43 protein-coding genes and 1 pseudogene (2 of these 44 only partly in view) are annotated in these 57,671 nt (G+C 62.1%); 13 read left to right on the top strand and 31 right to left on the bottom strand.

Annotated elements, in window-relative coordinates:
* Positions 1-26 precede the first annotated feature (26 nt).
* The 3 genes and pseudogenes from HOC_RS21815 to HOC_RS12680 all read left to right on the top strand — a co-directional run.
* Positions 27-158 (top strand): annotated as a pseudogene (locus HOC_RS21815) (acyl-CoA dehydrogenase family protein); the annotation flags it as partial.
* A 41-nt stretch (positions 159-199) separates the two neighbouring features.
* Positions 200-1,009 carry a crotonase/enoyl-CoA hydratase family protein gene (locus HOC_RS12675; protein WP_035539189.1) on the top strand — a complete coding sequence of 270 codons (810 nt, stop codon included), beginning with the start codon at positions 200-202 and terminating at the stop codon, positions 1,007-1,009.
* Between the two features lie 22 nt (positions 1,010-1,031).
* The gene (locus HOC_RS12680; RefSeq protein WP_051624843.1) at positions 1,032-1,823 is read left to right on the top strand and encodes an SDR family NAD(P)-dependent oxidoreductase; all 792 of its coding nucleotides are present in this window, start codon (positions 1,032-1,034) and stop codon (positions 1,821-1,823) included.
* A gap of 66 nt (positions 1,824-1,889) precedes the next feature.
* Here HOC_RS12680 and HOC_RS12685 read toward each other — a convergent pair whose 3' ends face one another.
* Together HOC_RS12685 and HOC_RS12695 are read right to left on the bottom strand one after the other, a co-directional pair.
* Positions 1,890-2,489 (bottom strand): hypothetical protein, encoded by a 600-nt coding sequence (locus tag HOC_RS12685; RefSeq protein ID WP_035539192.1) that lies wholly within the window; start codon positions 2,487-2,489, stop codon positions 1,890-1,892.
* A 204-nt stretch (positions 2,490-2,693) separates the two neighbouring features.
* Complete coding sequence (locus HOC_RS12695; protein WP_035539196.1) at positions 2,694-3,566, bottom strand: alpha/beta fold hydrolase; 873 nt, start codon at positions 3,564-3,566, stop codon at positions 2,694-2,696.
* 114 nt (positions 3,567-3,680) lie between these two features.
* Here HOC_RS12695 and HOC_RS12700 point away from each other — a divergent pair, with 114 nt between their 5' ends.
* A complete protein-coding gene (locus tag HOC_RS12700) occupies positions 3,681-4,397 on the top strand; it encodes a hypothetical protein (protein ID WP_035539199.1) in 717 nt (238 codons plus the stop codon).
* Here HOC_RS12700 and HOC_RS12705 read toward each other — a convergent pair whose 3' ends face one another.
* The 7 genes from HOC_RS12705 to HOC_RS12735 form a co-directional block, all read right to left on the bottom strand.
* Positions 4,398-6,779, bottom strand: a complete 2,382-nt coding sequence (locus HOC_RS12705) for a serine/threonine-protein kinase (RefSeq protein ID WP_162174844.1) — start codon at positions 6,777-6,779, stop codon at positions 4,398-4,400.
* A gap of 261 nt (positions 6,780-7,040) precedes the next feature.
* Positions 7,041-8,000, bottom strand: coding sequence for a C1 family peptidase (locus HOC_RS12710; RefSeq protein WP_035539203.1), 960 nt, complete (start codon positions 7,998-8,000; stop codon positions 7,041-7,043).
* 2 nt (positions 8,001-8,002) lie between these two features.
* Positions 8,003-8,500 (bottom strand): hypothetical protein, encoded by a 498-nt coding sequence (locus tag HOC_RS12715; protein ID WP_035539206.1) that lies wholly within the window; start codon positions 8,498-8,500, stop codon positions 8,003-8,005.
* Positions 8,497-10,020: a serine/threonine-protein kinase gene (locus tag HOC_RS12720; RefSeq protein WP_084146301.1), complete on the bottom strand. Its 1,524-nt coding sequence runs from the start codon at positions 10,018-10,020 to the stop codon at positions 8,497-8,499. Before HOC_RS12720 ends, HOC_RS12715 begins: the two co-directional genes overlap by 4 nt.
* Positions 10,017-11,162, bottom strand: a complete 1,146-nt coding sequence (locus HOC_RS12725) for an FHA domain-containing protein (protein ID WP_162174845.1) — start codon at positions 11,160-11,162, stop codon at positions 10,017-10,019. Before HOC_RS12725 ends, HOC_RS12720 begins: the two co-directional genes overlap by 4 nt.
* Before the next feature lie 5 nt (positions 11,163-11,167).
* Positions 11,168-12,793, bottom strand: coding sequence for a zinc ribbon domain-containing protein (locus tag HOC_RS12730; RefSeq protein ID WP_035539212.1), 1,626 nt, complete (start codon positions 12,791-12,793; stop codon positions 11,168-11,170).
* Positions 12,794-12,795: 2 nt separating this feature from the next.
* Positions 12,796-13,347: a hypothetical protein gene (locus HOC_RS12735; protein ID WP_035539214.1), complete on the bottom strand. Its 552-nt coding sequence runs from the start codon at positions 13,345-13,347 to the stop codon at positions 12,796-12,798.
* A 144-nt stretch (positions 13,348-13,491) separates the two neighbouring features.
* Here HOC_RS12735 and HOC_RS12740 point away from each other — a divergent pair, with 144 nt between their 5' ends.
* Positions 13,492-14,076, top strand: a complete 585-nt coding sequence (locus HOC_RS12740; protein ID WP_035539216.1) for an ECF-type sigma factor — start codon at positions 13,492-13,494, stop codon at positions 14,074-14,076.
* A 49-nt stretch (positions 14,077-14,125) separates the two neighbouring features.
* Here the strand turns inward: HOC_RS12740 and HOC_RS12745 are convergent, their stop codons facing one another.
* A complete protein-coding gene (locus HOC_RS12745) occupies positions 14,126-14,722 on the bottom strand; it encodes a TetR/AcrR family transcriptional regulator (RefSeq protein ID WP_084146303.1) in 597 nt (198 codons plus the stop codon).
* A 134-nt stretch (positions 14,723-14,856) separates the two neighbouring features.
* Here HOC_RS12745 and HOC_RS12750 point away from each other — a divergent pair, with 134 nt between their 5' ends.
* The 5 genes from HOC_RS12750 to HOC_RS12770 all read left to right on the top strand — a co-directional run bounded on the left by HOC_RS12750 (position 14,857) and on the right by HOC_RS12770 (position 21,952).
* Positions 14,857-16,056, top strand: a complete 1,200-nt coding sequence (locus tag HOC_RS12750) for an efflux RND transporter periplasmic adaptor subunit (protein ID WP_084146304.1) — start codon at positions 14,857-14,859, stop codon at positions 16,054-16,056.
* 22 nt (positions 16,057-16,078) lie between these two features.
* On the top strand, positions 16,079-19,225 hold the full coding sequence (locus tag HOC_RS12755) for an efflux RND transporter permease subunit (protein WP_035539218.1): 3,147 nt from the start codon (positions 16,079-16,081) through the stop codon (positions 19,223-19,225).
* Positions 19,222-20,634: an efflux transporter outer membrane subunit gene (locus HOC_RS12760; protein ID WP_051624846.1), complete on the top strand. Its 1,413-nt coding sequence runs from the start codon at positions 19,222-19,224 to the stop codon at positions 20,632-20,634. The genes HOC_RS12755 and HOC_RS12760 overlap by 4 nt, the downstream gene beginning before the upstream one ends.
* A gap of 120 nt (positions 20,635-20,754) precedes the next feature.
* Entirely contained in the window at positions 20,755-21,399 is a 645-nt protein-coding gene (locus HOC_RS12765; protein ID WP_035539219.1) for a TetR/AcrR family transcriptional regulator, read from the top strand.
* A gap of 58 nt (positions 21,400-21,457) precedes the next feature.
* Positions 21,458-21,952, top strand: coding sequence for a MarR family winged helix-turn-helix transcriptional regulator (locus HOC_RS12770; protein WP_035539220.1), 495 nt, complete (start codon positions 21,458-21,460; stop codon positions 21,950-21,952).
* On the opposite strand, the gene proB is transcribed toward HOC_RS12770, so the two are convergent.
* Entirely contained in the window at positions 21,949-23,109 is a 1,161-nt protein-coding gene (gene proB / locus HOC_RS12775; RefSeq protein WP_035539221.1) for a glutamate 5-kinase, read from the bottom strand. The two genes, HOC_RS12770 and proB, sit on opposite strands and share 4 nt — an antisense overlap.
* A 284-nt stretch (positions 23,110-23,393) precedes the next feature.
* Here proB and HOC_RS12780 point away from each other — a divergent pair, with 284 nt between their 5' ends.
* Together HOC_RS12780 and putP are read left to right on the top strand one after the other, a co-directional pair.
* Positions 23,394-24,173, top strand: a complete 780-nt coding sequence (locus HOC_RS12780; RefSeq protein ID WP_035539223.1) for a pyrroline-5-carboxylate reductase family protein — start codon at positions 23,394-23,396, stop codon at positions 24,171-24,173.
* A 71-nt stretch (positions 24,174-24,244) separates the two neighbouring features.
* Positions 24,245-25,789 carry a sodium/proline symporter PutP gene (putP, locus tag HOC_RS12785; RefSeq protein WP_035539225.1) on the top strand — a complete coding sequence of 515 codons (1,545 nt, stop codon included), beginning with the start codon at positions 24,245-24,247 and terminating at the stop codon, positions 25,787-25,789.
* Positions 25,790-25,803: 14 nt separating this feature from the next.
* On the opposite strand, the gene mdoH is transcribed toward putP, so the two are convergent.
* Together mdoH and HOC_RS12795 are read right to left on the bottom strand one after the other, a co-directional pair.
* The gene (mdoH, locus tag HOC_RS12790) at positions 25,804-27,924 is read right to left on the bottom strand and encodes a glucans biosynthesis glucosyltransferase MdoH (protein WP_084146305.1); all 2,121 of its coding nucleotides are present in this window, start codon (positions 27,922-27,924) and stop codon (positions 25,804-25,806) included.
* Positions 27,924-29,660, bottom strand: coding sequence for a glucan biosynthesis protein G (locus tag HOC_RS12795; protein ID WP_156950480.1), 1,737 nt, complete (start codon positions 29,658-29,660; stop codon positions 27,924-27,926). Before HOC_RS12795 ends, mdoH begins: the two co-directional genes overlap by 1 nt.
* Positions 29,661-30,166: 506 nt before the next feature.
* Between HOC_RS12795 and HOC_RS21285 the strand changes: the two genes are divergently transcribed.
* Positions 30,167-30,769, top strand: a complete 603-nt coding sequence (locus HOC_RS21285; protein ID WP_162174846.1) for a 4'-phosphopantetheinyl transferase family protein — start codon at positions 30,167-30,169, stop codon at positions 30,767-30,769.
* Here the strand turns inward: HOC_RS21285 and HOC_RS21290 are convergent.
* Complete coding sequence (locus HOC_RS21290) at positions 30,766-36,885, bottom strand: beta-ketoacyl synthase N-terminal-like domain-containing protein (RefSeq protein WP_051624849.1); 6,120 nt, start codon at positions 36,883-36,885, stop codon at positions 30,766-30,768. The genes HOC_RS21285 and HOC_RS21290 overlap by 4 nt on opposite strands.
* Positions 36,882-38,267 (bottom strand): SDR family NAD(P)-dependent oxidoreductase, encoded by a 1,386-nt coding sequence (locus HOC_RS12815; protein WP_035539227.1) that lies wholly within the window; start codon positions 38,265-38,267, stop codon positions 36,882-36,884. The genes HOC_RS21290 and HOC_RS12815 overlap by 4 nt, the downstream gene beginning before the upstream one ends.
* Before the next feature lie 41 nt (positions 38,268-38,308).
* Entirely contained in the window at positions 38,309-42,253 is a 3,945-nt protein-coding gene (locus HOC_RS12820; protein WP_051624850.1) for a type I polyketide synthase, read from the bottom strand.
* Positions 42,254-42,262: 9 nt separating this feature from the next.
* On the bottom strand, positions 42,263-43,816 hold the full coding sequence (locus tag HOC_RS12825; RefSeq protein ID WP_035539229.1) for a PfaD family polyunsaturated fatty acid/polyketide biosynthesis protein: 1,554 nt from the start codon (positions 43,814-43,816) through the stop codon (positions 42,263-42,265).
* Between the two features lie 218 nt (positions 43,817-44,034).
* Positions 44,035-45,942, bottom strand: coding sequence for an ABC-F family ATP-binding cassette domain-containing protein (locus HOC_RS12830; RefSeq protein ID WP_035539310.1), 1,908 nt, complete (start codon positions 45,940-45,942; stop codon positions 44,035-44,037).
* A gap of 70 nt (positions 45,943-46,012) precedes the next feature.
* The gene (locus HOC_RS12835) at positions 46,013-49,168 is read right to left on the bottom strand and encodes an efflux RND transporter permease subunit (protein WP_035539231.1); all 3,156 of its coding nucleotides are present in this window, start codon (positions 49,166-49,168) and stop codon (positions 46,013-46,015) included.
* A 15-nt stretch (positions 49,169-49,183) separates the two neighbouring features.
* Positions 49,184-50,434: an efflux RND transporter periplasmic adaptor subunit gene (locus HOC_RS12840; RefSeq protein ID WP_051624855.1), complete on the bottom strand. Its 1,251-nt coding sequence runs from the start codon at positions 50,432-50,434 to the stop codon at positions 49,184-49,186.
* A 246-nt stretch (positions 50,435-50,680) separates the two neighbouring features.
* Positions 50,681-51,169, bottom strand: a complete 489-nt coding sequence (locus HOC_RS12845) for a hypothetical protein (RefSeq protein WP_035539232.1) — start codon at positions 51,167-51,169, stop codon at positions 50,681-50,683.
* A gap of 2 nt (positions 51,170-51,171) precedes the next feature.
* Positions 51,172-51,924, bottom strand: a complete 753-nt coding sequence (gene gspN / locus HOC_RS12850; protein ID WP_035539233.1) for a type II secretion system protein N — start codon at positions 51,922-51,924, stop codon at positions 51,172-51,174.
* Positions 51,921-52,397: a type II secretion system protein GspM gene (gene gspM / locus HOC_RS12855; protein ID WP_035539235.1), complete on the bottom strand. Its 477-nt coding sequence runs from the start codon at positions 52,395-52,397 to the stop codon at positions 51,921-51,923. Before gspM ends, gspN begins: the two co-directional genes overlap by 4 nt.
* Complete coding sequence (gspL, locus tag HOC_RS12860; protein ID WP_035539238.1) at positions 52,394-53,548, bottom strand: type II secretion system protein GspL; 1,155 nt, start codon at positions 53,546-53,548, stop codon at positions 52,394-52,396. Before gspL ends, gspM begins: the two co-directional genes overlap by 4 nt.
* Positions 53,548-54,513, bottom strand: a complete 966-nt coding sequence (gene gspK / locus HOC_RS12865; protein WP_035539240.1) for a type II secretion system minor pseudopilin GspK — start codon at positions 54,511-54,513, stop codon at positions 53,548-53,550. The genes gspL and gspK overlap by 1 nt, the downstream gene beginning before the upstream one ends.
* Positions 54,510-55,115, bottom strand: a complete 606-nt coding sequence (gene gspJ / locus HOC_RS12870) for a type II secretion system minor pseudopilin GspJ (RefSeq protein ID WP_035539241.1) — start codon at positions 55,113-55,115, stop codon at positions 54,510-54,512. Before gspJ ends, gspK begins: the two co-directional genes overlap by 4 nt.
* Positions 55,112-55,483, bottom strand: a complete 372-nt coding sequence (gene gspI / locus HOC_RS12875; protein ID WP_051624851.1) for a type II secretion system minor pseudopilin GspI — start codon at positions 55,481-55,483, stop codon at positions 55,112-55,114. Before gspI ends, gspJ begins: the two co-directional genes overlap by 4 nt.
* Positions 55,476-55,982 (bottom strand): prepilin-type N-terminal cleavage/methylation domain-containing protein, encoded by a 507-nt coding sequence (locus HOC_RS12880; RefSeq protein WP_035539243.1) that lies wholly within the window; start codon positions 55,980-55,982, stop codon positions 55,476-55,478. Before HOC_RS12880 ends, gspI begins: the two co-directional genes overlap by 8 nt.
* A gap of 8 nt (positions 55,983-55,990) precedes the next feature.
* Entirely contained in the window at positions 55,991-56,440 is a 450-nt protein-coding gene (gene gspG, locus HOC_RS12885) for a type II secretion system major pseudopilin GspG (RefSeq protein WP_035539245.1), read from the bottom strand.
* A 26-nt stretch (positions 56,441-56,466) separates the two neighbouring features.
* Positions 56,467-57,671: the 3' portion of a type II secretion system inner membrane protein GspF gene (gspF, locus tag HOC_RS12890; protein ID WP_035539247.1), read on the bottom strand. It continues 4 nt past the right edge of the window; only the last 1,205 of its 1,209 coding nucleotides appear in the window; its start codon lies beyond the right edge, outside the window; the stop codon is at positions 56,467-56,469.
* Positions 57,662-57,671: the final stretch of a GspE/PulE family protein gene (locus HOC_RS12895; protein WP_035539250.1), read on the bottom strand. 1,493 nt of this gene lie beyond the right edge of the window; 10 of the gene's 1,503 nt are visible here — the last part of the coding sequence; its start codon lies off the right edge, out of view; the stop codon is at positions 57,662-57,664. Before HOC_RS12895 ends, gspF begins: the two co-directional genes overlap by 14 nt.

Consider the following 57,671-nt stretch of genomic DNA (forward strand, 5'->3'; position numbering starts at 1 on the left):
TGTCTCATGGTCGCTGACGGGGAACAGGCGCGATGGGCATGACGAAGGAGATGCCTCTGCACCTGTTTGCCGGGCGTATCCGCAACATGCGGATCTATGACGGCCCTTCGGAAGTGCACCGCATGGTGGTGGCACGCAACCTGATGGATACGCGCTGACCGGCGCTTGGATTGAACGGAACAAGGACAGGATACTGACTATGAGTGATCGCATTACAATTTCGGTGAACAAGGGCGTAGCGGATGTGCGGCTGGTGCGCGCGGACAAGATGAACGCGCTGGACGACGCGATGTTCTCGCGGCTGATTTCAGCGGCGGAAGAGATCAACGCCAACAAGGAGATTCGCTGCGTTGTGCTGTCGGGCGAGGGGCGCGCTTTCTGTGCCGGTCTGGACATGGGCAATTTCGCCAAGATGGCCGAAGGCAAGCGCAGCGAGAACAGCGTCGCCGGTGGTGGCCTCGCCGCTCGGACGCATGGCATTGCCAACCGGGCGCAGCAGGCAGTGTGGGGCTGGCGGACATTGCGCGTGCCGGTGATCGCGGCGGTGCATGGCGTGGCGCTGGGCGGTGGTTTTCAGGTCGCCCTGGGCGCGGATATCCGGATCGTGCACCCTGACACCAAGATGTCGATCCTTGAAGTGAAGTGGGGCCTTGTGCCGGACATGAGCTCGACGGCGATCATGCGCCGACTGGTGCGAGACGACGTGATCCGTGAGCTGACCTATACGGGCCGCATCTTCACCGGCACGGAAGCCAAGGAGATGGGCTTCGTGACGCATCTTTCGGAGACGCCGTATGAGGACGCGATGAACCTGGCGCAGCTGATCGCGGAGAAGAGCCCGAGCGCGGTGCAGACGGCGAAGCAGCTGTATAACCGGATTGCGGACGGGTCTGATGCTGATGCGCTGATGGCGGAGTCGGAGCTGCAGGAGACGCTGATGGGCTCCAAGAACCAGATTGAGGCGGTTATGGCGGGGCTGCAGAAGCGCGTCGGCGACTTTATCGATTGATGTTTCTGCCAGAGGCTGCCCGATGATTGATTATGCTGGAAAAGTGGCGCTTGTGACGGGGGCAGGTTCCGGTATCGGGCGTGCCCTCGCTGAAGCGCTGGCGTGGCGCGGGGCCAAGGTGGTCTGCGCGGATATTGACGAGGCCGCTGCCAAGGCGACCGCGTCGGGCATTGGGCACAGTGCAATGGCGATCGCGTGTGACCTGGCGGACCATGACGCTGCGGGTGCGCTGATTGCGGAGGCGGCCGACTGGCAGGGGCGGCTGGACCTTGTCTGCTCGAACGCAGGCATCGGGTTTGGCAAGCGGCTGATCAAGCAGCAGCAGGATGCTGCGGCTGAGCGGCTGATGGAAGTGAACCTGTTTGCGAACCTGCGGATTGCGCAGGCCTATGCGCGGCTGATGCAGTCAACCGGGGCAAGCGGGCGGCTGATGATTACGGGCTCCGAGAACTCGCTGAGCCGGCCGGATGCGGTGCAAGGCAGCGGACAGGGCCTTTATGCCGTGACCAAGCATGGCGTGCTGATCATGACCGAGTGGATGCGCGACGAGTTCAGGTCCGGCAATGTGCCGGTGGAGCTGCACATATTGATGCCGGGCGCTGTTTATACCGGGCTGATCGCGCCGCTCATTCCGGACCCGGCCAAGGCGCCGGCGGGTCTGAACCTGATCATGCCGGAACGCTGCGCCGAGATCGCGCTGAGAGGCATGGACCTAGGCCTGTTCTATATTCCGACGCATGCCCACATCGCCGAGGACATGAAGCCGCGCACGCAAGGCGTGGCAGATGCGCTGGAGGCGCTGGGTCTGCGCTAAAGCCAGCACGGGCGCCCGCGCATGCGGGGCATGGCGGGCACCTGATTTCGATTGCAGAGGAGGACTCTAGCCCGGCGGGCATTTGGGCTGGAGGGCGAGGAGGCCGCGTGGGGCGTTTGGCGCTTTTGCGAGATCGTGTGGCAGGGCGATCTGGAGCGCGTACTGCATCACATCGGGTGAACTGACTTTGGCGGTTTCATCCATGTAACGGGCGACACGCTCGGCATAGGGGAGCGGATTGTCGAGGACGGCCTGCATGCGCGCGATGCGGCGCAGGAGGCTTTCCGTTGTGGGCTCTTGTGTCGGCGCATCTGTGCGGGGCGTGCGGACGGCTGTGGCGGATTTCGGGGCTTTAGCTGGAGCTTCCAGGGGGACGCACGGGTTAAAGACGCCGACACGCGTTGTGGGTGCGGTGGCGGCGGGTTTCGGCGCTGCGCGTTCGGCAGGCGGTTTGGCGGCCCGCTTCGGGGCGGGCGGCGGGAGGATCACGTCGACGGCCATCAAGTTGAGCGCGGCGCGCAGGGTGTCCTCGATATTTCGGAGTTCCTTGCTGGCCTTGCGGAAGGCGGCGCGCGGCATGGCGACGGCTGCGCCGCCGATCCGGCCGATGAAGTCATCCATCAGCTTGCGCGCGCGGGTGAAGAGAGAGGCGAGAAGGTCATCCATGGGCGCCAGTATAGGGGCGGTGCGCATGGGGGCAGATAAGGGGGCGGTTTTCCGACGGGGTTTGTGTGTGGGGATAGGGGATTTGGGGGTGTGTTTGCGGGGGATAAGTGGGCTTTGGCTGCATGAGGTCCCGGCTTTCGCCGGGACTGCGGCGTGTGAGGGCTCGTCCTTCGACTTCGCTCAGGATGAGCGTTCAATACAAACCTAGAGGAAGGCTTTCATGTCTGCGACGAAGCGGTCGAACTGGTCGTGGTGGAGCCAGTGGCCGGCGTTTTCGTAGACTTTGACTGTGGCGTCCTTGAAGTGTTTGGCGCGGCCGTCTTCTTCGGGGTTGGAGGCCCAGCTCTTCTCGCCGTAGAGGAGCAGCGTGGGACAAGTGATGGCTTCCCACAGGGCTTGGATGTCGGCGTAGGGGATGTCGTAGGGCGTCATCACGCGGAAGTAATTGTCGAATTTCCAGGAATAGGTGCCGTCTTCGTTCTGGCTGATGCCGTGGACGGTGAGGTGACGGGCCTGCTCGTCTGTCAGGTAGCTGTTCTCGGTTTTCATGCGCTGGTAGGCGTCTTCGAGCGTGGCGTATTTCTTCGAGGTGCGACCGGCGGCGGCGCGCTTTGAATCGATCCAGTCGCGCATGCGCTGGCCGGGCGTGTCGCTGAAGCGTTCCTTGATGACCTTCGGCGACGGGCCGAGGCCTTCGATGGCGACGATCTTGCGGACCTTTTCCGGGTAGATTCCGGCATAGCGCAGCGAGATGGCGCCGCCATAGGAGTGGGAGACGATGGTGACGGGATCGAATTTCAGCTGGTGGATCAGCTGGGCGAGATCGTAGACGCAGGCGCGGACGGAATATTCGCCATCTTCCGACCAGGCGCTGTCGCCATGGCCGCGCAGGTCTGGCGCGACGACGTGCCAGTCCTTGCTGAGTTCCTCGGCCACCCAGTCCCAGCTGCGGCAATGGTCGCGGCCGCCATGCACGAGGACGAGCGGCGGAGCGTCATGGTTGCCCCAGTCGACATAGTGGAGGCGCAGGCGCTGGGAGATGAAACTGTTCGAGGTCGGGCCGGAGAATTTTGTCATGGAGATGATTTGCCCGGCTTTGGCGGGCCCTGTCCAGACCCGGCATTAGATTGCCGTAGGGGCGACCCGTTTGGCGGCATTCCTGCGCCTCTCTGATAGGGAGGAAAATGCGTAATGATAGCGACGATTGAGGGCGATACGGTGCTGGACCGGCCGACGGCAGGCTGGGCTGGCGGTTACGTTGCGGCATTGGTGTTGGCGAGCACGGGCCTCTTCCTCGCGGCGTTGGTGCTGGCTTTGCTGTTTTCGGGGAATTGGGGGCCGGGGCTGATCCTGCTGGTGCTGCCGGTCTGGATGCTGGGGCTGACGGCCAATGTATGGCGAGACTGCGAGGCGAAGCGGCTGTGGCGGGTGCGCATCGCGCCGGGTGAGCTGGTGATGGACCTGCCGTCGGGGCGGTCGCTGATGGCGCATCAGGCACGGGTACGGCTCGCGCTGGACGTGAAGGATGTTGCGGCACTGGAGACGCGGCTGGAGGCGTTTCGCTCGTTCGGCATGGCGAACATGCAGCGCAATTATGGTCTGCGGCTGACCAATGGCGAGCTGATCGTGCTGGGCGAGGACCGGGCGCTGGCAACCGGCATGGCGGAAGAAACAATGGGGCAGATGGTGGACACGATTGTCCAGAAGACCGGCCTGCCGCTTGTGGACCTTGGCATGGTGGAGGGGCACGGTGGATTGTTTGGCCTGCTCTTTACGTCCGTGCCGCGCTGGGACACGGCCAGCATGTCGGTGGAACGCATGCGGGCGCTGTGGCAAAAAACGGCCATGACGGGCGGGTTGGCAACCGTGGTGATTATTGCCGGGCTGATCCTGTCGGTGATGTTCTGACTATTTTGTGCAGAGCGGGTATTGGGTGAAATAGTCTGCCATTTCGGGCCGGTCGCTTTCGAGCATTGTGCCAGCCTCTTCCATTATGTCGTTGAAGCGCTTGAGTTCGGAGAGGCGGAAGCAGCGTTCGGCTTCGTGACCGCCCCAGTTATTGTAGAACTCGTGGAGCTGGACGTTCTGGACCAGCATGTTGCGCTGGTAGGCGCCCTTGTCGGGGGACTTCTCGTAGCGGTCCTGGAACCATTGGGTGGCGCCGAGCAGGCTCTTCTCGGCTTCTTCCATGCGGCCGAGGTCGAGTAGCGGGTAGGCCATTTCGCCGAGATAGATGGCCTGCGATTCCTTCGCGTCCGCATCGTCAGCATCGAGCACGATGCGGCGGTCGAGCAGGGCGAGGGCGGCCTGGTAATCGGCGACGGCCTTTTCGGGCTCGCCAAGTTTGTACCAGGCAAAGGCGCGGCGCCAGTGGGCGAAGGTGACACCGCGCCAATAGGCCAGCGTTTCGGCCGGGATAAGCGCGTGGATTTTCTCCAGGGTTGCGAGCCCAGCGGTGGCGGCGTCGACGGCTTCCTGCGGATGGCCGGTGTTGAGCAGGACTTCCGACTGCATGCGCTGCGTGCGGCCGAGGCCGTAGAGGAAATCGACATTGTCCGGATTATCTACAAGGAGTACCTTGAGTTCCGATGTGACACGTTCGAGGCGCGCGACGGCTTCGTCTGACTGGCCGTTGCGATACAGCATTGAGCCCAGGTCGCCATCGATGGCGAGGTATTTGAAGCGCTGCTTGGTGTCTTCGGGGCGCTTGTCGAGATAGGCCTTGTAATAGTCGAGGCTGGTCAAATTCTCGGCGATGGCGCGGTCGGTCTCGAAATCGATGTAGAAGGAGGCGCTGGCGAGTTCGGCATAAAGCTCGCCGAGCGCGAGGAGGAGTTCCGGGCTCTTGTCTGGATTGGCTTCAAGCGGTTTCAGGAGGGCAGCGGCGCGCTGGCGGTTGGTTTCTGCAAGGTCGATGTCGCCGGTCGAGCTGAAGCTCGGCGAACCTTGTATCTCGGAAAGGCGGACGAAGCCCTGGGCGGTTTCGATCTTCAGCGCTTCGGAGGCGCGCGCGTCGGCGGCGAGGGAATCCAGATAAGTCTGCGCGGCGTCGGCGAGTTCGAGCTTGGCACCGGTGGAGCCGGGGACGAGATCGATCTTGTCATAGACATCGAACATCATTGATTTGGCGAGGGTGCGGACCTGCTGGAAGCGGTAGTCGGTTTCGCGGCGGGCGGCTTCGGCGCGGTTGTACTGGGCGAGCGTGACGCCGAGGGCTGTGGCGAGGCCGAGGAAGGCGAGCGTGGTGCCGGCGGCGACGAGGCGGCGGCGCTTGAGGAACTTGGCGACGCGGTAACCGGCGCCGCCTGCACGGGCCTCGACCGGCTGGTCGGTGCGGAAGTTCTGCACGTCCTCCATCATGGCATCGACTGAAGCGTAGCGGCTGTCGGGATCGATCTCGGTGGCGCGGGCGATGATGGCGGCGATGTCAGCCGGGGGCGACATGTCTTCCATCAGGGCGTCGAGCAGCTTGCCGAGGGAATAGACGTCCGAGAGCGTATTGGTGCCGGCGCCCTGCGCGCGTTCGGGGGCGGCAAAACCGGGCGTGAAGCTGAGACTGATGAGCGAGGCGGAGCCTACGCCGGGCTCGGCGGCCAAGGCATCAAGGTCGTTCGGCTTGGCGATTCCGAAGTCGATCAGCTTGACCTGCCCGCCATGGGTGACGAGCACGTTGGAGGGCGTGATATCGCGGTGGACGATGAGGTTCTGGTGCGCGTGGCGCACGGCGGCGCAGGCGTCACTGAAAAGCCAGAGCCGGTCGTCGATGCCGAGGCCCTGCTCATCGGCCCAAACCGTGATCGGCTGGCCGTCGATGTATTCCATGATGATATAGGGCGAGCCGTCTTCCAGTTCGCCGCCGTCGAGGAGGCGGGCGATGTGGGCGTGGGTCAGGTCTGCGAGGATCTGCCGCTCGCGGCGGAAGCGGGCGATGAGGGCATCGGAGAGGACGCCGGGGCGAATGATCTTGATGGCGACCTTATGGGCGAAGTCACCGGAATCGCGTGTGCCTTCGAAGACGGCGCCCATGCCGCCCTGGCCGATCTGGCCCGTGATGCGGTAGGCGCCGATGCGCTCGGGGGCGGGCGGTTGGGCTGCGTCGGCCCCCGCGCCGCCCGTTTTGAGGGACATGTTGCCGGAGCCGTCGGCGTCCAGCAGCTCCAGCGCGCGGTCGCGCAGCGCGGTGTTGGCGCCCGCCTGCTGAGCCACCCAGCCGCGCCTTGTATCCGATGGTTGGTCCAGCGCCTCGGAGAAGAGCGCCATGGCCAGCGTGTCCAGGTCAGGCGTGCTCATCGTCATGTCCCCACATGTCTAGTGTCCCGGCGGAGACTGTTGCCGATAGCGGGCCGCGACGCAACGGGGACGGTGAATTCAGGAAAATTTCAACCGGTGTGACCCGGCCTGCCGGATTTGCGCGCCTTGTGTATTGAGGCCCCGGGGATAAGTGCCAGGGCCGAAGCTGCCGGGAGGGGGACGCCCGGAGGAACGCCACCTGGCTTGCTAATCTCCATAGCGGCCGGGTGGCGGTCCATTGGCTGCCCCATGGCAGACCGATCAATAGCCGCCCCCGGCGCCCGGTCCCCGCAGGCGATCCCGTATACCGCGCTTGGCCTGTTCGAGGCTGGATTCCAGGTCGGCGCCGATATTGCGCTTCAGGTTGGACAGGGCGCTTGTCATCTGGGCGGGCGCCTCGGCCCGGACGGCTGAGACGGCCTGCTGCTGCGATGGCCCGCTGACGGAGAAGTTCGAGCGGCTCTCGATGGAACCGATGGTCCAGAAGCCATAGGGGTGGCTGTAATGCTCCATCACATCATAGGCGATCCAGAGGTGGCCCTGTTGCCCCCAGTCGGCGCCCCATGAGTTGCGCACGAGCCAGGCGCCGCGCGCGTCGTCATACCCGACGATGAGCATGGCGTGGCCGCCCGACGGCTGGAGCCAGCCGCCACGCGGGCTGGCGATCTGGCCGGTATCGCGGGCTTCGACCATCAGCATCTGCTCCGGCAGGCTGATGCCGAACACGACAGGCAGGCCATTGGCGACGGTGGCCTTGGCGCCGAGGCCACTGCCTGTGCGGGCATAGGATATGGCGCTGAACTGTTCCGCGCCCTGGTAGCAGGCCTGAACGGGCTCGGTGGCCCACATGGCCTGCTGGTAGGGCCAGGCGCGTTCGGGGCAAGCGCCGAAGGCGAGGACAGAGGCCATGACATGGTGGATGAAGGTGCCGCAGTCCTTGTCGGTTGTGCCGCCGATCTTGCGGGCGTTGTAGTAGACATAGAGGCGCGAAAGGTCTGTCAGGCCCTGACCGGAGAGGCGCTGGTGATATTCCAGTGCGCCGACGACGGCATTGGCCGCGCAGGAGCCGACATGGCCCTGGTTCTCGACTGGCGAACACAGGCCGCGCAGGTCGATGCGTTCCGGAAGGCCGCTATTGTCGGCCTTGAGCATGGGCGCGGCGCTTGGCGTCTCCTCGATCAGGCAGCCATCCGTGCGGTACTTTGAGTAATCCTGTGGCATTCTCAGTCTCCTGTTAGATCTGTGTCGGGATCAACTGCTTGCGGGCGTAGCTCGGTTGGTTGTCCCGCCGGAACGAAGGCCGCGTGATTGAAGTGAAGCAGGCCGTGGGCGTTGAGTGAGCCGTCCAGGTTGTGCGTTTCGAAAAGGGCGTGCGTGTCGTCGATCAGGTGGGCCTCGCCCTGGGCGAGCGGCGTGCTGTCTGGATAGGCGATCTGGTAGAGGAGCTGGCCGTTACGGATGTGGCCGGTCATCGTCACCCCGGCTAGATTGCCGTTGCCGAGCGTTGCGGCCAAGTTGGCGCCGGTGACGCTGACATCCCAGTTATTGCCGAGGCCGTCTTCCCACTCGCCTGTCGGATAATAGAGGGCGGGTGAGACTGGCAGCTCGGTCGTTTCACCGCCGAGCAGCTCATCCTTCTTCTCGCTTTCGGGGCCGAAGACGGAGCTGGGTTTGCAGGCTGTGAGGGCGAGGACAACGGTCAATATAAGGATAAGTCTCATGGGCAGGGCCCTCCGGGCTCATGATTGACGTGGAACTGGCCTGACAGGTTGAGATTCCCGTAGCTGTCGAAGGTCCGGTAGTTGAAGTGGCACTGGTCGGTCTGGGTGCCGGTGCCGCTGGCGACGTCCATGCCCTGCACGTTGAGAACGTATTGAAGTTTCTGGCCGTTGATGCCGCCGCGAATGTTGATCGGTGTTCCATCGGCGGCGCGGCCGGATCCGGAGAAGGCGCCATTGTTGTTGAACTGGAGATTGTAGTAGCCGCCGATGCCGTCGGCCCATGTGCCGTTGTAATAGGCGAATGGAGAAGCCGGAGGCAGGGGTGGAGGCAGAGGTGGAGAAGGAGGTAGTGGCGGCGGGAGTGGAGGAGCCGGAGGAGCCGGAGGAGGCTGGGGATTGCCGGGTGAGTCGACAACCATGCCGACGACAACAAGACTAAACAGGACCGCAGAGCCGGCGGCGACCCAGATGAGCGGCTTTGCAGATGTCTTGTTTGGGTTCGGCTCAACGGGCTTGTGCGGGATGCGGTTGACTGCGCCGATGAGGGACTGACGGTACTCAGCCGCCGACTGGGGGCGGGAGTCGCGATTGTCGGACATGCCCTTGAGAATGAGTGCGTCGACTTCCAGCGGCACGTCCGAGCGCCCGCCAGATGGCGGTTGCCAGTGGCGGCCGGGGACCACGCCGACGAGAAGTTCGTAGAGCATGACCGATATGGAGTAGAGGTCTGCCGAGGGGCCGGCGGCGTCCGCATTGGTGCGCTGTTCGGGGGCCATGTAATCGGGCGTGCCGAGGCCCGTGCCGCTGGACGAACTGGCAAGGTTGCCTGCGGCGCGGGCGATGCCGAAGTCGAGCAGCTTGAGCGGGGCGGACCGATCCGTCGGCTCGTGCAGGAGAATGATGTTCTCGGGTTTGAGGTCGCGGTGGATGACGCCTGCATCATGGGCAGCGCGAAGGCCGTCGAGGATTTCCACGATGATGCGGGCGGCGACGCGGAGCGGCACGGACTCACCGCGCTGCATGACGCGGCCATGCCAGCTGCGCAGGGAAATGCCGTCGAGATATTCCATCGCCACGAAGGGCTGCTCGCCCGCGAGGCCGACGTCATAGACGGCAACGACATTGGGGTGGCGGATGTCGCGGGCGGTGACGCCCTCTTCGATGAGGCGCTTGATGGCGCGCTCGCCGCCGAGATGGGAGGCATTGATGAGCTTCAGGGCGACAGTCTTGCCGGAGACCTTGTCGGCGGACTTGTAGACGACGCCCATGCCGCCGCGCCCGATGACGCTGTCGATTGTGTAGCGGTCCGCGAAGACCTGTCCTGGCTGGAGCGTGGGAGAGGTTTTCGACTGAGTGCCGGTTGGGTTGTCCGGGTCAGGCGTGATGAGGCCGGTCATGGGTGTAACCTGGTCCACGGCGCCCGACAGCTCGCTGTTCGCACGAACGGGTTTTCCGCAATTGGGGCAGAAGAGGGAATCGGGCGGCAGGTCTGCGCCGCATTTCTCGCAAGGGGTCATCATTGGCCTCCGACCAGACGTTTGAGGATGATCCTGTCGACTTCGTCGTGCTGGGTTTCGAACTGGACCTTGAGGGCGATGGCGTTGGGATTGCGGACGAGCGGGCGGATCATGTCTCCGTCGCTGAGGGCGACCATTTTGCCGCGCCGCAAGGCTTCGTCGTTCACCAGGAGGCCATTCTGGCTCTCCACGCGGAGCATGAGACGATCATTTTCTATGAAGAGCTGGAAGTGACGGCGGGAGATGTGGATCGAGGCATCCTCATCAATCTCGCCATTGCGGGAGATCAGCAGGCGGACGTCATTCATGCCGCCTTCCGGGGCATTCGAGGCGCGGCCGATGCCGATGACGCCGGTATGCGTGCGGATTGGGCCATCATAAGGCGCGTGGCCCTTGTCGAAGCCCTGCCAGACAAGCGCGGTTGACTTGGTGACGGCGAGATTGGCCGCGTATCCGCGATGGCCGAGCGTGCGCTCGAGTGTATCGGCGCGGCGCAGGGTGAGGCGGATCGGCTCAGCATGGGTGGCGATGCCGGCCTCGCGTTCCTTCTGGATGCGGGTCGGGTTGTAGATGGTCATGCCAGCGCCGATGGCATCGGCCTGGATATTGTAATTCTGGACAATTTCGGACGGGCCATCGGGATCAACCGGAATGGCGATGGATGTGGTGAAGACGTAGCGCTCCTCGCGCCAGAGATAGCGGGTGGCTACGGTGATGTGGACGTCGAAGCGATGGAGGCCTGCGGTTTCGAGGACACCCGTACGCAGGCCGACTTCGGCTGTGCCGCCCGAATTCAGCCGCTGGAAGGTGAGATCGACGGGGCGTACCTCGCCGTCACCGCCGCGTATCCACATTTCCTCGACGAAGAGGGGACGACCGACCGGGGAATTGTTTGCCACGACCAGCGGCAAGGCCAGCGTGCCCCCGACCTTGATGCTTGAAGCGGAGCCGGCGTCGAGGCTGATCTCGGGTGAGACGCAAACGGGGCAGCAGCCGGCCGCATCGAGCAGGCCGCCGCACTCGTCTGTCGCCATACAGCGCTGCAGTGGCGAGCCGCATTCGTCGCAGAAGGTCGCCTCCCGGTCGAGCGATGCCCTGAAGCAGCACTTTCCGGGATAGACGGTGGAGGGCTGGGGACGTGCCATCAGGGTCATGTCCGAAGCTTGTGGCCGCACTGTTTGCAGAAGTTCGCCTTGGCGAGGTTTACAGCCGAGCATTTGGCGCATTCGATCGAGGTGGCAGCTGCCGCTGAGGAGCCGCTGCTGGCCGGGGCGCCACCTTCCTTGCCACCTGCGCCATGGGCAACACCGACGGCGCCGTCCATGCCCATGCGGAACATGTCGCGGGCTTGGGCCTCTGACCGGATCTGGGCGGCGGTGGCGGCCTCGACCATGTCGCGCATGGCCTGCATGGTTTCGCCGGAGGATTGCCCCTTGGCGCGGGCCTGTTCGGCGAGCACCTGGGCCACGTCTGTCGAGAGGCCGGCATTGATCGCGAGGATCTGCTCAGGGGACATGGACTTGAAGGCATTGATCTCGGTCGCCTTGACGCGCCCCTTGGCATCCAGCACGTCGATTTCGTTCTGGGTGTTGGCGCCGGAGAGGCGGATGGCGAGATTGGTTTCTGCTTCACTGGCCTGAAGTTCGATCTGCTGAAGGCGGGCAATATGGTCGGCCTGCTGCTTCTGGACAGCGGCGGTGATTTCAAGTTCGGTGAAGGCACCGGACTTGCGCATCTGGTCGGCCTGGCTCTGCTGGATCAGCGCAATGTCGCTTTCGATGCCAGCCTGGCGCTTGCGGATTTCGAGCAGTTCGGCATCGTTGCGGGCGGTCGCGAGGGAGTCTTCGAAGCGGGCAGCGCGTTCGATTTCGAGCGTGTTGATCTCGTGGCCAAGGGCCTCAAGTTCCTGGCGCCGCTTGGCCCCTTCGCGGGCATCGAGGAATTCGATCTCGCTGTTGAGGGCCATGTGCTTCAGTTCGTCTTCCGACGCGCTTTGAAGCTTGGCGAGGTCGACCTGGGATTTCAGGGTGATCTCAGTGGCATCATTCTCGCGTTCGATTTCGCGCTTGATGATTTCGAGCTGGTGATCGAGCGCGTCCTGCCGGCGGTCGGCATCGGCGCGTTCCATCTCGGCGACTTCGGCCGTGTTGGTGGCCCATTCGAGGGAGACGGCGCGGACGATGAGACCGAGATCGCCGACGATGCGCTCGACTTCGAGCATGATGTCGGCTTGGATCTTGTCCTGAAGGCCGGTCTCGCCGCGGATCTGTGCGGCGTCCATGCGGCCAATGGCGGCTTCAAAGACACGGTCGGACAAGTGAGGACGGATGCGGTCCAGCACGTCGGCCTTGGAGAGGGCCTTGCGGCCAGGGGTTTGCTCTTCTCCGTTGGAGCGGCTGACGCCGTGCATCATGCCGAGGATGTTGGACGGCTTGTCGGGATCGACCTGAAGTTCGAGCGTGGCGACGCCGGCGATCTCGATCTTGTCTTTCGACATGGCCTTGAGGGCCGTCTGGACCGAGAAGGGCTTCAGGTCGGCAATCATCATGCCGATATGGGTGGAGCCACCGACGAGGCCCTTGAGCTTGTCGGCGACACCGCCGACGGAGAAGTGGCCGCCCTTGAAGGCATCGATCAGCTGGCCGTTCTTGAACAGGAGCGCGGCATAATCGGGCGGCACGGCGAAGCGCTTTTCGAAGAAGGCCTTGAATTCGGACTGGCGCATGAATTCAGCAAGCATGCGCGGGTCGCTGAGGACGATTGGCTCGGATGCCATGATTATTTCTCCTCCCATTTGCGGTTGGTGACGAAGGTGACGAGGTTGTAGAGAATGACGATGACCGTCACGGCGACACCGATCGGGTGGGCTGTGACGACGCCCATGAGGCGTTCGCTGGCGGAATATTGCTCCCAGATGCGGCCCATGAAGGTGACCTGGAACACGGTTCCGGAGATCATGGTGGCGAGGGAGAAAAGCGCCATGAACAGCGAGATCAGGCGGGCAATGCGGCTGATGCGCGTTTCCTTGGCACGGGCGAGCCGGCGGGCGTGGACCTCCTCGTCACGCTGGCGCTTGTCGAGTTCCTTGTCGAAACTCTCGCCGCGTTTGATGGCCTCGGCACGGGCTTTCTTGTCGACGGACAGGAAATCCGGCTGGGCCTTGCGGTTGGGGCTGGCCGAGCTGGAGGTCGTCAGGTTCGAGGCTGAGCGGCGCCAGAGGACAAAGACTGTCCAGGCGAGCCAGACGGCGGTTACAGCGCATGTCACGTTAAAAAGGATGTCGATCAGCGGCCATGCTTCGGCCGGTATTGATCGCAGGGTCTCGTCCATTGGCTTGCTCCTTGCATCAGGCTTCCAATGACAGAGGCGCGGGGACGCAGCGTTTCGGTTCAGCCGGGCCAATTTATTTTTTGGCTTTGATGAGTTGGGGCGCTGTGCTTCACTGACTACAGGGACGACGACAGGACATGGGTGGTGGCAGACACAGACGGGATTGAAGCCAAGCAATTACTGGCAGCGTGGCGGGCCGGGGACATGGTCGCGCGCGACCGGTTGTTCACTTTGCTATACAGTGAACTGAGGCAGGTATCGGCCGCCTTGCTCCGCTCCGAGCGCAACAGTTCCTTGTCGACGGGCGACCTCGTGAACGAGGCCGTGATGCGGCTGGTCCAGATGGACCAGATCGAATGGGCCGACAAAACTCATTTCCTGGCACTCTCGGCGCGGGCCATGCGCCGTATCCTGATCGACAATGCCCGCAAGAAGCACACCGACAAGCGCCACCATCACAAGGTGACGCTGGTGACGCGGCTGGGTGGGGTGACCAGTGAACGGATCGATTTCGACGTGCTGGAAAAGGCGCTGATCCGGCTGGCGGCCATCGACAAGGAAAAAGCCGACATTGTTGAGTTGCGCTATTTTGCCGGGATGAGCCACCAGGAGATTGCCGAAGTGACGGGATCGTCGGAGTCGACCGTCAAGCGCGGCTGGCGCGCGGCGCGGGCCTGGCTGATCGATGCGCTGCAGGAAGATCGCCGCGTGCGCAATGCGCCGTCCTGAGCGCTTTTCATTCCAGATAGACTGTTACAATCGCCTGACGGCGGTGTGATCAGTCTGACAAGACGGCGCGGATTACCTTGCGCAGATAGCGGAGCAGGGCTTCGCGATCGAGGTCCGGGTTGCGCAGGATGCGGATGGGCAGGCCGCCAAACAGGGTGAACATCAGTTCGACGCGGCCTTCGGCGTCGCTGAGCCCCATTTGCTCGCCGATCAGGCGCTTGAAAGCCTCGCGCGTCTCTGCGTCGTTGGCTCGCAGTTTTTCGGCGATGGCGGGGTTGCGCTGGGCTTCGGCGATGATTTCGAGGTTCAGCGCAGACTGGAAGGGGTCAGTTTGCGTGCGGACGCCCTCATCGGCCCGCTCGACCAGTTCATGCATGAGTTCTTCGCGCGGAATATCGTGAAAACCGAGCATCTTTTCACTATGTAATTCCGATTCACGGTCGACAATCGCTTCGATGATCGCGTCCTTATTTTCGAAATAGTGATAAATATGCCCTGCGCTCATGCCGGCCTGTTCGGCAATGCGGGCCATTCCTGCGCCATGAAACCCTTGTTCCACAAAGCAAATTGCCGCTGCGTCAAGGATTTGTGTGCGTCTCACCTCTGCGCGTCGCGACAGTTTTGCGGTTTCGTTGAGTGGGCTCATCAATATTGGGACCGCTTATTCATGAAAAATTCTGCCTTTAGGGGTTGATTTGTTGCAGCGCAGTATTATTTCGAACGTTCATTCTAACATTTCAATCACTACATACATACCGGCGATTGATCAAGGTGAGTTTAATGCCACATTTTTCCAATAATATCCGGGCGTTGTTTGCAACTGCGCTTTTTGGCGCAGTCGCAGCGTGTGGTCCTTCGGGACAAGACGCCGCCCCACAGGCGCCGCCTGCTCCCGCCGTTGACATCACGGTTGTCCACAAGACGAGTGTGGAGAGCACGCGTGAACTGCCGGGCCGCGCCCGTGCGTATCGCGAGGCCGAAATCCGCCCCCAGGTGACAGGGCTGATCCAGTCGCGGCTCTTCACGGAAGGCCAGATGGTCACGGCCGGCCAAGCCCTTTACCAAATTGATGCATCCGAATACGCCGCCAGCGTGAACAGCGCGAAAGCCGCGCTTCAGCGCGCCGAGGCGACCGCCGAAGCAGCGCGCCAGACGGCCAGCCGCTACCAGCGCCTTTCCGAGATCAACGCTGTCAGCCGCGAGAATTATGACCAGGCCGTTGCTGCCCAGCGGCAGGCCGAAGCCGATGTTGCCATGCAGAAAGCCGCCGTGCAGAGCGCCAGTATCAATCTGGCCCGCACGAAAGTGACGTCTCCCATTGCTGGCCGGATCGGCCGCTCGACGGTGACGCCGGGCGCGCTCGTGACCGCAAACCAGGCAACGGCGCTGGCCAATGTACTGCAACTCGACCCGATCTACCTGGACCTTGCGGCCGGCAGCTCGAAAATCCAGGAATGGAAGCGGGATGTGGCCGAAGGCCGGATCCAGTCGACTGATGGCGAAAGCGTCGAAGTGAAGATCAAGCTTGAGGATGGCACGGTCTATCCCGAGCCCGGCAAGGTGGAATTCGGCGAAGTCAGCGTCGATGAGACAGCCGGTTCGGTGATCATCCGCGCTGTTGTCGCCAATCCGGACGGCCTGTTGCTGCCTGGCATGTATGTGAATGCAAGCTTCAGCGCCGGCGCCTATGATGACGTATTCGTGCTGCCACAGGCTGCGGTTAGCCGCGATGCCAAGGGCAATCCGACGGCGATGGTCGTGTCTGCGGACAATAAGGTTGAAGTGCGTAACCTGAAGATCATTGAAGCCTCCGGTAGCGACTGGATTGTTTCCGACGGTCTTGAAGACGGGGACCGGATGATCGTGAGCGGATTCCAGAAGATCCAGCCGGGCGCAACCGTTACAGTCCAACAGCCAATGGCCGAAACGGCTGTCGGCCCCCAGCAGCCCGGCGCCGATATGGCCGCTGGCAAACCCTAACAAGAACGCGGGCTGATCCCTTATGGCTAATTTCTTTATCGACCGCCCCATCTTTGCATGGGTTGTGGCAATCATTGTCATGATTGCAGGCGCGATCGCGTTGCGCTCCCTTCCGGTTTCCCAGTATCCCGACATCGCCCCGGCGACGATTTCGATCAATGCCCGCTATCCAGGCGCGTCTGCGAAGGCGGTCGAAGATACGGTGACGCAGGTGATCGAGCAGCAGATGACCGGGCTGGACGGCCTTGACTATATGGCCTCGTCGTCGAGTTCGCAGGGCGCTGCCTCTATCACGCTGACCTTCAAAACCGGGACTGATCCGGACATCGCGCAGGTCCAGGTGCAGAACAAGCTTTCGCTGGCGACGCCACTTCTGCCGCAACAGGTGCAGCGCCAAGGCGTTGTGGTGAACAAGGCCTCTGCAGGCTTCCTGATGGTTGTCGCGCTCGTGTCGCCGAATGGGACCTACGATTCCATTGACCTTGGCGACTATGCGCGGACCAACATGATCGATCCACTGAGCCGGACCGATGGTGTCGGCAATGTGCAATTGTTCGGGTCGGCCTATGCGATGCGTATCTGGCTCGATCCCAATAAGCTGAACCAATATCGCCTGATGCCAAGTGACGTTATCGCGGCCATCACCGCCCAGAACGCCCAGGTGTCTACAGGCTCGCTGGGCGGCGCTCCGGCCGTCGAGGGCCAGTCGATCACGGCCACGATCTCCCTGCAGACCCTGCTGTCGACACCTGAGCAGTTTCGCGATCTCCTGATCCTGACCACTGCGGATGGTGGCTCAGTTCGTCTGGGTGATGTGGCGCGGGTCGAAATGGGCGGCGAGAATTATCAAACGGTTGCCAAGTATAATGGGCAGCCGGCGGCGGGTATGGCTGTTGCGCTGGCATCCGGTGCCAATGCGCTAGATACGGCTGAAGCTGTACGGGCGCAGGTGGAAGCACTTTCTGCGAATTTCCCGGACGACCTGACAGTCGTTTACCCGTTTGACTCCACGCCTTTCATCAGCACATCGATTCATGAAGTCCAGAAGACGCTTATGGAAGCTGTCGTCCTGGTCTTTTTCGTCATCCTCGTGTTCCTTCAGAGCTTCCGGGCTGCCTTCATTCCGATGATTGCCGTGCCGGTCGTTCTGCTGGGTACGTTCGCAGTGCTGCTGGCCTTTGGCTATTCGATCAATACGTTCACGATGTTCGCCATGGTGCTCGCGATCGGCCTGCTGGTTGATGATGCGATCGTTGTGGTCGAGAACGTCGAGCGCGTGATGACGGAGGAGGGGCTTTCGCCCCGTGAAGCGACGCGCAAGTCGATGAACCAGATTACGGGTGCCCTTATCGGCATCGCGGTTGTGCTGTCGGCTGTGTTCATCCCGATGGCATTCTTCCCTGGCTCGGCTGGTGTGATCTATCGCCAGTTTTCGGTGACCATTGTTTCGGCCATGACGCTTTCGGTTCTGGTGGCGATCATTCTTTCACCGGCCCTTTGTGCGACGATCCTGAAATCGCATGACAAGGACGCGGCGCATGGCAAATCGATTGTCGGACGCGGCGCCGCCCTGTTTGACCGAGGTTTCGACAAATTGCGCAGCGGTTATGAATCCGTGGTGGAGCGCATCGTGCGCCGGCGCTGGATTTTTGCGGGCGTGTTTGTCCTTATGCTGGCGGCACTTGGTATTGGCTATACGAGCCTGCCGTCATCCTTCCTGCCTGATGAAGACCAGGGATCCGTGATGACGGTCGTCCAGCTGCCGGCCGGTGCAACGCTTCAGCGTACCGAGGCTGTCATGGATGATGTCTGGGATTATTACAGCACAGCGGAAGCCGACAATGTGGCTGGCGCGATGCTGGTTTCCGGATTTGGCTTTGCGGGGCAGGGACAGAATGTCGGCATGTCATTCATCCGCCTCAATGATTGGGAAGATCGCACGGCGAAAAAGGACTCGGCAGCGAGTATTGTCGGTCGTGCGTTTGGCACGTTCAGCCAGCGTACCGATGCGTCGGTCTTTCCGGTGCTGCCGCCGCCGATCCGCGAGCTGGGCACGGCCAGCGGTTTTGATCTCTACCTGAAAGATACCGGCGGTATCGGCCATGAGGCTCTTGTCCAGGCCCGAAACCAGTTGCTGGGCATGGCTGCAGGCGATCCGAGCCTGGACGCCGTGCGGCCAAACGGCCAGGAAGACAGCCCGCAGTTCAAGCTGAACCTTGACTACCAGAAAGCTCAGGCACTCGGCGTGAGCCTGTCGGATGCGACGAGCCTCCTGTCGGTCGCGCTCGGTGGCTCCTATGTGAACGACTTCATCGACCGTGGCCGGATCAAGAAAGTGTACGTGCAGGGCGATGCGCCTTTCCGTATGCAACCGGAGGCGATTGGCGACTGGCGCGTCCGCAACAATTCAGGCGAGATGACGCCGATGTCGGAACTCCTGTCGTCTGACTGGCAGTATGGTGCGTCTCTGCTCCAGCGCTATAACGGCGTGCCGGCCCTGAATATTCAGGGACAGGCCGCTCCGGGTGAAAGCTCGGGCGTTGCCATGGACAAGATGGAAGAGCTGATCGGCCAATTGCCTAAGGGCACCGGGTTTGAGTGGACGGGCATCAGCGCGCAGGAGCGCAGCTCCGGCAACCAGACGACGCTGCTCTATACGCTCTCGGCCCTGTTCATCTTCCTTTGCCTTGCCGCTCTTTACGAGAGCTGGACAGTGCCGATCTCGGTGCTTCTGGTCGCGCCGATTGGTGTGATGGGCGCGGTGGCGGGTGCGCACTTTGGCGGACTGTCGAACGACGTGTTCTTCCAGGTCGGCCTGCTCACTACCATCGGTCTGGCATCGAAGAACGCCATCCTGATTGTCGAGTTCGCACGCGGACTTGAGGCGGAAGGCAAGGAACTGATCCCGGCAACGATGGAGGCGATCCGAATTCGTTTCCGGCCGATCATGATGACGTCGCTTGCCTTTGGCTTTGGCATTCTGCCATTGGCCCTGAGTTCGGGCGCCGGTGCAGGTGCCCGGTCGGCGCTCGGCATCACGGTGCTGGGTGGTATGGCGGCCGTTACACTGCTCGGCCTGTTCGCAGCGCCTCTGTTCTACGTGATCGTTCGTAAGCTGACGACACGCAATCCGAAAACACCCGCGCAAGCAAATGGAGCTGCATCATGAATAACGGAATGCGCGTTGCGCCATTGATGCTGTCTGCCTTTCTGGCAGGGTGCGTGAACTTGTCGCCGGATTACAAGCAGGCCGATGCGCCTATGCCGACGGCGCTGCCGATTGCGGACGAGCAAGGCGCGGATGCCGTGTCTGTGGGCGGCTGGGAGGACCTGATCGTATCGCCGGAGCTGGAGCGGGTTATTGCGCTGGCACTGGAAAACAACCGCGACCTGCGGGCGGCAACGGCGCGTATTGCTGTGGCGCGCTCGCAGTACGGGATCACGCGTGCTGCACGCCTGCCATCCGTTGCGGCGTCGGGCGGCGTGACGGAAACCGGGACGTTCGGTGACCCAAGCGCAGCGATCGAGCAGGCCGCCAATGCGCAGGAAGGTGTAAGCGCACAACTGGGCGTAACCGCATTCGAACTCGACTTCTTTGGCCGCGTGGCGAGCCTCAACGAGGCCGCACTGCAAAGCTACCTGTCGACGGTTGAGGGTGAGCGCAGCACGAAGATCGCGCTGATCTCCTCCGTGGCGCAGGCCTGGCTGACGCTGGCGGCGGATCAGGAGCTGCTGCGCCTCGCGCAGGAGACGATCGACAGCCAGACGGAATCCCTGAATCTCACCAATGAGATGTTCGACTCGGGCGTTGTCACCGAAATCGATGTGCGCCGTGCATCGGCGAGTGTCGAGACGGCCCGTGCGCAGCTCGCCCAATATACCGGGTTGGTGCGTCAGGACCTGAACGCCTTGCGCTTCATTGTCGGAACGGACTTGCCGGACAATATTGCCGAGTCGGCCCAGCTGTTGCCGTCGCCTGTCGTGAACAGGTTGGCGGTTGGGCAATCGTCCGCCCTGCTGCTGAACCGGCCGGACGTGCTGGCGGCAGAGCGGTCGCTGCGTGCGGCCTATGCGAATATTGGCGCCGCACGCGCAGCCTACTTCCCCAGCATCTCGCTGACGGGATCGGCTGGCTATTCGAGCAATGAACTCGATGGCCTGTTTGATGGTGGTATCTGGAGTGTCGGACCGAAGGTGTCGCTGCCGATCTTTGATGCAGGCAATCGCAAGGCCAATCTCGGTGTCTCCAAGGCAAACCGGGACCTGGCGCTGGCCCAATATGAGCGGGCGATCCAGACGGCTTTCCGTGAGACGGCCGATGCGCTGGCAACGGCGCAGACCGTTGACGAGCGGATCGACGCCTTGCGCCGTCTGGTCGAGGATACGTCCGTGACTCTCAACCTGTCCCAAGAGCGGTTCCGTGTCGGTATCGACGACTATCTCTCGGTCCTGGATGCCCAGCGGGACGATTACACGTCACGCCAGCAGCTGATCAGCGCCGAACTGGTCAAGGCGCTCAACGTGGTGACGCTGTTCCAGGCACTCGGCGGCGCGTCGACCCCGGCTGCATCCCAGTAAGCTCTAATCAGCCTGTCCGGTCGCCCGGGCAGGCTTTTCCACCCTCAGGGCAAGACAAACGCGATTTCGCGGTTAGTATCGCACATCTGCTGCGAACGAGCCCCTGAATGATGCGCCTTCATGCCTGATACAAAGACAGACCGGCGCACGGCTATCCTTGATGCCGCCGAGGGCCAGTTCGCGCGGCATGGCTATGATGGTGTGAACCTGCGGGCCATTGCGCGTGAGGCGGGCGTTGACGTGGCGCTGGCCAATTATCATTTCGGCAAGAAGCAGGACCTGTTTGATGCCGTGCTGATGCGGCGTGCGGATGTGCTGAACGGATGGCGCCTGAAAGCGCTGACGGATGCGATGGGGGAGGCGAGCCCCGCTGCGCCGAGCGTGGAGGCTATCGTTCGGGCCTATCTCGGGCCCTTGCTGACGGGACCGCATGTCGCCGAGCCGGGCTGGAAGCACTATTATGCGCTGATTGCCTATGTGAACAATTCGCCCGAGTGGGGCGGCAAGCTGATGACGCAGTTCTTTGATCCGCTGATCCGGCGCTTCATTGATGCGCTTCGCATGAGCCTCGCGCCGGTGGATGAGAAATCCCTGTACTGGGCATACCATTGCTTTTCTGGCGCCCTGACGCTGACCTTTGCGCAGACAGGACGCATCGACCAGCTTTCGCGCGGGCTCTGCCACTCGGATGATCTGGATGACGCCTATGAGCATGTGGTGCAATTCATCACAGCAGGATTTGAAGCGCTGAAGGCGGATCGATAAATTTGGATGGCAGGCGCCTGCCTTGCAGGCTTGGCTTCGAGCCCTTACCAGAAGACCCATGACCAATCCTTCCGACCTCCTGAAATCACTGCGCCAGATTACGCAGGCCATCGACCTCTATTCCAAGCATTTGCTGAAAGAGACCGGGCTGACATCACCACAGTTGCTGGTGCTGCATGCCGTCAATGCGCAGGGGCGGGAGAAGCCGACAGATATCGCCAAAACGGTGAACCTCTCTCAAGGCACAATCACATCGATCGTGGACCGGCTCGCGCGTGCGGGGCTGGTCGCGCGCGAGCGCAGCGCCGAGGACAAGCGCGTGATCGAAGTCGTCGTAACGGAGGCTGGTCGCGCGCGCCTGAAGAATGCACCTGAGCCGTTGCAGCAGAACTTTCTCGCCGCCTTCAACGCGCTGGCTGAGTGGGAGAAGACGCTACTTGTCTCCTCCGTACAGCGTATAGCCGCGATGATGCATGCGGACGGCCTGGACGCCGCGCCGATACTTGAGATTGGTGACCTCTCTCCGGAAGAGGCGAAAGCCCAGGACGCCTAGCGCGTCACAGGCTCCATCTCGTCTTCGGCGGGGCTGTCCCATGGCAGGTGGCGTTCGTCGAGCACGACGAGATTGTCACGCGACACGAGCGTTGCCTTTGTATGGTAGCCGAGCAGCTTGGTCGTTTCCGTATCCAGGTTGCGGGCGAGCAGCATGGTCTCTTCCGACGAGAAGTTCGTCAGGCCACGGGCGCGCTCGACGCCTTCCTCATCATAGATATGGATGACATCACTGCGGACATATGGCCCGTGAATGGACTGGACGTCTGCACGCTCGACGCCGCGCTTACCGGCGGCGAGGGCATCTGCTGCTTCATTGGTGATGACGAGGCTGCCGGCCATCTGCAGGCGATCAGTAAGCCAGGCGGTCCATGCGGACGCAGGCTCGGTATTCGCGATACACTTGGTGTGCGGGCGCTGGTTCTTGAGCACGGACGAGACGGGATTGTCGGCCTCGCCATTGGCGATAAGGGTGGTGCAACCGGCGTTCTGGGCCATGTTGGCGGCTTGCATCTTGGTCAGCATGCCGCCGCTGCCGAGGGCGCTCGTGCCTTCGGTGACGGACAGGTACTCAGACACATCGTGCAGCTCTTCGACCAGCTTGGCGCCGGGCTCGGACGGGTCCTTGTCATAGAGGCCGTCGACGCTGGTGAGGATGACGAGATGCTGGGCCTGGATCATCTGGGCGATGCGGGCCGCGAGACGGTCATTGTCTCCGACGCGGATCTCTTCAGTCGTGATCGTGTCGTTTTCGTTGACGATCGGCATCACATTGCCGTTCAGCAGGCGGTGAACCGTGTTCTTGGTGTTCAGGAAGCGGCGGCGCTCTTCTAGGTCGCCGCGCGTGACGAGCACTTGCGCGATGTCGAACCCGAATTCATGTGCGACCTGCTTGTAGGCGTTCAGCACGATAGGCATCCCGCAGGCTGCCGCAGCCTGCTTGTCGCGCAGGCCGGCATTTTCGGGCTTTACATTCAGGGTGTTCAGGCCGAGTGCCACTGCACCAGATGATGTCAGAACGACTTCATAGCCTTCTGAACGCAGCAGCGCGATATCTTCAAGCAGCCGCTGGATGAATGCCCATCGCGGGGTGAGCAGGTCTGGATTGGCCAGTAGGCTCGATCCGACTTTCACGACGATCCGTTTGGTTTGGGACAAAATTTCGCTCCATTGGTTTGTGGCCTCGAACTAGGTGTATTTTGAGCAGGAAACAACATGCCAGACTCAAAAACCTCGATGTAATAGCAGCCAGAGGCCTGCGATACGGTAAATATACGTTGTATAACAGGGCGTTGAATAAAGAGTTACAGCGCGCAGGGGCTAGATCTATCTGAATTTCCTGTCATTAAAATTTGAATACAAAACAAAAATGTCTAGGAAGGCAGAATACAGGATCCAACGCGATTCCACTAACAAGAGCATGATGGGAACAGACTATCGCAATGAAGGCACTTTTGATCGGATGCGGAAAAATGGGCGGCGCACTGCTGGAGCAGTGGGCGCAGTCGCCGGACTGGGATTTTACCGTTGTGGACCCCTATACCGAGAAGGTGCCGAATGGCGTCCGTCTCGTGAAGGAGCGCAGCGCAATTGAATCCGAGCGCTTCAACCTGCTGATCGTGGCGATCAAGCCGCAGATGGTTGATGACGTGATGCCGGACTATCGCGACCAGCTGGAAGAGGGCGGCGTAGTTGCCTCCATCGCAGCGGGTTGTTCGGTCAAGCGCCTACAGACGGCGACGGCGGTGGGCCCGGTCATTCGGATCATGCCGAACCTGCCCGCCCTGATCGCCAAGGGTGTCAGCGGCCTGTTCGCCAGCCCGGAATGCTCAGACCAACACAAGCAATCGGTCGAGGCGCTGATGGCGCGCGCCGGTACGGTTGTGTGGGTGAATGAAGAAGACAAACTGGACCGCGTGACAGCGGTGGCCGGCAGCGGACCGGGCTATGTGTTCGAGATTGCCCGTACCTATATTGAAGCGGCCAAGTCGCTGGGCTTCACCCACGAGCAGGCGCGAGACCTTGTGCTGGGAACGATGCAGGGCGCGATCGAGATGGCGCTTGGCTCTGATGACAGTGTCGAGACGCTGCGTAACTCGGTGACCAGCAAGAATGGTACGACGCAGGCAGGGCTTGAAGCGCTGAACGCGGACGGTGCCCTGACGGAGCTGATGCGCCGCACGACGCAAGCCGCCTATGACCGGGCCGTGGAGCTGCGTTAGCCAATTCCCGCCGCTTCTGGCATGACGATCACCAATCATCGCAGATAAAGACGACAGAGAAGAAGGTTTACATGAATATAGCAGCCATTGTTTCACTCGGCGCCTATTTCGTCCTCATGATGCTCATCGGGCTTTATGCCTATCGCAAATCGACGAGCGACGTGTCCGAATACATGCTTGGCGGTCGCCAGCTGCATCCTGCTGTGGGCGCGCTGTCTGCCGGGGCATCGGATATGAGCGGCTGGATGCTCATGGGCCTGCCGGGAGCTGTGTTCGTGACGGGCTTCAGTGCGGCGTGGATTGCTGTTGGCCTGGTGATCGGGGCGTATTTCAACTACCGCCTCGTGGCGCCGAGACTGCGCGTCTATACCGAGCTGTCGGAAGACTCGATCACGATCCCGGATTTCTTCGAGAAACGGTTCAAGGATCGCTCGCACCTGCTGCGTGTCCTGTCATCCGTCGTCATCGTCATCTTCTTTACGCTCTACACGTCATCCGGCGTTGTGGCTGGCGGCAAGCTGTTCGAAGCCTCGTTCGGGCTTGATTACACGCTGGGCCTGTTCGTGACGGCGGGCGTTGTGGTGGCCTATACTTTGTTTGGTGGGTTCTTGGCGGTCAGCCTGACGGACTTCGTGCAGGGCTGCATCATGTTCGTGGCACTGGTACTGGTGCCAATCGTGGCGATCAATGCGGTTGGCGGGTTTGATGCGACGCATGCCGAAGTGCTGGCGTCGCCGCCGGCAAGCGTTGAGGACGCACCGAGCCGCGCGAACTTCTTCAACTGGTTCCAGGGCCTGTCAATTATCGGGATCGTATCCGCTGCGAGTTGGGGGCTTGGCTATTTTGGCCAGCCGCACATCATTGTGCGCTTCATGGCGATCCGGTCACTCAAGGATATTGCGACGGCGCGTTATATCGGTATGAGCTGGATGCTCGTGACGGTGCTCGGCGCCGTTGCCGTGGGTGTTGCTGGCGTGGCGTATGTTAACGAGCAGGGCATCAATGACCAACTGATCGATCCGGAAACGATTTTCATCCTGTTCTCGCAGGTCCTGTTCCATCCGCTGATCACGGGCTTCCTGCTGGCGGCCATCCTTGCGGCGATCATGAGTACGATCTCGTCGCAGCTGCTTGTGTCATCGAGCTCGCTGACTGAGGACTTCTACAAGACCTTCCTGCGCAAGGAAGCGAGCCAGAAGGAACTGGTGCTCGTCGGGCGCCTGTCGGTGCTCGTCGTGTCGCTGATTGCCATCCTGCTGGCCTTTGACCGGTCGAGCAGCATCCTCGCGCTGGTCAGCTATGCCTGGGCCGGCTTTGGTGCCGCATTCGGCCCGATCATCCTCTTGAGCCTCTACTGGCGCCGTATCACGCGCAATGGCGCCTTGGCGGGTATGATCACCGGCGCGTTGACCGTGTTGTTCTGGCTCTATGCGCCGGTCACCATCAATGGCGCGTCACTGTCGGATACGATCTACGCGCTGGTGCCGGGCTTCTTCCTGAGCTTGCTGGCAACAGTGCTGGTCAGCCTCATGCGCAGCGAGCCGCGGCCGAAGGTGCAGGAAGAGTTCGATGAAATGATGGTTGCGATGTCAGCCGAGAAGCAGCCGTTCTTCTAGGCTAAGCTAAAGTCTCACGTGGTGCCCGTGGAGTATTGCTGCTCGCGGGCACCATAGTGATCCACCACCTTTTCAAGGTCGCGTGGTGAGTTCAGCAAAGCAAGCATCTCTTTGGGTGCCAGCGCGCTGATATATTCCTCAACAGTTGGGAGGCGTTCTGCGCGTGCGCGGGCAAGGGCCAGTGGTGTGTGAACCTCGGTACGCTCAAGCGGCCAGTAAGTGTCGACGAGATGTGAGCGGCGCGTGCGCAGGTTGCTGTCGGCGAACAGGCCGGCGATGCTTGGTGCAGTAAGGCCTTTGTAGTGTGCGCGGTCAGCAACCGAGTCGAGAAAGGATTTCGGCGGGTCGATCTCGTCCGGGCTGTGCAGCAGGTTCATGCGGTTGGCAGCGTCACCGCTGCGCTCGCGGCCGGTCCACCAGGAAAGGGTTGCTGCCAGAACCATACCGATCGTGGCGGGCGCGAGCCAAGCCGCGAAGAGGGGCGAGATGGCGAAGGCGGAGACCGTCAGCAGGACGCCGAGCACGATGGCGGGCGTGTGATGACGGAACGTGTCCTTGAGGCTGTACTCGTTGGAGTCTCGATGCTGGGGGTTCCAGCCGCCATCACGGCCTGTAAACACGCGGTACACGGCCACGGTCTGCTCGACAAGCAGTACGGGTGCCAGCAGGACCGATAGGATTGTCTCAGCGAGAACGCCATAAAAAGTGCGCAGCAGGCCTACGGTGTTGCGCCAGCGCGGCGCGGCAAAGCCATAGATCATGCCATAGAGCTTGGGCGCGAACAGGATGGCCATCGTAATCAGGAAGAGGTGCAGGGATCGTTCGGAGTCGATGACGGGCCATGAGGGGAAGAGGGCGGCCGACTCGCCGAAATATTCCGGCGTGAGGAACATGTTCTGCAGGGACAGCATCATACCGATGGTGATGAAGAGCAGCCAAAGCGGTGATGCAAGATAGGAGAAAATGCCGATCATGAGGTGCATGCGGCTGGTAAAGGTCAGGCCGCGCGTTTTCAGGAGCACGGCCATGTGCTGCATGTTGCCCTGGCACCAGCGGCGGTCACGGATCGAGAGGTCGATGATTGAGGGCGGGCCCTGCTCGTAGGATCCGCCCAGTTCCGGCGCGATCTGGACATTCCAGCCAGCACGGCGCAGGAGCGCTGCCTCGACAAAGTCGTGGCTGAGGATTGAGCCGCCGAAGGGGGCGCGACCGGGGATTTCGGGCAGGCCGGCAGCGCTGGCGAGCGCTTCGATCCGAAGGATCGCGTTGTGACCCCAGAAATTACCCTCGTTCTGGGCCCACCACGCCAAGCCACTGCCGAGAACGGGACCGTAGAGGGCCGCAGCGAACTGCTGGGTACGCGAGAAGAGGGTGCGACCGCCAACCAGCTGGGGAATGGTCTGGATGAGGCCTGTTGCAGGAGAAGCCTCCATGCGGCGGGCGAGTTCGATGAGGGTTTCGCGGTCCATGAAGCTGTCGGCGTCGAACACGATCATGTAATCGTAGCGACCGCCCCAGCGCGTGATGAAATCGCGAATATTGCCGGACTTGCGGTGCACGTTCATCGTGCGGCGGCGATAATGAACCAGGACGCCGGGTGATAGACGCGTGCGCATCAGCTCGAATGCGGCTTCTTCCTGCAGGGCGACTTCGGGATCATTGGTGTCGCTTAGGATGAAGCATTCGAAGCGGCCGGGAGCATTCGCAAGCGACTCTGCGGTCGATTCGACTGTGGCGAAGACGCGGTCGACACTTTCGTTATAGATCGGGAAGACGATAACTGTGCGACCGGTGAGCAGGGCCGGGCCGGGCGTGGCCCGGCGTTTCCGGAACAGGCCGACCATGGCCGCGAGGAAGCCAATCGTGCTGCTGACGAAGGCGTAGGCGATCCAGCTGATGTTGATGCAGAAGACAACAAGCAGCAATTGCTCAAGCGATGTCACCCCGGACACGTTGAGCACATGGTACATTTCAATCGTTGCCCAGCCCGCCAGCAGTATGGACAGGCCGAAGAGCGTCACCTTGCGCCACATCTGCGATCTCGGAGCGTTACGGTTGACCGTTGGCGCTGTTTCGAATGCCTGATCAGGCATTGCGACGGGAAATTCGGCAGGGCGAGCGCGAAATGTGATCATCAAGGTCTCCAGCGATAGAGCCAGGTTTCAGAGACCGGACGGTCGGCCTTGGTAAGGCGAGCGCGCAGTTCCGAGAGGCTGGCATCCTTGGAATCCAGCTCAAAGCTGAGACGCATCCCGCCTGTATCCGGATTGGGGCGCACAACAGGCGCAATGATGGTGCCTGACGATGTCGAGACTTCAGGAATGGCGTCCCGCAAGAGGGCGTCATTGTCACTTTCAAAGTCGATCAGGAAGACCGGACGTTTGCTGCTGGGTGAAATGCCGACTTTCGTGGCGGTGATCCGGGCGACAGGCGCGACAACCGGCTGCGGAAGGCTCCACGTCATCTGATAAGCCAGACGGACAGGTTTGCCCGCATCCCACGCAGTCGACGGGCGCCAGGAGACGACGATATTGTCGTTGTACTCGTTGGTTGTGGGTATTTCGACAAGAGTCAGGTTGCCGGCGCCCCAATCGCCTTTGGGGGCGATCCAGACGTTCGGGCGACGTTCGTAGCTGGCTTCGAGATCATCATAGTCCTTGAACTCGCGGTGGCGCTGGATGAGGCCAAAGCCGAGCGGCGGCTCTGTCGCGAAGCTGGAGATTTCAAGCTGACTCGGATTGACGAGCGGACGCCATACCCATTCGCCATTGTGCATTTGCATCATCAGGCCTTCGGAATCGTGCACGGCGACACGGTAGTCGCGGTTGCCGCGATTGATGCTGTGCGGCGAAAAATAATACATCGACGTGATTGGCGCGATACCGACCTCGGGGAGCTTGCGGCGCGGGAAAAAGACGGCCTCGACATCAATCATGGTCGCTGTGCCGGGCGTAATGATGAAGCGGAAGGCGCCCGTCATGCTCTGGCCGTTGAGTAGCGCATAAACGGTCATGGAGTGAGCGCCGGGTTCAGGCTTTACCAGCCAGAATTCGCGAAAGGACGGGAACTCTTCGCCCGATGGTGAGGCGGTGGAGATGGCGATACCCCGGGCCGAGGCGCCATACACTGTTCCGGCGCTGAGAGCGCGGAAGAAGCTGGCGCCCTTGAAACTGATCAGGTCGTCCCACTTGCCGGACGAATTGAGCGGCGTGGTGACATGGAAGCCAGCAAAGCCGAGGGCTGTCTTGTCTTCATCCGATAGCGGGAGGTCGAAGAATGAGAAATCTGCTTCACTGTACGGACGAGGTTTCGCGACGCCGTTCTCTATGATGTTGAGCTTGACCTCGTCATTGAAGAGGTACCCGCGCGGATCGTAGTGGACGCGGAAGGGAACCGTTTCGTCGGGCGTCCACTCGGCGGCTTCGCGTTTGAACTCGACGCGGCGATACTGGTCGTAATTGAGCGCGGCGGCGGACGAGGGCACGGGCGGAGATTTCTGGACTTCGTGCTCGGACAAAGCCTGGGCCTTGTTGATGACCTGCTCGAAGCTGAAAGGGGCTGCGGCTTGCGCAGGGGCGGATGTTGGCGTGGCGGAAGCGACCTTGGCAGTATCCGCGGGGATTTCCGCGAGCGGTTCAGTCGTGATGGCCGCGACCGAGTCGAGCGGTGTTACCACGGGTGCCGTTGGGGGCAGATTCGTACCATCGGGATCGACGGATTCGATATCGGCGGTCTGTGCTGCGCCATCGGTTGCGACCTTGCGCGACGGGTTGGACGACATTGAAACGATCAGGGCGCCACCCGCAAGGATGAGCGTCGCTGCGCCGAGGGCCACAGCGGGAATGAAGTAAGGACGTTCAGTCAGTTTCAAGGCAACCTCATTGTCGGCTACGCCATGGTCTTTCAAAGCGTTACGAATTTCCTGAGGCAAACAAAAACGCCCAGCAGATTGCTGGCGCTATTGATAGCGCCTTCCAACCGGGCATTACGCCTCACCTCAGCTTTCGTTTCACTGAGAATTTTGGTTATTTTGCGGCGCAGCATTACCATGCTGCAATGACACCCCTGACAACCGACCCATGTAACCAATGCTGCACCTTGCAATTTGTTGCAAGTGCTCAAATGCTGTAGGTGGATGTTGGGGCGGATTGCACACGTACTGCTCAGGTATTCCCGTATCTGAAGCAAGAAATCGTCCTAAACCGGCTAATTGGGGAAGACATGAGCCAGATATTGCCGTGCGGTGGATCGGGATAGGTGATGGAAACGGATGAAAACTTAAAGCGTTTGTGGCCTGTCCAGTCATTCCTGAATGTAGTGACAGGACAGGTAAGCATTGAGGCGACTTTGTGCAACAGCTCAACCTGGGCGGAATGTTTGGGCGACGCCATTCCCCCAATCCGCGAAGAAGAGGCTGCACGGGTGGCGAAGTTGGTGGATGAGGGGGCGGCCAGTCGTCTGCGGGATTCGCTTGTCTGTGCGCGGGTTATGATTGCTGAGCGGCTTGGAATTAGGGCGGACGAGGTGCGCTTTGCCCGCTCAGATGAAGGGGCTCCGCGACTGAAAAACGTGCCAGAGCGGAGCGTTTCCGTTTCCCGCAGTGGCGGGTGGACGCTTGTGGCGCTTGGCGATGGACTCGCTATCGGCGCAGATGTGGAGCTTATGCGGGACCTCAATTGGCGGGCCATGTTGGGCATGGTTTCCAGCGAGCCGGAAGCTGCGGCTTTTCTCGCATTGGCGAAAAATGAGCCTGAGCAGACGCTTCGGGCCTTCTTCACGCTTTGGACCATCAAGGAAGCCGTTCTGAAAGCCACGGGACGCGGAATGCGCGCCGGGGCGAAATCGGTGCAGGTGCCGGTTGAGGGGCTGGTCAGAGATCCGCACCCGCTCCGCGAGATCCACATGGCGGGTGTGACCTATACCGTTTGGTCTGGCTGGGAGGGTGACGTGGCCCTGAGCGTTGCTGTGGCGCGCGACTAGGGGCGATCTTCCAAAGCGATTGTCAGCAGGCTTGCCTCGTAGATGCGCAGGCCGTCGCACCAGAGACTGCCCTTGCCGGCAATGAGCGTGCGATTGCCGGAGGTGGCGATGTCCATGATTTCCATCACTGTCGTGACTTCCTGTTTGTCGGGTGCGACTTGGCCCCGATACATCCATTTGACGGGCGCGCCAGCGGCAACTGTCTCGAAGCGCGGCGACGTCATACTGTTTGCGAGGCCTTTGAGGCAGGCGGCGTGGGAGAGAAGCTGAACGAGGGCATCGAGGCCAAGTGAGCCCGGCTGAACTGGATCCTGGAAGAAGTGGGCCTTGAAGTACCAGGCGTGCGGATCGACGGACTGGCGACCACGGGCGAGGCCGAGGCCTGCCGAGCCACCATTGGCGTCGAAATAGTCGAGCCGGTCGAGCATGCGCAGGTCGCCGCGGGCGACAGGGGCGGCCGGCAGGGTGCCGTCACGGTTCGGGGCGAGGTTCAGGAGGGCGCGGTGGGCGTCCGTCACGGCGAGGCCTGCCTGCCTGACGAGAGCGGCGGCGGGGAAGAAGCCGAACTGGGTGTTTAGGTTCATCACCGGTCGGCCATCGGCCAGCCGTGCCTTCAGCGTAAAGGCAACGATGGTCATCGGGCCGACCTTGGAAAAGGATGTCAGCGTCGTGTCGACGATGATCGTGCCGTCTTGCGGGCCGACTTCCATGAAGACTTCGCCGTCGCCGTCGAGGTTACGGAAACGCTCGCCGCCTTCGAGGGCGAAGCCGCAATGGCTTGCGAGCCAGCCGCAGGGCTGGAGGACGATTTCGGAGAGGACGGCGAAGGGCATGGCGCCATTGGCATTGTCGCGGAAATACCAGGCGTCTGCAGGAATGTCGTATTCGGCGGTGATTTTGGCGCCCGCTTCCTTGACGCCGGGACGGGTCGAGACCTGCGTGACGCGGGTCATCATGTGATAGGGCGGCTGGGGCAGGCGCGGTGCGCGGCCAGCCATGTCGAAGGGGCGGTAGAGTTCGCCGAAGGCTGAGGAGGGCGCGCTGGCGGCGCAGTTCAGGAGCGCGGCATGGTCGCCCCGGCTTTCGCCCATCGGGCCTACACGGAGCGGCGTGTCGGTTGTGTGGGGCGCCGGCCAGTCCTTGCGCAGGCGGATGGCGAAGCGCGGGCAGTGGAAGACTTTCTTTCCGTCAGAGCTGGCAAGGAGCGAGGCGTAGAGGACCGGGCTTTCGCCATCAATGACATCATCGATGAAGACTTCATAGGTCACTTCGTGGGCACGGTCGGGAATGACCTGTCCACGACAGACGAATTTCGCGGTTTCGCCGGGCATGGGCTCGAAGACGTAGCCGTCGCGTTCGATGGTGAGCCCTGCGGCGGCTGCGTAGAATTCGAGCGCCTGAACGGCGGCTTCAGCCATGAGCGTACCGGGCATGCACGGGTCTTCGTGGAAATGGCCCTGATAGAACCATGCATCGGTGGGCACATGCGCGCGGGCCTTGAGATAGCCGCGTCCCCATGGGCCGCCGGCAGGATCAAAAGCCGTGATCTCGTCGAAGAAGGCGAGCTGGCCGTCCGGCAGGTGGGCCGGGCGGGAATGGGCAGCGCAGAATTCAAAACCCTTGCCGAAACAGGCGAAGGCGTCGCCGGCGCGGAAGGCGGCGAGGTCCGTTGCAGAAAAGGCGCGCTTGGCGCTGGCGCGCGACGTGTCGAACGGGTGCGGTGCGGCGATGGATGGCGCGTTCGTTGCGGCGTCCCAGATGACGCCCTTGCCGGAGGCCAGTTCGTCGTCCGTGAAGAAGCCAGCTTGACCATTACGGACGGAGAAGACCTTCCGGTCGCCGACCATGCAGTCATACTGGAAGAAGAACATACGCACACCTGCGAGCGTGGCGTGGCCGGTGATCTCGATCTGGAAGGCGAGCGTGTCGCCGGGGCCGGGCAGGCCGCCATCATGGAAGGTGATCTCGCAGCCAAGGAGGCGGTAGACGCGCTCGTTGCGGTTTTTAAGGTCGGCGCCCATCCAGCCGATCAGTGTGAGATCGGCCTGGCCACATTCGATCAGCGGGCCGGGGCGGACACGGCCACCCCGAACATGCCAGTCGTCGGCGGTGAGGTCCGTCTCGGTCCAGATCACGCCGAGGCTTTCGACGCCGGCCTCGGCATCGATGCCTGTGATGCGGTCTACGAGCAGGAGCGGCGGGGCAGGCAGGCGGACCTGGCGGGCGAACTGGTCCTGTCCGATGAATTCGGGGCCGAAGAAATCTGACATCAGGCCGCGCGAGGCGGCTTCGATAGCAGGGCGTGTCCATGCCGGGCCAGTCGGCGCGCGCGGGGTGAGCGGCTCGTTGCCGGAGACGACCTTGCGGGGCGGGGCGCCGGGCGTGCGGGGCGGGGCGCCGGGCGTGCGGGGCTTGGGGGCGGAGCATGGGCGCGGTGCAGGCGCGACTGTGACGGCGCTGCTATGGGCGTAATGTGGCACAGGCAGGGCCGGAGCGGGTGGCAGGCCGCCTGCTGGGGCCGGGCGCGATTGCGGAATTTTGGGGGTCGGATAGTGAACCGGTGTCGTGAGGGGCATGGGGTCGGTTCCTGTCCAGGGATTGTTGCGGGCTGCATCGAGCCTTTCGGCGACGCGGGCAATATTGATGTGGCGGCCATCCGCGAAGAGCGTGCCGGTGAAATGGGCGATTTGCGCGAGGTCAGATGCGACGATCCGGTCGGTGGCGACGGCGACGTGGGGCTTGTCGCCGAGGATGCTGGAGATGGCGCGGCTGAGCGTGGCGCGGGGGCCGAGTTCCACAAAGGTGCGTACGCCATCTTCATACGCCTGCAGAACGGTCGGTGGGAAATCGACCGTGTCGACGGCCTGACGGGTCAGCATGTCGGCGACGCGTGCCTTGGTCGGCGTGTAGCTGGCATTGATGGCATTGGCGTAGAGGCGGATGCCCGGGACGCGGGAGACGGGGCGCGTGTGCAGCTTGCGCCACTGGCCCTCGAAGGGTTTCATGGCCTTGGCGTGGACGATCAGATGCTGGTGCATTGCGGCGCCCGCGCGGGGACCGAGGGATTCTGCGACGGCGCGGCATTCCGCCGAGGGGCCGCCGATGAGGCAGTCATTGGCGGAATAGATGATCGTGATCTCGACATTCGGGTGGGCGGCGATGGCGACGCGCAGCTTTTCCAGCGGGGCCTGGATGTGCCAGTTGGCCCAGTCAGAAGGGACGTTCGGCCCCCATGCGGCCTGCGCTGTTTCGAAGTCACCGCCGAGATGGCGTTCGTACATGGCAGCGTCTTCGATCTCGTCGAGGAGCTTGCCGGGATCTTTCCAGAAGCCGAAGGCGAAGAGGGCGTTGCTTTCACCGAGCGAAAGACCGAGGGCGGCGGTTGGCGTGACGCCCAGCACGTCGCGCAGGAGGATCGTGTGGGCCTGGCTGACCAGTGTGCCGGCACAGAGCTGTTCGAATTCGGTAAGCCCGGAGTGTGTGAGCAGCGCGGCCATTTCCGTGGCGCGAGAAATGGTGGCCAGCTGCTTCCCAAGTTCCGGGAAGGCCATGAACAGGCCGCGCGACATGCGGGGATAGACGGCGGCGGAGCCGGTGAAGACGAAAGCGAGTTCGCCGTCGGGTTCGCCTTCGCCGTAATAAATGCCAGGGCCTTCAGGTGTGTTGCCGGCTTCGAGGGCGTTCGCGGCGGATTCTATGAGGGCGTCACGTTTGGATTCATCGGAAGCGAGGAGCGCAATGCGGCACTTGCCTTTGCCGCCGGTTCGGCCGCTTCGGAGTTTCTTCGCGAGGGAGGCTGGCGTGGCGCCGGAGGCCCATACCAGGTGTGGCGGGGAGCGAAGTGGGTCGGGACTCGGCTGCGGTGGGGCGCCGGTGAGTGAGACGCTGGCGCCGTGCGATAGGCGCGTGGTGGGCGCAGTGACGGTATGCGTTGCTGGGTCGCCAGTCAGGTTCGGGATCGCGGCCTCTGGCGTGATGACCTGATCGCGGGCCATGAGCAGCGCGGCGGCGGCCAGTTCGAAGAGGGGTGAGGCGGCAGGGGCAGCTCCGTAGGCGGCGGATATGAGGGAAGTGCCGGTTTCGGCTGCGGGGCTCCATGCGACCGGACCGAGGGTTGCGAGAATCGGGTCGCCGGCGGCTTCGGCATCGGCGCGGCGTTTGAGGACGAGGGCGGCGGCCATGTCGCCCGGGGTTTCGGCGCCCAGCCCTGCGAGGGCGGTTTTTGCGACTGTCTCTGTGGCAAAGTCGGCCGCTGCGACGACGGCCATGTCCAGGCGTCCGGCGCGGAGGGCATCGCAGGCGATGTCGAGTGTGGCGAGGCTGGATACGCCTTCAGAGGAGATGGCATAGCCTTGCCCGCGCAGGTCTTCGGCTGAGGTGATGCGGTTGGCGGTCATGTTGGCCATGGCGCCAAGGACGGTCGCGGCTTGGAGCGGTGGGGCGATGCCTTCCTGCGCTTTCGCATGTTCAGGTGTGCCGGGCGTGATGCCGAACGCGTTGGCGACGCGTTCGCGGAGTAGCCAGCGGGCGGAGTCCGCGGCGCAGCCCATGCCGACGAACACACCGGCGCGTTCGGGATTCGGCCGTGAGACTTTATCGAGGACAGAGCGGCTAAGTGAGAGGACCGCGAGCTGCTGCGCTTCGGCCTGCAGCAGGTCATTGGGCGGCGTGCGGGCATGGCGCGGGTCGGCGCCTACGGTCTCGCACGACTTTGCCGGGGTGACCGGGTGGTTCATCAGGCGGCGGAGGACATAGCGCTCGCCGCAGTCTGCGCCGGCCATGAGCGCGGCGCTGCAGATGACGATGTCGTCTTCTGGGGTGTCCGGTAGGGCAACCTGAATGGCGCCTGTTGTGGGCTCGTACTGGTCGAGGATCAGGTGGGCATTGTTTCCGCCGAAGCCGAAATTGCTGATGGCGGCGCGGCGGGGACTGCCCGAGGTTTTCCAGTCTTTGGGCGTTGAGAGCGGGTGAAGGGCTGGGGAGGAAAGTGCGTCGATCAGTTCGCCATTCAGAGGCATGGGCGGCAGGGTTTCGTTCGCCATGGCCTGCGTCAGCTTTAGGAGACTGGCTAGGCCAGCGACCGTGATCAGGTGGCCCGTATTGGCCTTGAGTGAGCCGATGGGAAGTTCGCGATCTTTGCCGAAGACGCTTGAGGCGGCGGCGATTTCAACGCTGTCGCCGACGGGGGTGCCGGTGGCGTGGCATTCGAGGAAGTCTAGGCTGTCGGGCTTGATGCCTGCATCGGCATAGGCGCGCTGCATAGCCTCGGCCTGCCCTGTGGCATCGGGTGCAAGCAGGCCTTTGCGCTTGCCATCATTGGAGAGGCCGATGGCGCGAATGACGCCGTGGACTGTGTCGGCTGGGGCGACATCGCTGAGGCGTTTCAGGACGACAGCGACGGCACCTTCGGATGGGACGAGGCCGTCTGCGCCCTTGATGAAGGGGCGGGAGCGTCCTGTGGGGCTGAGCGCCTGAAGCGCTTCGAAGCCAATATGAAGAATGAGGTTGTCGGCTGCGTTGACGGCACCGACGAGGGCGACGTCGATCTGGCAGGTCTGGAGTTTATGGCATGCGATTTCGAGGGCGTAGAGCGAGGAGGCGCAAGCGGCATCGAGTGCAAGGACGGGGCCGGTGGCGCAAATGGCTTGTGCCAGGATATGCGCTGGGAAGCCGGAATTGAAGGCATCGGTGGCGGGGCGGATGGATTTGCCGCTGGTCCAGATGTCAGCGGCGTAAGCGGCCTTGGCGCGGCTTGGGTAGGAGAGGTTGGCGAGGAAGACGCCGCGCCTGTCTGCAGCGGCAGTTGTCTTGCCTGCTTCGTCCCACGCTTGCAGGGCGGCGTGGAGGGGCCATTGGCAGACGGGGTCGAGAGAAGCGGCAGTGAGGCCGGGCAGCTTGGCGCGGGTAGGATCGAAGATGGTGTCGAAGCCGGTGACGAAGCCTGCAACATAGCGGGAGGCGGCTTCTTCGGCGTCGGTCAGGCCGAAGGCGCCTTTGGGTGCGCTTGTGATGAGGCATTCATTGCCGACGACGGCTTTCCAGAGTGCATCTGGCGAGAGCGCGCCGGGCAGGACGCAGCCTTGACCGACAATGGCGATGGGCTCGAAAGCCGTCATGCACCGCTCCATGCGTCGCCGACGAGGAGTTCGACAATTTTGCGGTCGCCGCTGAGCAGCTGATCAGCGAAGATACGGGCACCATCGGCTTGTCCGATCAGGGATATGCCTTGCTGGGCGAAGTGGGCGGCGAGGCCGGCATCGACCATGCCGCCGTCCCATGGCCCCCAGTTGAAGGATTTGACCTGCGCGTTGGGGAGTTGCGCGTGGAGCTGGCGGGCCAGCTGGTTCAGGCACTCATTGGCCATGGCATAGTCGGCCTGTCCTGTGTTGCCGAACAGGGCAGAGGCCGATGAGAAGAGGCCGACATGGGCGAGCTGGGCCGTATTGATGGTGTCGAGAAGGGCGAGGAGGCCGTCGACTTTGGGCCCGAAGACCTTGCGGACTTCAGCTTCGGTCTTCTCCATGGCCAGTTTGTCGGCGAGCACGCCTGCACCGTGGACAAACCCAGTGATCGCGCCATGTTGGGCCTGAATGGCGGCGATAGCGGGTGCGAGCGTGGCCGTGTCGGACAGGTCCAGCTGGACGTAGTGGGCATTGGCGCCAGCGGCGGCGAGGGCGGTGAGCGTGGTGTGTATTTCCTGTCCAGCGAGGGCGGCGCGAGCTATGCGGTCTATGTCGGCGGGTTTGACCTTCTCCCCGCTGGCAACGGCCTGTTGGGCAAGCGCCGCGCGGAGGGTCTTCAGGTCCTGCGTTTGGGCAACGCCTTCTGGCCACGGGCTGAGCGCAGAGCGACCAGCGAGCAGGAAAGTGCCTGCTGTGCGGCGGGCGAGCTCAATAGCGCAGGTGGCGGTGACGCCGCGCGCGCCGCCTGTGACAAGCCATAGGGCTGGGGTGGTGTGTGCCGAGGAAGTGGGCGGTGCCAGCGTTGATGAGATGTGGGTTTCGCGGGACTGGCCATCAGCGGTCAGCAGCCGGTCGGTTGGTGAAGCAGTCAGGGCCGCGAGTGTGTGCGTGGTCCGGGTGGCGGCGTCCGTGGCGGAGAGGGAGAGTGCGGTCATACTTACGCCCGGCCATTCCTTGCGCAGCGTGCGAGAGAGGCCGGACAGCCCGGAGACCGTTTCAGTGCTTTGCAGAAGGACAATGCGGGCGCCGGGCGCGCGGGCGGTCCGGGCTTGTGCGAGGGCTGACCAGTGGCGGTCAGCAGGGGGATGGCTGGTCAGGCCCTCTGTCAGGATGACAGTGTCGGCCGTCCCGGATGGCGTTGCGACGCGGGTCGCTTTTCCACCGATTGCGGCGGCGAGGGCTGCAGCCATGGAGGGGTCTGCATCGGTGATCTCGACGGTGCCGAGGCTTGGAATATTAGCCATTGGCAGCGGTTCCGGCGCGGTGAAGCGGACCGGGCAAACGTCGCTGCCATAGGCGGCGACGGGCTGAACCATGACTGGGGAACGGTGAGCTGAGGACGTATCCTCACCGCCCCCTAGCTGAAAAAATCGGCGATTTTCCGGATCGTGCGGAGTTCGGCGATGGCTTCCGGGTCGACTTCGGGCAGCGAGGGATGCTGGTCGCGCAGGGCCGACAGGATTTCGACCTGTTTGATGGAGTCGACGCCGAGTTCGCCTTCGAGATCCATGTCGTCTTCGAGCATGGAGGATGGGTAGCCTGTCTTGTCTGCAACGAGGGCGCGGATAACGTCTGGTGTGATGCCATTGCCGTTGGAGGCCGGCGCTGAGACAGCGGTTGGGGCCGCGACGGGCGCCGGTGCTGCGGCGACCGGGGCAGGCGCGGAAGGTGCGGGTGCCGGGGTGGATCCGCCGATCATTGTGGCGATGGCATTGATTGTGCGCAGTTCGACGAGCTGTTCGGGATCAATTTCCGGCAGGTGTGGCATGCGTTCGCGCAGGGTGGAGAGGATCTCGACCTGCTTGATGGAGTCGACACCGAGTTCGCCTTCGAGGTCCATGTCCGCGTCCAGCATGTCGACCGGGTACCCGGTTTTTTCCGATACGATGGACTGGACGAGTTCGACCGGGCTTTGGCCGGATGCAGCCTTGGGCGCCGAGGCAGGCGCTGGCGCAGCAGGAGCAGGTGGTGGCGCCTGAGGTGCAGGCTGTGGTGCCGGTGCTGCCGCGCCGTTCGTGTAGGGCTTGGGCGCAGGCGTGGGTTGTGGCGCGAGCGCAGGGGCTGCGGGTTGAGGCGCAGGGGCCGCTTGCTGTGGCGTTGGTTGAGGAGCGGGGGCCGGCGCGGCGATGCGCTGGACCGGCGCGGGGCTCGGCTGTTGCGAAACCGGCTGGCCGCTCAGCAGGGATGCGGCCGCATTGAGAAAGGCCGTATGGCTAGCCGCCATGGTCGCGAGGTATTCGGAGTGAACATGTGATACGTCGCTCCAGATGCGTTCCGCAGAGGAGGAGGCCGGCGCGGGGGCGGTATAGGTCTGGGGCGTGTCGGTCATGGGAGAAGTCCTGCTGGGAGTCTGGTCGGGTGAAGCGGCGGTTGGCGCGGGCGCCGGTTGCGGTGTGGGCGGAGGTGTTGACGGTGCAGCGGTGATAGCGGGTTGGGTCGGAGCCCGTGCTACATTGGGAGCGGCGCGGCCTTCTGCGCCATTCCTTGGCGGGTAGGGCTTGTCGTAATTGGCGCCGTTTATGTAAACTGCGTGCTTCGATGGTGGCGGCGCCGGCACTGGCGGCGGCGTGTCAGCGAAGAGGGCGGCAAGATCGAGCGACTGGCCGGCTACGCTGAGTTCGCCGACGGCCGAGAGGAACTGGCTGAGGCCATTGGCGCGCTTGTTGTCTAGCGAGACAGCACGGAACGGGCGGTCCCCGAGGACATCGCGGACAAGGCCGGTAACGATATTACCGGGGCCGACTTCGAGAAATAGGCGGGCGCCGGCCTCATACATGGCTTCTACCTGGTCGCGGAAACGGACAGGCGTGGCGATCTGGCCAGCGATGACGTCGGGCAGGTCTGCGGCTTTGACATTATAGGGTGAGGCCGTCGCGTTGGCGTAGACCGGGAGTTTCGGTTTGCGCGGGCGCAGGGCCGTCAGCTCTGCCGCGAAAGGCTCAACGGCGGCGTGGACGATGGATGAGTGGAAGGCGGTTGCAACCGGAAGTCGGCGGGCTTTCAGGCCCTTCTCGATACAGATTGCTTCAGCGGCCTTGATGGCGTCAACCGGGCCGGAGAGGACGACCTGGCTGGGGCCATTATCATTGGCGAGGACGACATTGGTGACCTTGGCGACGATCGGCGCGATAGTCTCTGAATCGGTCTGCACGGCCATCATCGCGCCGGGCGTGGATTTGGCAGCCTCGGCCATAAGCCGACCGCGTGCGGCCGCGACGCTGAGGACGCTTTCGGCGTCGAAGCTTCGCGCAACATGGAGGGCCATCATCTCGCCGAAGCTATGGCCGCCGGCCATGTCCGGGTCGATGCCGAGGCGTTCGAGCAAGGCAAGCTGGGCCAAGGCAACGGTTGCTATGGCGGGCTGGGCATGTTGCATCTCGGTGAGGCGTTGGGTCTGCTCGCCGAATTCTACCTGATCGAAGGCGGCTGACGGGAAGGCGAGCCGCTGGAGCTTCAGCGGGCCAGTCTTAGCGTGGCCTGCGGCCATGTCCCAGGCTGCGCGAGCAGCGGGAAAGGCCATGGCAAGGTCCGAGCCCATGCCGACATATTGGCTGCCCTGGCCGGAGAAGAGGAAGGCGATCTTGCCGTTTTCGGGGGGCGTAGTGGAGGCGTGGATACCTGCACCGAGCGGAGCCGTGCCAAGTGTGCCGGATTCGATTTGGCCGATCAGGCGGGAAGCCTTGGCGGCGAGGTCTTTCTGGTCGTCGGCGACAATGGCGGCACGGACGCGGGCATCGGATTCGAAGGCCTCATGCGTGGTGGCCGCGAGGGCGGCGAAACCATCTTCTGCTGTTTCGGTATGAATGAGGGTTTCGAGCTGCTCGACGAGGCCGTCTGGCGTGCCAGCCGATACGAGGAAGAGTTCCGATGGGAAAACGCGCGGCGGCTGGAGTGCCGTCGGGCCGGTATATTCCTCAAGCGTTGCGTGGAAGTTGCTGCCCCCGAAGCCGAAGGAACTGACTGCGGCGCGGCGCGGACGACTGGTCGGTGAAATCCACGGGCGCGCTTCGCTATTGAGGTAGAAGCTCTTGCTGTCCTTCAGGACGTCTGCCGGTTCGGCGATCTTGATCGTGGGCGGAAGGATCTTGCGGCTGAGGGCGTGCACCGTCTTGATCAGGCTGGCAGCGCCTGCTGCACCCTTGGCATGGCCGATCTGGGATTTGACCGAGCCAATGGCGCACCATGGCGTGCCGTCCCCTTTGCCGTCGAAGACAAGGTGCAAGCCAGCCAGTTCAGCCTTGTCGCCTGCCTTTGTGCCAGTGCCATGAGCCTCGACGAGATCGACGGATTCCGGGCCATAACCAGCCTGGACGTATGCGCGCTCAATCGCGCGGGCCTGCCCGGACGGGAGCGGCGTGTAGATGGCCGTTCCCTTTCCGTCAGAGCCGCCGCCCATGCCGCGAATGACCGCGTGGATGCGGTTGCCGTCGCGCTCTGCATCCGACAGGCGGCGCAGCGCGATAATACCGACGCCTTCGCTGAGCATCGTTCCGTCTGCATCTGCGGAGAAGGGGCGGCAGTCGCCTGTTGGCGAGAGAGCCGGTGTTTTCGAGAAACACATATACATGAGAATGTCGTTGAGCGCGTCGGCGCCGCCCGCCAGCACCGTGTCGGAGTCGCCAGCGCGGAGTTCCTGCACGGCAATGTTCAGGGCCGACAGGCTGGAGGCGCAGGCAGCGTCGGTGACAAAGTTGGCGCCTCCGAGATCAAGCCGGTTGGCGATGCGTCCGGCGACGACATTGCCGAGCAGGCCCGGGAAGGTGCTTTCCTTCCACTCGATATAATGCGCTTCAATACGTTTGACGATTTCCTGCACTTCAGGCTCGCCGATGCCGGACTGGCGCAGGGCGTTGACCCAGACGGGGCGCTGTAGGCGGCCTGCCATGTGGGCCGTGAGTTCGGTGGCAGAGGCGACGCCGAGCATGACGCTCGTGCGTGTAAGGTCTATCTCGCAGCCATTGGTGCTTTGGATGTCGTCGAGCGCATTCTTAGCAGCAACGAGGGCGAGAAGCTGGGCGCTGTCGGTGTGTTGCAGGGCGTTGGGCGGAATGCCAAAAGCCATGGGGTCGAATGGAAGGGGAGCGATGAAGCCACCGCGCCGACCATAGGTGCGATCAGGCGTGAGCGGGTTGGCGTCATAATAGTCTTCGATCAGCCAGTGGCTTGCGGGTGTTTCGGTCAGCAGGTCGCGGCCCTGGAATATATCGCGCCAGAAACCGGTATTGCCGCCCCGGCCGGGGAAGATAGAGCCGACGCCAATGACGGCGATTGGTTCGGGGGACGTGCGGGTCTCAGTGCTCATGGATATGTCTCATTGGGCGTCTGCGAACTGGCGGGGCGCGTAATTGAAGTCGGTTGGGGCAACGGGCAGGCCTAGGGCTCTCAGTTGTCCGGCGCGGGTGATGTGGGCAGCGCCTTCGAGCAGGTTCCAGGCGATCTGCCTGACCGTGCGGTTCTCGACGGGCTCAAGGAAGCTGTGGGCAACCCATTCATTGAAGACGCCCATCGCTGGGCCGCACCAGACCTGGTAGTCCATCTCGCGTCCGGGCGTGCCTTCGCGGGCCCACTGGGCGCCCATGAAGAGGTAGCGGCGGGCGACGAGGGCGAAGCGCTTGTTGCCATCCGTTTCGGCACGTTTGGCCTCGGCGGGATTGGCCTGCGCGATATAGGCGAGGGTGCGGGCCCATGCGGCGTCGAACGGTTCGCCGAGTACGTCGTCGATCCAGTCGCGATCCTTCTGTGGAAGGTTTTCGTAGCTGGCACCGGAGCGGTAGATGGCATGAAGACGCTTGCCGCGCATGGCGAAGAGTGTGCCGCGTTTCAGAACCTGAACTTCGACGCCCTGCTCGAACATGTCGGCGGCTGGCGCCATAGTGACATCGGCGGGCCCAGCCTTGGCGAGCAGGCGACGGCCGGCTTCGGACAGGCCGGATTCAACGGCGGACTGGTTCACGGAGCCTGTAAGCACGTAGGCGGCGCCCATCTGGAAGGCTGCGGCAACGGCCATCGGCGTCGAGATGCCGCCGGCCAGGCCTATGCGGATGGCGTTGGCGTCGACGCCTGTGCGGGCGGCCACGCGGTCGCGGGCAAGGACGAGAGAGGGGAAGAGCGTGCTGGCCGGTCGGTTGTCGGTGTGGCCGCCGGAATCGGATTCCGCGGTGATCTCGGCGGCAACCGGGACTTGGGCGGCGAGCTCTGCCTGCTCGGCAGTGATGGCGCCGTTGGCGACCAAATCCTGCAGGATTTTGGCTGGGGCGGGGGCCATGAAGGGCTCAGCGACTTCAGCGCGGGAGACCTTGGCGAAGACGTGATTGGCTCGATGAATGGTGCCGTCCGGTGCACGGGAAAGTCCGACGGCGGTGTATCGAACCAGATCAACCGAAAGTTTCATGAAAGCCGAGGCGGAGACACGTCGCACACCCTTGGCGAGGAAAAGGTCGACAACGCGCGCTTCATAGCCGGGCTGCTGCGGGGAATGGATCAGGTTGGCGCCCCAAGCTGTCTGGTCGGTCGAAAGATGGGATTTTATCTCTGCAATTCCGGCCTCGATCACATCCGGAGACAGGCCTGCGCTTCCATAGAAACCGACACATCCCGCCTTCACCGCTTCGACCACCATACGGGTCGTGGCGATGCCACGGGCCATTTCCCCTACTACGTAGTTGAATCTACAGCCATGGGTGTGGGCAAAGAGGCGGTCGCCGAGCCATTCGGGATAGATTGGAGGCAGGATCGTCGGTTTCGCCGACGTGTTGGCGCTATCTTCGGAATCGAGAATGGCGAGACCGTTGAGCGGCGTATGCAACAGGGTCACCTGCTCCCGTGGGAAGGCGATGGCCCTTTTCAGGTTCTCTGAAACACCCATGTCTGTCCCTTGCGAGCTTGTCTGCCGAATGGAAAACAAGCTCTCCCGATCCGCAAATTCTTTGCGGCCTTTTCAATTTCTAACTGCGCAATTTATCCCGACTTGTACAGGGGTAGTATTGCGACAGTCCCTTAGAACGGGTTGTCCTGCCCAGACAAATTTCACTTAACGTGGTTAATAGCACAAATAGGTCGCGGCAGGCGGACGTACAGCAGTGATCAGGCGTTAAGAGCCGTTTCATAATCCTCGATCGCCTGAAGCCAGTCTATCTCGGTCGACTCGGCTTCGGCCGCGAGATCAGCGCGCTGACGGAGCAGGTCCTGGATCTTTTCCGAGCTGTGTCCGGGGCGTGACAGATCCGTATCAATGGCACCGATTTTGGCATTGATCTTTTCGAGCCGCTTCTCGGCGTCGTCCGCTTTGCGTTTGAGACCGGAGGCCGCTTTGCGGGACTCGGAAGATTTCTGGCGCTGGTCGGCCTTGTTCAGCTTTGGGGCTGGCTCAACCGGCTCGGACTTTGTTTTTTTTTGATTGTTGTCGGATTTGTTGCGATCCGCCTGCAGGACGAGGGCGCGATAATCCTGAAGGTCGCCATCATAGACGTCGGCTTTTCCGTCCTTCACGAGCCAGAGCTGGTCGGCGGTGCCTTCGGCAAGGAAGATATCGTGGGTAATCAGCAGGACTGCGCCTTTGAAGTCGTTCAGCGCGTAGATCAGCGCTTCGCGGCTGTCGATGTCGAGGTGGGAGGTCGGCTCGTCGAGGATCAGGATATGCGGCTTCTCCATGGCCATGAGGCCAAGTAGCAGACGAACTTTTTCGCCGCCGGAGAGCTTTTCAACTTTGGTCTCCACCTTTTCATGGCTGAAACCCATTTGGGATGCCGTCGAGCGCTGTTTGGCGACCGGTGTTTCCTTCGGCATGGCGTGGCGGACGTGGTCGAGCACGGTTTCGCCGGGTGTGAGCTCGTCCAGCTGGTCCTGCGAGAAATAGCCGATGCGGACCTTGCTGTGGGTCACACGGGCGCCGTCCATCAGGGGCAGGCGTTCGGCGATGGATTTGACGAGCGTTGTCTTACCCTGACCATTGGTGCCGACAATGGCGATCCGGTCGTCCGGGTCGAGGCGGAGGGTCACGCCGCGCAGGATGCTGGCATCGGTACCATAGCCGAGTTCTGCGCCGCGCAGTTCGAGCAGTGGCGGTGCCATCTTGTCGCCCGGCTCCGGGAAATGGAAGGGCACCGTGCGTTCGGCCATCGGGATGGAGATGTCCTGCATCTTTTCGAGCATTTTGACGCGCGACTGGGCCTGGCGTGCCTTGGACGCTTTGGCGCGAAAGCGGTCAACGAACGCCTGAAGGTGGGCCTTATCGACTTCCTGCTTGGCGCGCTGGCTTTCAAGTTGGGCGTATTTGGCGGAGCGAAGGCGCAGCCAAGCGTCATAACCACCGGGCACAATCGCGAGTTTCTTGTGCTCAAGCGCCATCGTGTGGGTAACACAGCGGTTCAGCATTTCACGGTCGTGCGAGACGATCAGCACCGTGTGCGGGTATTTCTTGATATAGCCTTCGAGCCACGCGGCGCCCTCGAGGTCGAGATAGTTGGTCGGTTCGTCGAGCAGCAGCAGGTCAGGCTGAGAGAAGAGGACGCCCGCGATGGCGGCACGCATGCGCCAGCCGCCGGAGAATTCGCGGGTCGGGCGGTCAAGATCTGCTTGCGTGAAGCCGAGGCCCATGAGGACCTCAGCTGCCCGTGAATCCGCTGACCAAGCGTCTATATCGACGAGACGGGTGTGGATATCTGCGATCCGCATAGGATCTTCGGCCGTCTCCGCTTCCTGCATCAGGGCGTGGCGCTCGGTATCGGCGGCTAGAACGACTTCCAGAATGGTCTCGTCTGTCGGGGCGACTTCCTGCGCGACCCAGCCAAGCTTGGCGCCCTGATTCAGGCGGATTGAGCCGTCATTGGTTGGATGCGTGATCTCCTCGCGGATCAGCTTCAGCAGCGTGGACTTGCCCGTGCCGTTGCGGCCGACGAGGCCGACTTTCCAGCCAGACGCGATCTGGGCGGAGGCGCCTTCAAACAGGAGGCGCGCTTCAATACGATAGTCGAGGTTCGAAATGGTCAGCATTTCGTGGGGTTTAGCGATGAGCCCCATGAAGGCAAGGGCCTAAGCTCCGTTGTGGGGTCAGGCCCTGCCTTTATTCCGCTGGAACAGGGGCGATCTCTTCCAGTGCCTTCATATCGAGCTGCGCATCGAAGGCAGGATAGTGCTTGCCTGTGATGAGATGGGCGAAGAAGCGCTTGATATCGGCCCCGATGCCGTAGAGGGCCGGAACGAAGAACAGGGTGACGAAGAGCGCAAACAGAACACCGAAGGCGAGCCCCACACCGATCGGGATGAGGAACTGGGCCTGGATGGACCGTTCCAGCATCAGCGGCAGGAGGCCGACAAAGGTTGTGAGCGAGGTGAGCAGGATTGGACGGAAGCGGCGTGTACCGGCCTCGACCAGTGCTTGTGCGCCGTCCATGCCGCGATCACGCAGCTGGTGTACATAGTCAATGAGGACGAGGTTGTCGTTCACGGCGACGCCGGCCGCTGCCATTATGCCCATATAGGACAGGATACTGAGCGGGAAACCCATCACGAGATGGCCGACCATGGCCCCGGTGAAACAAAACGGAATGGCGGCGAGCAGGATGAGGATTGGTTCTGCATAAGACTTGAATGCCACGGCGACGAGGAAATAGGCGACGCCTATTGCGATCAGCAGGAGCGTCATGATCTCGGCGAAGAATTCAGCCTCGCCTTGTGCCCGGCCTATATTGCCGCGCCGAACCTGTGGATGAGCTTTGTCAAAGCTTTCGAAGAAATTGTTGTCGAGTTCGTTGCGGATTTCGGTAATCCGTTCGGCCGCGACTTCTGCACTGACCACAATGGCCCGGCGGCGTTCGCGTCGATTGATCTGCGAAATGCCTTTCTCGAAGCGAATGTCGGCAACGGCATAGAGTGGCAGCTCACGCCCATCGGCGGTGCGGATGCGGATGTTGTTGAGAAAATCCAGGGATTCTCGGTCAGACCGCGGATAGCGAACGAAGACACGAACATCTTCACCATCGCGCGGCAGGCGTTGGACTTCCTCACCATAGAAGCCCTGCCGGACCTGACGGGCGACATCGGCGGTGGTGATGCCGAGGGATTCTGCGCCGGGCTTCAGGTCAAACTGGATTTCATCGGTCGCGCTCTGGACGTCGTTCACGACATTGTAGACGCCGTCATAGGAGCGGAGCTTCAACATCAAATCTTCAGCAGCTGCGTTCAGCGCGTCCAAGTCGGTAGAGTTGAGCATGTACTGGATCGGCGGGTCGGTGTCGGCATTCTTGTAGTTGACGGTGATGGTCTCAGCGTCCGGTACTTCCCCGATGAGGGCGCGCAGGCGTTCGGCCGTTTCCTTGGCGGTGAGCGTGCGTGTTTCGGGCGGCACAAGTTTGACCAGCGCGAGGACATTGTTGTCGCGTGAGCGGGTGTACCAGTTCTCGATCAGTTTGCCTTCGCCATTGGTCGAGGCATTGATTTCGTCTTCGAGCGCTTTCTCGCCAGCCTGGATCTGGGCCAGGACTTCGAGTGTGCGGGAATAGGGTGTGCCCTCGGGCAGCTCAACCGTGACGGCGATCTGATCGGATTCTGTTTCTGGAAAGAAGATCGTCTTGACGAGACCGTTTGTCAGGAGGCCGACGGAGAGCACCATGCCGCCGACAAAGATGGCTGCTGTCAGGTAGCGCTGGCGCAAAGCCGCGACCATGAGCGGGCGGTAGAGGTTGCGCGCGACCCAGACGATGGAATTGGCAATCGTGTCCTGGAAGCGCGCGAAACGGCTGTCGCGACTGGCGGGTTTCAGATGTGACAGGTGAGCCGGCAGTATCAGAAGCGATTCAATGAGCGAGAATGTAAGCGCGAGGATGACGACGAGCGAAATGGAGCGTGTGAACTCGCTGGTGCCGCCCGAGAGCATCATCCACGGCGCAAAGAAAATCATTGTTGTAAAGACCGCGAAGATGACCGGCTTGATGACCATCGTCGTGCCGTTGATTGCGGCGGTCAGGCCTTCTTCGCCGTCTTCCGTTCGGGAGTGAATAGCCTCGCCGACAATAATCGCATCGTCAACGATCACGCCAATCACAAGCAGGAAGGCGAAGGTGGAGATCATGTTGAATGAGACGTCCATCAGCGGCAGCAGCGCGAGACCGCCGGCGAAGGCCGTACCGATGCCAACCGCGACCCAGATGGCGATCTTCGGGCGCAGGAAGAGAAGGAGCGTAATCAGGACCAGGCCGAGGCCCATCAGGAAGTTCGACCCGATAAGCCTTATGCGACTCATATAGTCGATGGAGGAGTCCTGCCATATGGTCATCGTGATGCCGGGGGGCGTGTGTTTGACAGCCTCGTCGTAATAGCCGCGCACATTCTTCGCCATCTTCACGATGTTCATGTTCGGTCCGTTCATGACCTGAACGAGGATCGTGCGCTTGCCGTTGACCGTGGCGAGAAGGTTCACTTCCTCAAAGCCGTCGATGACCTTGGCCATGTCGGAGACGCGGACCACGGCGCCGTTCGGCATCTGTTTGACGATGATGTTCTCGAATTCAGCCTGCGTGTCCGCCTGTGAGCGGGTGCGCAGCTGGACATTGCCGCCATCACTGCGGACATTACCGGCTGAGATGTTGACCGAGGTTCCGCCGACCGCATTCGCCACTTCGGAGAGGCTGACACCATAGCGGCGCAGGGCTTCTTCGGAGACCTCAATCGAGATTTCCGCATTGCGCACGCCAAACAGGTCGACCGACGGCACATAGCCAAGCAGACCGATTTCCCGACGGGTGGCTTCGGCAAAACGCTTCAGCTCCTGTTCGCTGACGCTTTCATCGGCCGAAACAGCGATGCGCATCAGTTCATACCGATTGCGGAAAACATGAATCTGAGCGGGTTCGGCTGCGGATGGGAATGTGCTGATGGAATCGATCTGGCGTTTCAGTTCCTGCAGGAACTTGCCTTCGTCCAAGTCTTCATTGCCGACCACGACCACGCGAGCGACGCCTTCATAGGAACTGGAGCTCAGTTCCTTGATACCCTCCACCGTGCTGACGGCCTCTTCCATGCGGACGGTGAGCTGTTCCTCAACGTCCTGGGGAGAGGCGCCGCGCCATACGACGGTGATCGCCGCGCCGGGGAATTCGACATAGGGCTCAAGCTCGCGCTCCATACGGAGATAGGCGACGATGCCCGCAATGATCAGGGCGATCATCAGAAGATTGGCAGCGACCTTGTTGTCTGCCCACCAGCGGATAAATCCCGACATGCCCCCGGTTCCCTTCTAGTCGTTCGACGCACTGGCTTCAGCCGCGAAGGCTGTTTCCAGTCGGTCGACAGATTTGATCTTCATACCCTCGGCTACGGCGCGCACAGGCGATGTGATGACTTTCTCGCCTGCAGAAACGCCGCTTGTGATAACGAGGCGCTCCCGGTCTGAAAAGGCGACGTTCACGGGGCGGATTTCGAGCGTGTCATCATCACGTGCGACATAGACTGAAGCCTTGCCGCGCAGGGCGGTGCGCGGGAGAACGACACTTTCGTCGAGGGCGCGACCGGCAATCACCGCGTCAACATAGAGGCCGGTGGCGAGTGGCGTGCCATTGTCTGCGCCTTTGCCATAAGGGTCGGCGACCTCGACATAGGCAAAGAGGACCCGGGTTTCGGGATCAAAGCCGCTATCGGTACGGGTAATGCGGCCCGACCATTTATGAGACACGCCTGCAACAGTGGCTTCGAGTATAACGGGTGGCCCTTTTTGGCCGGAGGCTTCTGAAAAACCGATGCCGAGGCCCAGATTCTCGAGATCGGCGTCGCTCAGCGCAATGGCGATTTCGACCACGTCGCTGGCATAGATATCGCCGAGACGCGCGCCCGGAGAGACATAGGCGCCGACATTGACCGACTTCTGGCGCACGCGCCCGGGGAAGGGCGCAACGATCCGCGTGCGAGAGAGCTGGAGACGGGCTTCGTCGAGGCGCGCTTCAGCTGAGGCGAGTTGGGCTTCAGCCTGGGCGCGTTGAGGGCGGCGGAGTGTAAGGTCGGAGACGTCAGAGATGCCGAGTTGCTCGGCGCCCTGGCTTGCAATCTGGCCTTCGGAGATTTCCTGCATAAGAGCTGTATGCGCCTGGGCGACGGCGGCCTCGGCCTGGACAATGCCCAGCTCGTATTCGCGCGCCTCGAGCCGAACGAGTGTTTCACCTTGCTTGAATTGTGCGCCGGCGAGGAAATTCGGGGAGACATAAACGACCCGGCCGGTGATCTCGGCGGCAAGACTCACTTCGGAGCGGGCCTTCACTGCGCCCTGGCCGTGGACCGTGATCGTTACAGGTTCCTTGCGCGCTGTTGCGGTGAGCACAGGGAGCGCTTCAATGATGGTTGCTTTCTCCTCGGGAGCGGGCTTGAGGGCGCTCATGCCGATGAAGCCGCCGGCCGCACCTATCAACACCAGGACTGGCAGGACCAAAAAAATGAGTCGCTTGATCAGGAGACCCAGCCGGAAGGGCGGTTTTTGGGCTGTTTCTGCATAAGTCATCGGCGAAATGCTCATCTTGTGTCTGGCGTGAGGTGCGGTTTTCTGCGCGCATCCTCTTGTGCCTTGATGAGTCTTGGTAACACCGAAATTATTGAAAAACAATATCTCGTAGTTGATAAACAACGAAAGATTGCTGTTTTTCGGTCTTTGAATTCTACGCTTACTTATCCACTGGTGGCTTTTGAGGGCGCCGTTTACGTTGTTCTATAGGTCCTAATGGCGTCCGTCGTGCCCTACCTGCCTGGCTCAGCGGCTCTCCGGCTGGCAGGCCGAGAGGCCAAAGACGGGGATCATGGTTTCCCAGCCATCCTTGGCGACAAGCGAGAGACGGCCATCTTCGATGCGTTGACCGCCGTCGAGCATTTCACCAGCACTGAAGCTGACGCCGACATTGCCCTGGTCGGACGCGTAGGTCATGCGGGTCATGAACTGGCCAAACAAATCACCCTTGGAGGATGTGAGACGCAATTCACGCTGCTCGCCATCTATCTCCATCACAGCTGTGTCAGTGCCGGCTTTTGCGAAGAAGATGAAGCGGAGCGGCTCCCCATTGGTCCAGAGGAAGAGGCCGCAAGCGCCTGGGGGAAGCGTCTGCGGCGGCAGCTCGCCGGTCCGGTTTATGACATCCGACGCGCTTATTGTGGGCGCTTCTGGTGTGGGCTTGCTTGTGCAGGCGGTGAAGACAGCGCCGCTCAGGAGGATCATGGCCAAGTGGCTGAGACGCAGGCTTGGCATGATCAATTCTCCTCGTTCCGGGCGGCTTCCCGGCGCAGGGTGTACCCGTTCCCGGATTTTGTGAAGCCAAGTGTGGCAAGGGCAGCAGTTGCCTGTGGATCCAGCTTTTCGACATGCAGGTCCATGCTTGTACGCCCATCCGGCAAGGTCGATAGTGTGATCTCAAAACGTTCGCCGTTCTGTCCGTCACCGGACAGCGGCAGTTTGAGTGTGCCGTCGGTGCAGACAGGTGAACCCGTGAGCATCGGCCAGTCGCGGCCATACTGGACACCGAGGCGGCTTACGAGATCCAGCTGTGCCGAGCCGTTCGCGCTGGTGCACTGTCCGTTGCGGCCAAGGCGAATGGCGGCATTGGACAGTTTGAGCGTTCCGCCGACGCGGCGCAGTTCGTCATGGATGCCGTCCAGCCGACTGATATCCACTTCAGCGCCGAGATTGGACAGGTTCACCGACGATGGTGAGATTGAGACTCTCAAACGCGCCCGACCGGTAGGAGCGCCCCAGTTTATGTCTGAGCCGACTGAGCCTGTGAAGAGCGATAGCGGGGACGATCGGATATCCAGCGCGCCTGCGGGCGTGCCGCGATAAACCAGTCCTGTGACTTGTCCGTGCCAGATGGTGCCGCGCGCCTGCTGCCAGCCTATGCCTTGTTCGATCAGGCCGGCGTTGCGCATGGCGAATGACAGGGGAATGCCTGAAACCAGACCCACTATAAGCGCCGCCGCGAAGACGAGGATGAGAGCGATCCGCTTCATCCTTGCTTGCCTCCAAATTCGAAACTTGAGCGGACTAGGCCTGCGCCCGTGTCATTCATTGTCGCGCGACTGGCCTCAAGGGAGGCTGTGTTGCGTAGGTCAAAGAGCCAGGCGAAAATGTTCTCTGCGTTTGTGTCATCGATCTGGACCGTAATGACGCCTTCAGTGCTGACCTGAATGCGTGCGATGGCCAGACCGCGCCTTGTGGCAGCTTCGAGAATGGCGCGCCGGCTGCTGTCTGGATCGAGTGCAGGGCCAGCCTGCGTGCCATTCGCGGCTGCAGGCGACAGGCCCCGCGATGTCATGACGTCTAATGTACGAGAAGCCTGGTCAGCTTTGAGCGCCGCTTCCGCCCTCCCGGCGAACAGGGGAACAATGATGAACTGTAACAGGATGATAAGCGCGAGCAGGATGGCTGCCGCGGCTACAAGGCCTTGCTCGCGCAGGCTGCGTTTGTCCCACCATTCAATCATTGGGCTGCCTCCAGTGTCAGGTCACCGATAACCCGGTCATCCTGCTGACGGGAGTCGCCGAGCGAAACGCCGAGGCCCTTGGCCTCAAGTGCATTCTTGAGGTCCGCGTCGCTGCCATATTTTGGATAGACCATATTTGCGAGAAGCCGCCCGGTCTGCCGGTCATAACGCAGCCCCTCAATTGAAATGCCACTTTCAGCGGGAATGGATTCATAGAGGAGTGCGGTGGCATCAAGGAAGGCCAGCCGGTTGGCGGCGGGAGCGGCGTCCTGGTTTCGCACCGCTGCGTCGAGGTTGCTGGGCACCGGCGTCCCGGGAAATGATGCGGCATAGATCCCACGCGCGTGCTGATCGAGCACATCGGACAGGCGCGAAAGGGACCAGGTTTCCAGCCCGACCATCGCAAGGAGAGCGACGGCAGCGGCCGCGCCCAGTAGAAGCGTTGAGCGCCACGCACCAATACGGATATCGGCTTGTTTGCGACTGATAAACGGACCCTGACGGAGGTCGGTCAGTGCACCAGCTGTTTCGGCCCATTGGGCGAGTTGCGCGAGAACCGGCAGAGACGACGCGCTGCTTGCTGACACACCGAGCCGATGCGCGAGTGCGGCACTGGACGTTGTAAGCGGCGCTTTTGACGAATTCGCGAGGGCTTTCAGCGCGTCGTCTGGCAGCGCGGCATCAATGGCAAACCGTTTTTCGCCTGTGGAAACGAGGACGTGGTCTCCGGCGTCTACGGCCATGGGGGCTGCGGGCAGGACAGAGACGTCGGCCACAAGTTTAGCCGTCTTCAAGCCAGACGCGTTCAGACGCGCGACCCATTCTTCCATGAGCGCCGGCTCAACCACATGTACAGGGCGCAATCCGCTGTCGAGTGTCTGACCAATCGCGACATGGGCTTCTTCAACAGGAACGGCGACTTCATCTTCAAGGGCAAAGGCGGCAGACCGCCGAATTTCGGCCGCGCCCTGTGCCGGTATGCGTACTTCGAAACAGCCGACGTCCGTACCGGGTACGAACACGACCACATCATCGCCAGAGGAGACATTCGCGTCTGCGGCAGACAGGAGATTGATGCTCCTGTCGTTGACGAGCGCGAATTCCGTGGGCGCGCCCGAAGGTGGCATAAGAGTAAAAAGGCGCCGGGCCATCAGAAGTCTCCCGTCGTGCGCTGGATAAGGCTGGCCTGGCCGCCTTTGTCCATTGCATAGACAAGCTGGAGGGTTTCCTGTGTTGAGCCAGACACAATGCGGGCTGTCAAACGCAGGTTGCTGGGTTTCAGCGAGAGCATGGAATCGTCGCGTGCGGCGACGGCGATGGTCTGGATGTGTTCATTTTGCAGGAACGTGTCCAGCGAATGCCAGCCACCAAGTGGCTTGGCGCGGATGACCGACTGGGCTTTCTCAAGGGTAAGTTCGCCGGAATAGAGTGCGACCAGCAGGGGCGCATCCTCTTCTTTGAGTGTCTCGATATTGAGGGCGGTCTGGAAATGGTCTGGCCTGACACAGACCAGCGGCTGGATCATCGCGATAATTTCAGGGGTGAAGCCTTTTATGGCTCGTAGCTCTGTCAAGTTTGCGAGCGGTGCGTTGGCGGAACGGTAAGGAGTTTCAAGGGTGCCATAATAGCCAGCCTCGGCGCCATATGCCCGGGGCGAGGAATCCTTGTCTATCCAGTCGGCCAGGCTTTCGGAAAGCGCCTGAGCTTCCGAGCGGAACACATCCATGGCTTCGAGCAGGCGCTGGAATTTGATGTGATTGACGTCATTGGCCTCGCCCGTGACGGTATTCAGGTTGAAGCAGTTGGAGGCGTCAGAGAGTGTTGCCTGGATCACGCCGCGATCAAACGGCAAGGTCATGCTCTGGCCGGTTTCGAGTGCTTCCCGGATGGCATCGTCGCCCAAGGTCTTGATCCGGGCCACAGCAAGGACGCCGAGCGCCTCTGTTGATCGACTGGCCCATATGGTCTGGGACCGTTCTGACGAGACACGCGCGAGGCTGAGCGAGCGCCCAAGCGCCTCGACAGCAGCAAGCGCCGCAACCGACATCACGGCCACGATCATCAGGATCGACAGCAGCGCGGCGCCGCGATCCTTCGGGGAAACGTGGGGCGTCATGACATGGCACCAAGCATATACGTGAGGGTCAGTTCATCCTGGTCAGCGAATGTCATCTTGAATTCAATGAGATCAGGATAGTCGCCGCTGGTCGTCGCTGGCCACGCATCGAACCAGGCGCCTTTTCGGCGGTAACGGATGTCGAGCTTGTCTATTCCCTCCATCAGGATGCGCTCGACAACAGGCGTGGTGCTGACCGGATCTGGCCGGAGCCACGCCTTTCGAACCAGTGTGCCCTTGTCATAGGCATAAGCCACGCGCTGGAGGTCGCTGCGTTCGCTGCCGATCTGGGGGGCTATCCATCCGGACCGGACGAACGTGATCAACTCGCCGGTCTTGTCGCTCTTCAAGCCCTGAAAGCCGATGGGCGGGTAAAGGTCATCTGGAGCGGAGGAAGAACGGTGCGTGACCTCATTGAAATCCGACCTCATCAGACCGAAGGCCGCCTCGAGTGAGCGCGCCTCGTCCATCCGTGTGTTCACGGCGCGGCTGGCCTGAAGGGTCTGCAGCATCATGAGTGTGCCAGCTGTCGCCAGCGTTGCTGTGACGGCGAGCGCAACAAGGGTCTCGACGAGCGTGAAGCCGGCGCTGGAGCGGTTCATTGGCCGACCCTCAAGCTCTGCAGGTGTGCAAGAATCTGTCCGCTTTCTGGTGCGGTTACAGTGATTTCAACGAGGAAAAGACCGTTTTCCTGTGTCGGCGTGACGGTGCGGTTCCAGTCAAAGCTGCGGCCACGCTGGGTGGATTCGCCTGCAATGACGCCGGTGGGCAGCGGCGGAGGCGTGGTGAGCGCGTCGGCCATGCGATTATTGGCTTCGATTTCGGCGAGGGCGCGCATGTCGACCTGACGGGCGCCGATCATGGTTTCGCTGCTGAGATGGATCAGCCCGATGGCGGAAATCGAAAAAACGCCAAGTGCGGCAAGGACTTCGACCAGGGTGAACCCGGACTGGCGATGGGGATCAGGCATTGGGCGCCTCCCATGTCACTTTGCCGTCGGGCGCAATTGTCAGTTCGATTGTCTGGTTGCCGCGCTCAAGGATCAGCTGGTCGGCTTGGGCGGTACCTGTGGTATCGAGGATGACCTCGGGGGGGGCTTCATTGGGACTTCCCGGACCATTCCCGGACCGCTGAGGGGGCGTGCGGGACCTGTCGAAGGCCACATTGCGGGCCAATGTGACCTTCCCGCCGGCTGCCGGCAGCCATGCCTGATTGCGCCAGGTGACAAGCTGATAGCCCTGCTCGGTGAGCTTCAGTCCCTGCGGAGCGCCGGTCACCAGCGCGAGGTCCATTGCCGAGGTGACGTCGCGTTCAAGGCGGGCTGCGGCTTCCTCAAGCGGGTCTGCAGGTGCACGCATGGTCATGGCGACCATTCCGGCGGCAAGGCCCATGATGAACACTGCGACCAGCACTTCGATCAGGCTCATGCCTGCATCGTGTGGAAGTGGGAGGTCGCGGTTCGGGTTCATGGATCAGGTCAGTTCCAGTTGCCGATGTCGTCTTCATTGCCGGGTTGACCGTCGGGGCCGGCCGAGAAGACATCATAGGCGCCGGCGGAGCGGACACCGGGCACGTTGTAGATGTAATCATTGCCCCAGGGGTCTTGCTGGATGCGCTTGATGTAGCCGCCGGGACGGTACTGGGCGGCGTTTGCGCCCGAGGGTGGCGTCTTGAGGGCAGCGAGCCCGACATCCGCGCCCGGATAGTTGAACATGTCGAAGCTGTATTGCTCGAGGCCACTTTCCAGGGCGGCGATATCGGACCGCGCGCGGTCGACGCGGGACTTGCCGAGCACCGGGCCGACAGAGATGACGACAGCGGTTGCGAGCAGCGCCATGATCGAGACGGTCACCAGCAGTTCGACAAGTGAGAAGCCGGCATCCTTGCGGATGGTTTCGGGGGATTGGTTGTCCTGGTCCTGTGTCATGGAGGCCTCCTGATTGGGGTGCGGCGCTATTGGAGCGCGAGTGTGTTGAGCTGGATGATGGGTAGCATGATGGACAATACGATTGTCCCGACCAGACCGCCAAGAATAACGATGATGATGGGTTCCATCAGACTGAGGGCGGTGGACGTGGCGTTCTCGAATTCTTCCTCGAGGAATTCGGCGGCGCGCGTCATCATGCCGGGCACATCGCGGCCCGCTTCGCCACTGGCCACCATATGCACCATCATGGGCGGGAAAGCGTGCGTGTTCTTGAGCGCAGCGGCGAAGGAGCCGCCTTCGCTGACCTTAATGGCAATTTCGTCTGCAGCCTTGCGGAACACGCTGTTCGCCATCGCGCCGCGGGCGGCCTGCAGGGATTCCAGCACAGTCGCACCCGAGGATGAGAGCGTGGCGAAGATGCGGGCGAACCGCGCGGCTGAGACGGTGCGGGCGAGATTGCCGATGACGGGCAGGCGCAGGATGAAGCGGTCCATGGATTCGCGCACGCCGGGCGCGCGCAGGAGGCGATTGAGCGCAATGACCCCCACGACGACGCCAATGGCGATGAGCCAGCCCCAGTTGCGGAGCAAGTTTGACATCATGATGACCTGCTGGGTCAGCCAGGGCAGTTTGGCGTCGAACATGTCGAACTGTTCGACAAGGCGCGGCACGACGATGATCATGAGCGCGATGACCATGCCGATGGCCAGCGTGGCCAGGAGGGCCGGATAGATCAGCGCGGACTGGACCTTCTGGCGCAGGCGCCATGTGTTTTCCAGATAGATCGCGAGGCGCTCCATCACTTCGCCCTGTCGTCCGGACATTTCACCAGCTGCCACAACGGACTTGAAGAGGGGCGGGAAGGCGCGCGGCGCGGTCGCGAGGGCGTCGGCAAAGCGCGAGCCTTCGGTGACTTCGTTGCGGACGCGGTGAAGGATGGCGACGGTCTCGGGCTTCGCATCGGCCGCAACGGCCGTCAGAGCCTGTTCGACAGTGAGGCCGGACTGGAGGAGGACAGCGAGTTGTCGCGCGAGCAGGGCGCGGTCTTTTTCCGAAATGCGGCCACCGGCGCCCTTGCCGCCGCGCGCGCTCTTTGCGCTGAGCGGAGAAACCTCGATGGGCATGAGCTCGCGCATCCGCAATTCCTTGCGGGCTGCGCGGGGGCTGTCTGCTGAAATGACACCACGCATGCGTTTGCCGCCTGTATCGACAGCGACGTACTCAAACGCTG

Origin of the sequence: Hyphomonas oceanitis SCH89 (genome assembly GCF_000685295.1) — a bacterium.
GTDB classification, from domain to species: domain Bacteria; phylum Pseudomonadota; class Alphaproteobacteria; order Caulobacterales; family Hyphomonadaceae; genus Hyphomonas; species Hyphomonas oceanitis.

Coding starts and splice junctions, on each gene's coding strand:
- HOC_RS12755 (WP_035539218.1), top strand. CDS start 16,079: ATGGCTAATTTCTTTATCGACCGCCCCATCTTTGCATGGGTTGTGGCA.
- HOC_RS12705 (WP_162174844.1), bottom strand. CDS start 6,779: ATGAGCACGCCTGACCTGGACACGCTGGCCATGGCGCTCTTCTCCGAG.
- gspM (WP_035539235.1), bottom strand. CDS start 52,397: ATGATTGAATGGTGGGACAAACGCAGCCTGCGCGAGCAAGGCCTTGTA.
- HOC_RS12880 (WP_035539243.1), bottom strand. CDS start 55,982: ATGAACCCGAACCGCGACCTCCCACTTCCACACGATGCAGGCATGAGC.
- HOC_RS12730 (WP_035539212.1), bottom strand. CDS start 12,793: ATGGCATCCGAGCCAATCGTCCTCAGCGACCCGCGCATGCTTGCTGAA.
- HOC_RS12695 (WP_035539196.1), bottom strand. CDS start 3,566: ATGACAAAATTCTCCGGCCCGACCTCGAACAGTTTCATCTCCCAGCGC.
- HOC_RS21290 (WP_051624849.1), bottom strand. CDS start 36,885: ATGACGGCTTTCGAGCCCATCGCCATTGTCGGTCAAGGCTGCGTCCTG.
- HOC_RS12780 (WP_035539223.1), top strand. CDS start 23,394: ATGAAGGCACTTTTGATCGGATGCGGAAAAATGGGCGGCGCACTGCTG.
- HOC_RS12700 (WP_035539199.1), top strand. CDS start 3,681: ATGATAGCGACGATTGAGGGCGATACGGTGCTGGACCGGCCGACGGCA.
- gspJ (WP_035539241.1), bottom strand. CDS start 55,115: ATGAACCGCTCCAGCGCCGGCTTCACGCTCGTCGAGACCCTTGTTGCG.
- gspG (WP_035539245.1), bottom strand. CDS start 56,440: ATGACACAGGACCAGGACAACCAATCCCCCGAAACCATCCGCAAGGAT.
- HOC_RS12770 (WP_035539220.1), top strand. CDS start 21,458: ATGACCAATCCTTCCGACCTCCTGAAATCACTGCGCCAGATTACGCAG.
- HOC_RS12745 (WP_084146303.1), bottom strand. CDS start 14,722: ATGAGCCCACTCAACGAAACCGCAAAACTGTCGCGACGCGCAGAGGTG.
- HOC_RS12840 (WP_051624855.1), bottom strand. CDS start 50,434: ATGACTTATGCAGAAACAGCCCAAAAACCGCCCTTCCGGCTGGGTCTC.
- gspK (WP_035539240.1), bottom strand. CDS start 54,513: ATGACGCCCCACGTTTCCCCGAAGGATCGCGGCGCCGCGCTGCTGTCG.
- HOC_RS12820 (WP_051624850.1), bottom strand. CDS start 42,253: ATGAGCACTGAGACCCGCACGTCCCCCGAACCAATCGCCGTCATTGGC.
- HOC_RS12710 (WP_035539203.1), bottom strand. CDS start 8,000: ATGCCACAGGATTACTCAAAGTACCGCACGGATGGCTGCCTGATCGAG.
- HOC_RS12765 (WP_035539219.1), top strand. CDS start 20,755: ATGCCTGATACAAAGACAGACCGGCGCACGGCTATCCTTGATGCCGCC.
- mdoH (WP_084146305.1), bottom strand. CDS start 27,924: ATGATCACATTTCGCGCTCGCCCTGCCGAATTTCCCGTCGCAATGCCT.
- HOC_RS12680 (WP_051624843.1), top strand. CDS start 1,032: ATGATTGATTATGCTGGAAAAGTGGCGCTTGTGACGGGGGCAGGTTCC.
- HOC_RS12750 (WP_084146304.1), top strand. CDS start 14,857: ATGCCACATTTTTCCAATAATATCCGGGCGTTGTTTGCAACTGCGCTT.
- HOC_RS12825 (WP_035539229.1), bottom strand. CDS start 43,816: ATGGGTGTTTCAGAGAACCTGAAAAGGGCCATCGCCTTCCCACGGGAG.
- putP (WP_035539225.1), top strand. CDS start 24,245: ATGAATATAGCAGCCATTGTTTCACTCGGCGCCTATTTCGTCCTCATG.
- HOC_RS12725 (WP_162174845.1), bottom strand. CDS start 11,162: ATGGCACGTCCCCAGCCCTCCACCGTCTATCCCGGAAAGTGCTGCTTC.
- HOC_RS12845 (WP_035539232.1), bottom strand. CDS start 51,169: ATGCCAAGCCTGCGTCTCAGCCACTTGGCCATGATCCTCCTGAGCGGC.
- HOC_RS12830 (WP_035539310.1), bottom strand. CDS start 45,942: ATGCTGACCATTTCGAACCTCGACTATCGTATTGAAGCGCGCCTCCTG.
- HOC_RS12760 (WP_051624846.1), top strand. CDS start 19,222: ATGAATAACGGAATGCGCGTTGCGCCATTGATGCTGTCTGCCTTTCTG.
- HOC_RS12835 (WP_035539231.1), bottom strand. CDS start 49,168: ATGTCGGGATTTATCCGCTGGTGGGCAGACAACAAGGTCGCTGCCAAT.
- HOC_RS12675 (WP_035539189.1), top strand. CDS start 200: ATGAGTGATCGCATTACAATTTCGGTGAACAAGGGCGTAGCGGATGTG.
- HOC_RS12715 (WP_035539206.1), bottom strand. CDS start 8,500: ATGAGACTTATCCTTATATTGACCGTTGTCCTCGCCCTCACAGCCTGC.
- HOC_RS12685 (WP_035539192.1), bottom strand. CDS start 2,489: ATGGATGACCTTCTCGCCTCTCTCTTCACCCGCGCGCGCAAGCTGATG.
- gspI (WP_051624851.1), bottom strand. CDS start 55,483: ATGCCTGATCCCCATCGCCAGTCCGGGTTCACCCTGGTCGAAGTCCTT.
- gspL (WP_035539238.1), bottom strand. CDS start 53,548: ATGGCCCGGCGCCTTTTTACTCTTATGCCACCTTCGGGCGCGCCCACG.
- HOC_RS12720 (WP_084146301.1), bottom strand. CDS start 10,020: ATGATGACCCCTTGCGAGAAATGCGGCGCAGACCTGCCGCCCGATTCC.
- HOC_RS12815 (WP_035539227.1), bottom strand. CDS start 38,267: ATGGTTCAGCCCGTCGCCGCCTATGGCAGCGACGTTTGCCCGGTCCGC.
- HOC_RS12735 (WP_035539214.1), bottom strand. CDS start 13,347: ATGGACGAGACCCTGCGATCAATACCGGCCGAAGCATGGCCGCTGATC.
- gspN (WP_035539233.1), bottom strand. CDS start 51,924: ATGAAGCGGATCGCTCTCATCCTCGTCTTCGCGGCGGCGCTTATAGTG.